Genomic DNA, 57,671 nt, shown 5'->3' with positions numbered 1-57,671 from the left:
TAATTCTTTTAACGATGCATAGCCATTTGCTTGCACCGTTTCAAATTCTTTCGCGCTAACCGTTCTCGTCTTTACTAAAACATCCGGCATTAAAAACGCACCGCGTATTAAAATGTTATGATGCTGCAATTTCTTCCGAAGCATTTCACGTAAATATAAAGCAATTTGCAGAAACATCCCTGAACCTGTTCCGCCTGCTAGTGATGTTACTATAATGACACGCACACCATATTCCGTTTGATCACTTGTAACCGGAAAAATCTTCTCGATTTCTTGCCAAAAAGACGTCAATTTATCTTCTTTCATCGCAGCACGTAACGCTAAACGTGAAATGACGCGTAACTGTCCTGCTCCTTCTGTTAATGGTTTATCAAGTATAGTCGGATCCATCGGAAACCACTCTGGGATCGTTGGATCTCCCGCAATATACTCCCTAGGCGTTTTACTAGAACTTGTTTGTGTCTTAAACTTTCGAATATGATCGAATTTACTTAATGTATTCACATCTGTATCAAATACGTGCATTGCTACCTTTTTCCGGCGCTCTTCAGGCAGTTTTTCATATATTTGATGCGTCACAGTACTACCGATTCCACCTAAACCAATTAATATTGTTGGAACTTGTAATGTCATGTGAACCACCTTCCTATTCTTGCTTGTTTGAAAAAAGGGAAAGAGGATCAATACTCCATCCCCTTCTTATCCCTACCTACTATTCACATTCGTACTTGTAAATCTCTTTACCATATCCCCTATCAATTAGTAAAAGTTCATTTGGATATAGTGTCTTATGTTCCATTCCTACTTCATCCTCTGCTATAAACATTCCATCAATAATCATTCCAACTACTTGTGATTCTTTCGCTACAAAGACAGATTTCGAACCTTTCTTCGCTATAAACGTAACGGATTGCACGGTTTTTCTTTCTGCTCTAAATGGGATACCAAAATAATGGTTCCACCATTTATTTCGAAGTAATTCTGGTTCAGATTGATATAGCCAATCTTTCGCTACCTCTTGATCCCATTCATAATACAGTAGTGCTTTCCGGTGAAATCTTGGCCGAACAATCCATCCTAAAACAATGATTCCTACTGCTAGCAGTAATAAAGTGATAGGAATGACAAACTTAAAAATAAGCGCATATTTTTCATAAAACGGAGCATCTTGAATATGGAATGTTATGTTTTTCTTTACTTCTTGTAACTTTGAATCCTGCATTACGATGGTAGCTTCTACGGTGCCGGTATCTGTAAAATTAAATGTGTCGGAGTAATAGGGACGAGGATAAACATAGATTTGATTTCCATGTTGCTTTATTTCATAATTGATTGATTGTTTAGATGTGACACCAGTAGATTTTAATAGTTTTTTTACAGCTTCTTCTGTCATTAACTTACCATCTAACTGTGGTTGTAAAACAAATGGTTTACTATTCTCTAAATTTGTCACTTTTTCTTCATAATCTTTTGTAACAGTTTGAAGTGATAATTTCGGTTTCTCAGCTGTTTCAATTTTAAATTCTTTCGTCTGTCTATAAAACCCCTTTATATTCATATGAACTTTCCCGCGTACTAACCCTTTACCAAGCTTCGTTTCGTAATAAAACACATGCCTTTTATCGTTCCACTTCATTGCATATTGTTTTCCATCTATTTCTACTTCTGCCTGAAAGTAAGAAGACTGAACTGGCAACTCCGTAGGCTTTGCTTCAATAACAGCAGTAACACCTTCGTACATGTTCTCTACATTTTTTTGACTACTATCATCTTTGTCATAAGTAGAAACCGTATAATTAAGCGCTGGTTCAACTAATACTTGTAGTCCTTCTTTCTCAATGTCCTGATCCACTTCTATCGTATAAGTTCCTGGTTTAATAACTTCCTCATTTTCCGTACTTATATGAACTATATTTCCGAACAATTTTGCTTCTCCTGGTGCATGTATGGAAAAAGAAGATTGTAATTGTAATGGTTTAGAAATTTGTGTGACCTGATAATCGGGCAGAGAAGGCGATTGTCGTACAAGCGTCATACGCTTTAACGGAAATGGTGTTGTAATCTCTACTCTTTTCCCCACTACTTTCGTTTTTACAATCGATTCAACAGAGGAGAATGGATCACGATTTGCAACTAATGCTGCCACTTGATTTACACTTTTTACAATGCCATCTTCTCCGCTTGACGGCATCGTAACACCATTTATCTCTTTCTTCCATATTTCCTTGAACGTATTTAGTTGTTCTTTTTCTTGTTGTCCTAAATCTTCTTCCATCGTAATTAAGACTGGATGTAACGATATCTTTTTTGTATCCATTTCTTTCTTAAACTGGGCTAATTTCTGCAAAATTTGTTCTTTTCCGCCAACCTTATCTTTCTCTAAATCATTAAATGCCCCGTCAGTTAATACAATAAGCCAAAATTCACGTTTTCCATCTATATCTGCTTCCTTTTTTATAGATTGCATCGCCGTTTCTACCGCGCTAAATGGAGTATTTAAATACGTTTTCCACGCTTCAATTCCCTCAATTTCTGTTTGCCTTTTATCCTTCGTTAACGAAATGTTTAATGGATCATTCGGCTTACTCATTGGAACGTAAGAAAATTTATCTTTTTCATCCAATAGCGCAACTAAACTTTGCAAAGCATAATTGGCATATTTCCAGCGATCGTTATTTCTCATGCTGCCCGAATCGTCATATACAAGTGAAACGACCCTTTCCTTTGCCTCCTCTCCTTTTGCAAAAGCTGATAAAGGTAAACATATAAATAGAAACAACATGAACGTGGCACAAATTCGGATTTTCATGATGAGGCTTCGCCACCTTTGTAGACAAATTCCTATGTTTAAATTTATGAGAGGAAACAAGATATATGACTTGTATTTTAGGACAACTAACCCACCATAACCTTATTATGTAAACAGATCATACACTTGGTAATATTCCTTCTAGCATTCTCTATCCAATTATATAAGTAAAAAAGCCTGTTTAAGCTCCACGCTTAAAACAGACTTTTCCTACTTTTTATTTTAAAAACACATAACAAAAAGTTTGATTTTTGACTTAACACATCACTTCTATTGTAAATCCACCAGGTGCTTCAATATAAAACGTATACGCATGGGCATGCTTAGGAGGCTCGACCAAAAATCCATCTTCCTTCAATCTTCGATTTATCTTGTCTACTTGTTCTTCACTTTCTTGTGGAAATCCTACATGAAATGTTTTTGGATACTGAACTTCTTTCCCTTTCATTAACGTTAGTATAAATCCATCATTATCACGCATAACTGCAAAGGCATTCCCCCTTGTTCCACTACAAGTTAAGCCAAAATACTTTTCTAAAAACTCTCTTGCAGCTACTACATCTGCAACTGTTAAATTAAGATGTTTAATTCCCAACTCATCACCTTCTTTCTTAATTTTCTAACATTTTATCATACAATTAAAAAACACGCCTTTCACAGCGTGTTTCATTGCTTTACATACACTTCAACAATCGGATTCTCTTTATGATCCGCATGCAAGCGTATATTCTCTTCACCTGTATTATAAATACTAGCTAATAACATTATCGTTAACACATTAGGTGTCTTCGCATCACTTCCGTATTTTCTCTCAAGCGCTTCCTTATATTCAAAATCTAAATCCCCCTGCACATATGTATACACTTCAAAACCATCTTCTAAATTGCAAACTACTGTATCAATAATATCTGTCCCTACTTGCTTCTTCATTTCCTCTCGTAACGCTTCAATAAAATCTTCCCATGGTACTTCGTATGTCTGAAACTGATCTGTAGATTTCATGCCTTTTCCTCCTTATATATCCTCTTCTTATATTTCCCCTTTCCTATAACAATTATGATAGATAGGGCATTCGTACAAGCCGCACTTGTCCCCCTTACATATCGTATTACTGTAATGCGGAAGGAGGAAAGAATATGCATAGACAAAAATGTTATCATACATGCCAACGTTATTTCGGAAAAGTTGTTCGGATTGAAGACCGTGATGGCCGTATACATTTAGGTAAAATAATCGATGTGACACAAAACTCTGTATGGATTGAACCGGTGCAACAGCGCTCATCTTTTGATTCAGGGTTCGGATACTACGACGCTTATGCAAACGGTGGTTGTGACCTTTGTGGAGGCCTTAGCAGGTGTGATAGTTGTGGATTCGGATGCGGTGGTGGATTCAGCAGCTGCGGATGTGGTGGTCGTGGTTGTAGTAGTTGTGGTTGCGACGGCTGGGGAGGCGGCGGTTGTGGCTGGGGTGTTGAACTCGGATTTGGTTTCATCTTCGGAATTACATTAGCTGCATTATTTTTCATTTAACATAGTAAAGAGTTGGCTACCTTTAGCCAACTCTTTTTCTTTATTTTTCACATATAAAAATACGATGCCCTAAAATGTGTTGGTACATAAGCCGTACATTTTCATGCTGTACCCACGCCTCATATAACTCATTCGGAATATGTGAGGATACATTCCATTCTGGCTCTTCTACATAGCCAGAGATCGTTTCTGCAATCGTGCCACCGCCAGCAATTGTAATTCTTTTAAAATTTGCTTTCTGAAATAATTGTACCCACTCATTCTCAGTTAATAATTCTTTCATACCATATAATTGGGCGATTTTTTCTTCCTCACCCTTATCAATGTGCCTATCAATAATCATTTCAATGACAACAAGCTTACCGTCCTGCTGTAATACACGATAACACTCCGAGATAACCCTTTCTTTGTCTGTAAAAGCGATGATTGATTCTCCAAGTACGAACTCAAATGAGTTATTCAAACACGGTAATTGCTCTACATTTCCTTCAATTAATTGTATATCTAACCCTTCAAACAACCATCTATCTTTTGCCTTTTGAATCATAATTTCATTCTTTTCAACCGTTGTTACTTGATAACCAAATTCCCTTGTCATATATGCCGCTGTTTTCCCCGTACCGCAACCTATCTCAAGGACATTCGCTCCATATTTAAAAGGCAGTTGTGCTAACAATTGTTTTGTTAACGTAAAGCCACCAGGATGAGCGCTTCCTATTCCGTAATAAGCTAGGAAATCGATGTATGTGTTTCGCTTCATGGGATTCTCCCTTTTTTATTTTATATATTCGAGCAAGGAAGAAAAGTGCATAGAAAAAAGGGCGTATTGTACGCCCCTCATCTTACTTATCCTCTGTAATATATGCCCATTTATAGCTGTAGTCTCCACCAACTGGATGGTGAACAATACCTTTTACTTTAGGTCTTTGAACGATAGCATCACCACGTTGATATAATGGTGCAATTGCTGCATCTTCCAATAACATTTTCTCCGCTTTCAGTAAGCTATCCCAACGCTCTTTCGTTTTCGTTAATAGCTCACCTTTACCTTTTTGTACAATCTCATCATATTTAGGATTTGAATATCCTGTTTGGTTATGAGGGCCATTTGTAACAAACATATCAATGAATGTCATTGGATCTAAGTAGTCAGGCCCCCAACCAGCGTAAGATAAATCATAATCTAGATCTGATTCTAATTTTAACTTTTGTTTAAATGGCTGGTTTTTCAAATTCACCGTTAAACCTGGTAGGTTTTTCTCAAGTTCTCCTTTTAAGAATTCTCCTACTTTTTTCGCACCATCACCATCATAGTTTAATAGTTCTACTGTAATTGCATCTTTTCCAAGCTCTTTTTTCGCTTTTTCCCAATGCTCTTTTGCTTTTTTCACATCTGTTTTTAAAATATCTCCATTTTCTTTACGGAAGTCTTTTCCATCTGGGCTCTTAGCAAATTCTTTTGGCACTAAATAATCTGCAGGTGTAGAACCATCATTTAAAATTACATTCGTTAAGCCTTTTTTATCGTACGCTTTTGCAATCGCTAAACGTAGATCTTTGCTCTTTAACACTGTATCTTGCCCACCACGTTTTTGGTTTAAGCGTAAGAAATATGTTGACGGTGTTTTTTGTGTAAAGAAGTCGGGGTTTGATTTATATTTGTCAACAAATTCAGATGTAAGTCCTGAACGATCGATTTGTCCACTTTCATATAAGTTAACACGTGTACCGCTATCTTTTACTACGTCAAAGTTGATTTCATCTAACTTAACTGTTTTATTATCCCAATATTGTGCATTTTTCTTTAACTTCCAACCTTCTTCATGTTTCCAGTCTGTTAATGTAAACGGTCCGTTGTATAACGTCGTATCTGATTCTAAACCGTACTTTTCTCCTTTTTCTTTTACAAATTTCTCGTTTAATGGATAAAATGTTCCAAATGAAGTTAATTCTACAAAGTAAGGAACTGGATTTTCTAATTCTACTTCTAACGTATAGTCATCTACAGCTTTTACTCCTAACGTATCTAGTTCAGCTTTTCCTTCATTAATCGCTTGTGCATTTTTCAAATCAAACATAATGTATGCATATTCTGCTGCTGTATTTTTATCTACCGCACGTTTCCAAGCAAACACGAAATCCTTCGCTGTTACAGGCTCTCCATTTGACCATTTTGCATTTTTATTTAATGTAAATGTGTATTTTTTACCATCATCACTCTTTTTATATGATTCAGCAACTCCTGGTGTTGCTTTATTATCTTTATCAAGTCGATATAAACCTTCCATTACGTTGTTTAAAGCTAGAAACGATACTTGGTCTGTCGCTTTAGCAGAGTCCATAGATGGAATCTCTTGAGACTCTGTTAAATTAAGCACTTGCTTCGCCGCTAGCTTTCCGCCTTCTTTTTCACCGCTTTTTGGTGTTGTGCTTGCCTTCTCTTTATCTCCTGATCCAGAGCAAGCTGTTAATGCCATACTCATTACTAAAACTGGTGCTACGACCGCTGTCAATTTTTTCATCTTTTTTCTCTTCATTTTTTTGTACCCTCCCCAATTATATGTACGATATTAACATTTAGAAATTCTCTACTAACTTTCGTTATCAGAAAATTCTTATTAATTAATATTCTACTGTTTTTTTAAATTTTGTAAAGTATTTTTGTAAATTTTCTAAATATTTATTTTTTTATTATAGTATCTTGTTGTTTTAACTACTATATGAATTATCCCCCGTCTACTATATGTAAACATCCCTTCTCTTATTCCACTCTATTACTACATTCTATATTTTTCTTATTAGCATGAGGTCTCTTACTATCATTCATCTTTCTTACCACTTACTGACCTCTCTAATTTCCTCAGATAGAACCTTCCTAATTACCTATCCGATTCTCAATAGGCTAAAGAGATTTATTCCCTTATAAATACTAAAAAGCATCTCAAAAGCAGCTCAGCCACTTTTGAAATGCTTTCACTTTATTTTTTTCCGCCATCCTCAGTTACATACGCCCACTTAAAGCTATATTCTGGACTGATGTTATGTTTCACAATTCCTTTTACATTCGGTTTCATTACGTACGATCTTCCTGTTTGATATAAAGGAACTAACCCTGCATCTTCTTCAAGGAATAATTTTTCAGCTTTCCCTAACGTTTCCCAGCGTTTTTTCGCATCACTCATTAATTCATTACCTGCTTTTCCTACCATTTCATCGTATTTTGGATTTGAATAACTCATTTGGTTGTACGGGCTCTTCGATTCAAACATATCAATAAATGTCATTGGATCCGCATAGTCTGGACTCCAACCTGCATAAGAAATTTCATAATCTTGCGCAGTTTCTAATTTTAATTTTTGTTTGAATGGCTGAATTTTCGTATTAATCGTTACACCTTTTAAATTTTTCTCAATTTGATCTTTTACATAGTCAGCAATCTTTTTCGCAGTTCCATCATCATAACTTAGTAATTCAATTGTCACTTGATCTTTTCCAAGTTCTTTTTTCGCCGCTTCCCAAGCTGCTGCTCCTTTTTTCGGATTATATTTCAGACCATTTTTAAATGTATCTTGATAATCTTTACCATCTGGCCCTGTCGCAAGTCCTTTTGGAACCAATTGATCTGTTGCTTTTGATCCATTATTTAAAATTACATTTGCCAATCCTTTTTTATCAACCGATAATGCAATTGCTTCACGTAGTTTTTTGCTCTTTAAAGGCGTATCTTGTCCGTTACGTTTTTGATTTAAACGTAAGAAGAATGTACTTGATTCCGCATACTCACCATATTCTTCTTTGTTCGATTTATATTTATCTACAAACTCTCCTGATAGTAATGTAAAATCAATTGATCCTGTATCATATAAATTTACTTTCGTTGCAACCTCTTTTACTACACTATAGTTAATTTCTTCTAATTTCACAGTCTTTTTATCCCAGTACTTATCATTTTTCTTCAGCTGCCAACCTTGTTCATGTTTCCATGAAGACATAACGAATGGACCGTTATACACAGTTGTATCTGCTTCTAAACCGTACTTATCACCTTTTTCTTTTACGAATTTTTCATTTAATGGATAGTATGATGGGAATGCTAATAAATTTAAGAAATAAGGTACCGGTTTTTCTAATTCTACTTCTAGCGTGTAATCATCTACCGCCTTCGCTCCTAATTCAGTTACAGGTTTTTCTCCTTTATTAATCGCTTCTGCATTTTTAATATAGTAAGCAATAAATGCATATTCTGCCGCAGTATTCTTATCAAGTAAGCGCTGCCATCCAAAAACGAAATCTTTCGCTGTTACAGGATCACCATTTGACCATTTTGCATCTTTTCGCAGTTTAAACGTATACTTTTTACCATCTTCACTTTTCGTACTAGACTCTGCCGCAGCAGGAATTGGCTTATTATCTTTATCAAGGCGATATAGGCCTTCCATCGTGTTCCCTAAAATTTGCGCACCTAATGTATCAGTAGATTTAGAAGTATCCATCGTCGGAATTTCTTGGTTTTCCGTACGATTTAATACTTGTTTCGCTGCATATTTAATATCTGATTTTTTTTCTTCCCCCCTATTTGATGTAGTAGTCGTTTTCTTTTCCCCACCTGACCCAGAACATGCTGTCAATGCAACACTCATCGCTAAAACTGGTACTACAACTGCCGTTAACTTTTTCATCTTTTTTCTCTTCATTTTTGTACCCTCCCTAATTATATGTACATTACCAACCCTTGAGAGACCCCTTAATAAAGATTCGTTTTTCAGAAAATTACAACTAATGTTATTCTACTCTTTTTTTCACATTTGTAAATAGTTTAATTTTAAATATTCTGACTTTTTTATTTTAGTAGGATTTATCCCCCATCTACTATATGTACATACTATACACCTTATTCTCCTCTATTTAACCATACTAAAAATTAGTATTTTAAGTTCACAAAAAAAGCATTTCAAAGTAGCTAAGCTACTTTGAAATGCTTTTTTAACTCTATTATTTTTCAGTTACATATGCCCATTTAAAGCTAAATTCTGGACTGATATTATGTTTTACTACTCCCTTTACATTTGGTTGTAAAACATAAGAATCTCCACGTTGATATAAAGGTACAATCGCTACATCTTCTTCAAGTAATGTTTTTTCAGCTTTTCCTAACTCTTCCCAACGTTTTTTCGCATCGCTCATTAATTCCGTTCCAGCTTTTTTCACCATGCCATCATATTTAGGGTCAGAGAAGCTCATTTGGTTATGAGAATGTCCAGTCTCAAACATATCTAAGAACGTCATTGGATCTGCATAATCCGGATTCCATCCGCCATACGAAATATCATATTGTTGTTCAGTTTCTAATTTTAGTTTTTGCTTAAATGGTTGAAGTTTAATATTAACTGTTACACCTTTTAGGTTTTTCTCAATCTGATCTTTAATATATTCGCCAACTTTTTTCGCATTACCAGTATCGTAGTTTAAAAATTCAATCGTAACTTGATCTTTTCCAAGTTCTTTTTTCGCTTCTTCCCAAGCTGCAGCAGCTTTTTTAGGATTTGGTTTCAAACCGTTTTTAAATGTTTCTTGGAAATCTTTACCGTCCGGTCCAGTTGCTAACCCTTTTGGTACTAAGAAGTCAGCTTCTTTTGATCCATCATTTAAAATTACATTTGCTAAATTCTTTTTATCAATTGATAGCGCAATTGCTTCACGTAATTTTTTGCTCTTTAATGGCGTGTCTTGTCCATCACGTTTTTGGTTCATACGAATGAAATACGTACTCACTTGTGAATATGTGCCAAATTCATCTTTCTTGCTTCTATATTTATCAACGAACTCTCCATTTAATAAAGCAAAGTCAACTTGACCGCTATCATATAGATTGACTAAAGTCGCAGCCTCTTTAACAACACTAAAGTTAACTTCTTCCAGTTTCACAGTCTTTTTATCCCAATATTGATCATTTTTCTTTAATTGCCATCCTTGTTCATGCTTCCAATCTTTAAGAACGAACGGTCCGTTATAGACAGTTGTATCAGACTCTAAACCGAACTTCTCGCCCTTTTCTTTTACGAACTTTTCATTTAATGGATAATATGATGGGAATGCTACTAAGTTTAAGAAGTACGGTACTGCTTGCTCTAACTCAACTTCAAGCGTAAGATCATCTACTGCTTTTACTCCTAATTCAGTTACAGGTTTTTCTCCTTTATTTACTACTTCTGCATTTTTAATCGGGAATGCGATAAATGCATACTCAGCAGCTGTTTTTGGATCTAATAGACGTTGCCAAGCGTATACGAAATCTTTCGCAGTTACTGGATCTCCATTTGACCATTTTGCATCTTTGCGTAGTTTGAACGTATATTTTTTACCATCTTCACTTTTCGTGCTAGATTCTGCTGCTGCTGGAATCGGCTTATTATCTTTATCAAGACGATATAACCCTTCCATCGTATTACCTAGCATTTGTGAAGATACTGTATCAGTTGATTTTGAAGAGTCCATCGTCGGAATCTCTTGTGTTACTGTTCGATTTAACACTTGTTTTGCTGCTAATTTTTCCCCTGATTTACTATCTCCACTAGAGCTAGAATTTGTGCTTGTCTTCTTATCTCCACCTGATGTAGAACATGCTGTTAACGCCATGCTCATTGCTAAAACCGGTGCTACAACTGCTGTTAGTTTTTTCATTTGTTTCTTTTTCATTTTGTACCCTCCCTAATTCTTAACGATAGCTATTAAAGAATTTTCTGATAATTCTGTTTTTCTCTATATATTTATCAGACGATTCTTACTAATTCTTATTCTACTAATTTTTTAATTTTTGTAAAGTATTATTATTGAAAATTTTTAAAAAATTATTTTTTTACAGTAATATTCATAAAAATGCCATATTTTGTTCAAACCTTATTTCGCATTCATACACATTCGTTGTTTTAATCACTTTTATCTCTTTTACCACTTGAATACTTGTTAATTATTGCTAATAAATAATGCATATATCTAAAAACATCTTTTCTACAAAAATAAAAAAGTCAGCAAAGCTGACTTTTTACCCGACCATTTTTTCTCTTTTCATTTCCTCTACTACTCTCGTATACTTCTCATCATCAAATTCATTTTCACTTTTCGCAACAACTACAGTTGCAATACCGTTACCAATTAAATTAACGATAGCACGTGCTTCTGACATGAAACGATCTACACCAAGTAATAACGCTAAACCTTCTAATGGGATAACATTCATTGCAGATAGAGTAGATGCTAGTACAATGAATCCCCCGCCGGTTACTGCTGCTGCTCCTTTAGATGTAACTAACAAAATAGCTATTATAGTTAATTGTTGACCTAGTGAAAGATCGACGTGAAAAACTTGAGCTAAAAATATAGTTGCCATTGATAAATAAATCGTTGTTCCATCTAAGTTAAAAGAATAGCCTGTTGGAATGACTAAACCTACTACCGGTTTCGAACACCCAAATTCTTCCATCTTTGTCATCATTCGCGGCAGTACTGATTCTGACGATGATGTCCCGAGAACAATAAGTAATTCTTCTTTAATATACGCTAAATATTTCCACAAACTAAATTTATACAATTTACAAATAAAATTTAAAACAATAAAAACAAATAATGCCATTGTCGCATATACACAAATCATTAATTTACCAAGTGGTATGAGCGTGCTTAAACCATACTTCCCAATTGTAAATGCCATCCCACCGAATGCTCCAACTGGTGCTAATTTCATTACAATTGATAAAATGTTAAAAAATACTTTCGATAATCTTTCAAAAAAGTCAATAACCGGTTGTCCATTTTTTCCTAACATCGTTAACCCTGCTCCGAATAAAATGGAGAAGAACAGAACTTGTAAAATATCACCTTTGGCAAATGCTTCAAACATGTTAGACGGCACGATATGTAAAAAGAAATCCATCCATTTCATTTCTTGCCCACTTTGTACATATTGTGAAACATCTCCGCCTTTTAGTTTTGAGGGATCTAATCCATCTCCTGGACGTACAACATTCGCTACGATGATACCAATAATTAAAGCTGCTGTTGTAACAATTTCAAAATATAATAGTGCCTTCCCACCAACACGGCCTACCTTTTTCATACTTCCCATACTTGCAATACCGAGCACAATTGTTAAAAAGATAATCGGTGCAATAACCATTTTAATCATATTGATGAATGTTTCACCAATTGGCTTCATTTGTTGTCCAACACTCGGCCAAATTGCCCCTACTGCAATACCACAAATAATAGCCACAATAACTTGGAATGTTAAATTCTTTACGATTCTCATTTTTGATACTCCCCTGTATTTTCATTTCTCCCATACTATTTCAATAATTGCTAATGATATATTCTATGTAATAGCCCCCCTGTTATTTAACTTAAACTATAAATTTATGTTACACTATTATCTTAAATTTGAAAATAGTATATAATATTTACGAATAAAAGACATACTATTTAACATAATAAAAAAGCAGACATTACATCTGCTTTAATTCTCCTCAATCTGTTTTTCACTTAATCCTAGATGTGTTCTAAGAGTATTACTCAAACTCTGTAGATCTTTTTTATTAGGATTATAATAATATACACGTTGCCCGTTTGGGCCATTAGGTAAGTATAAATCATCACCAGCTAATTGTATTTTTTCAACTGAACCGTTTAAACCGTATTTATAAAAAGATAAAATATCATCCATTACTAAATTTGTTTTAAAATCACCATCAACCGCCTCAACTATTTTTTCTAGCTTCGTAATCGATCCTACACTTTTTAATTTACTTAAAATCGCTTCAATAACAAGTTGTTGGCGCTGTCCTCTCATTGCATCACTATCAATATGGCGCGTTCTTGCTAGTGCAAGTGCTTCTTCCCCATTTAATTTTTGTAATCCTTTTTTCAAATGAATCGCATCAGGTTCATCTTTACTATTTTGCTCCGTAAATTCAACTGGGACATCCACTTCAATACCATCTAACCCATCAACAATTTTAGTAAAGGAACCAAAATTAAATTTCACAAAATAATCAACAGGCACCTGTAACAATTTTTCTACCGCTTCCACAGAAGCTTGCGGTCCTCCATCTTTACCATTTTTAACGAAACCACTTCCATATGCATGGGTTATTTTATCTTTTTTCTTTTCAACTGGAACATATGTATATGTATCACGCGGTATGCTCGTTAATTTCACTGTTTTATCGTCTTTATTAAAAGTCGCTAACAATAATGCATCTGTATGAAATGCACCATTATATTCCTTTTGTCGTTCTTGATTTTCATCAATTCCCATAATTAAAAGTGAAACATGATTTGCAATTGGCTTTACAGATTTCTCACGTAAATTGGATTTTTCACCTCGTGCTAAATTCAAATTAGATTTTTGTACAAGACTAGAAGTTTTCATATATACATAGGCCCCATAGCCAATTCCACCAAATAGTAATACCGCCAGTAGTAAACTTATTATCTTTTTCTTTTTATATTTTTGCTTATTTTTCTCTTCTCTTAAAGATGAATGATTCCCCATTTACTCTCCTCCTGTTTATTCATCCAATATGTTTTTCATTTTTTCATATTTAGCGCTATCCTTTTGAAACATACTTTCTTTCAATCCCTTATCTATTTGTATCCATTCAGTCGTAACTGAATATTGAATCAAGCCTTCTTGAAAACTAAGAAATTTCAACATAATCCCTGTATTTTTCTCCACAACCATTTCGAATTTCCCTCTTAAATCTTCAGAGGTGCTAACAGGCATCTCTATGTTTATAACTCCTTCAATTTTGTAACAATCTAATCCAAGATATTTCGTTTCTTTATAATTCCAATCTTTATATCGAATTAATAAATCTGCGAATTCTGATTGAATACTATATTTAGCTAGCCCTACATATTCATCATCATATCTCTTTTTCTCATCTGATTTTCTCACTAACCTTTCCGTAGGATTTAATTTTAATAGTTCATTGTTTCTTTCTTTCGGGTTCCATTTTGTCTCTTTATAGGTATACTTCTCATCATCAAACTCTTTTTTCTTCCCCTCGTTATATATAATTGTTCGTTTTTTGGCTAGTTTATCTTCTTTCGAAGAGATACCTCTTTGTTTCTCCGTATCAATCGCATACTTATATGTTGTAGCAATTCTTGATGAGCTAGAATATTCCTCAAATTGTCCTGAAATATTTTTAAAATAATCAATAGAATCTAGCATTTTTTGATGAATCTTTTCTTTATCTGGATAATGTACATTCGATTTTATTTCTTCTTCATTTTCATAATCAGAAAACGCTTTTTTCTTTACATATTCAAATACTCCACCATTTTGCGCAAAACTTTGTATAGAAAACTCAGACATAGATACCACTGAAAGTATACAAACCGCTGCACTAATTATCATCATATGAATTTTGTAACTCTTCTTTTTTACCTTAAGATTATGTAGCGTGCTATTAATCTTTTCATTTAACTCTGGAGGTACTATAACATTTTCATCTTTTATTCTCTTTTTTAATTTCTCATCAAATAATTTTTCATTATCCATCCTTTACACCCCCTATTCCATCTTTAATCGTTTTTGTAGTTGTTCCCTCGCACGTGATAATCTTGATTTCACTGTTCCTTTCGGTATTTCTAACAGCTTTGCTATACTCTCTTGATGCATGTCTTCATAGTAATAAAGCACCGTAACAGCTCTTAATTCTTCATGTAACGATTGAATCGCATTACACAAATCTATATCTTCATACTGATCACAAGCACTCATATTGTAATCATTCTCTTCTGTCACAATTACATTTTTATACGCTCTAATAATATTGTTACACTCATTTATTAGTATTCGAATTAACCAAGTGTGAAAAAATTCTTCTTTTTTTAATTTTTTTATATTTTCATAGGCTTTTAAAATTGTTGTCTGTATCGCATCCTCTATATTTGTCTCATCACGTAACATCGCCTTTGCTATTCGATACATCTTCGCTTTTTCTGTATGTATAAGCGCTATAAAGGCTTCATGATCACCTTTTTTCGCTAAAGAAACATCCGTTTCTTCTTTTACAATCATTTTATATAAAGGGATTACTTTCACAATTGCTCCTCCTGTTTCATCCTCACTTCATCACTTCCAATTTAACTTTACATGTATTAGACGTATGAACCTAGAAAAAGGTTCACTTTTTTGAATATTTCTGTAATTAAAAAGATAAATATCCTTTATAAGTGTTATGTGATAAACATACTAGTTTAAATTTACAAATAAAAAAAGCCCACTTTCTCAGTGGACTTTCTACTCTATAACGGTAAATCCCTCTTCCTAAATACTACAATCGCTACGATAAAAATACAAAGCGCTACAGTAGTTAAACCTATACTTATCGGCCATATATTATATGATCCTTCAGCAATTTCTTTCGGACGAAACAGCGTAAATAATGATAGGTTTTTCATCCATTCTAACTTATCACTTAACTTCCCCACCATATCCAATACGAAAAATAAGATAGTTAAACTCGCTGAATAACTTAGTGCTTTTCTTTCGTCATTACATATACAAGAAAAGAAAAATGAATACGCACTAACGACTAAAAATATGAGCCCTCCGACTATATTTATCTTCAAAAATAATTCTTTATTTAAGTTGTTATCTTGTAAAAACCATTCTGCACCTACTAACCCAGCTACATACGTAACAGATACAATAATTAGAAGTCCCAATATGAGAACAGCAGCTTGTGTAATCGCAATTTGCACTCTAGATACAGGTGTTGCTAGCAAGTATGCCATTGCTCCTTTATCTACATGACGAGCAATTAAATGTGTCGCAACTGTTACGCAAAAAATTGTTAAAATGATAATAAACAATAGACTATAGTATTCGCCCGCTAGAAAATCCATTACGTTTTGAATCGGACTTTCCATACCAACGATTTTTTTCACACTATCAGGCATGGCAGCTATTAATTCATTTAGCCCTTTCGCTGATACCATTGACGGGAATATCCAAATTAATAACCACAGATATAAAGCTGCACCAGACGCATAACTCAAAATACTTTTTTGTGTTTCTTTCAAACTAGCTAAAAATAATTGCTTATTCATGCGTTACCCCTTCTTTCTTATCGTAATAATGCATAAATAAATGTTCTAAATCCATCGCTCTCGTTTGAAGTGCCGTTACATTATAGTTTGAAAGTGTTTGTAAAACAGTTTGATAGTTTCCTTGTACAATGATAGATGCCTCTCTACCTTTTACCGCTTCAAATTGCAAATTACACTTTGTAAGGGACTCAATCTCTTCTTGTGATGATACTGTTACATCTATCACCTGTCTTCTCATACTTTGTAAATCGTGAATATTTTCAACCGTTACGAGTCGACCATCTTTAATAATAGCTACTCTGTCACAAGTTCTCTCAATTTCAGTAAAAATATGTGATGACATTAGGATTGTTTTTCCTCTTTGCTTTTCCTCTAATATTAAATCTATAAACACTTGCTGCATAAGTGGATCAAGTCCAGATGTTGGTTCATCTAAAATTAACACCTCTGGATCGTGCATAAATGCAGCGACTATCCCTACTTTTTGCTTCATTCCTTTAGACATTTTGCGAATCGGTGTTTTCACATCAAATTGCAGACGCTCTATCAGTTCATCTCGTCTTTTCGTATCCTTTAATCCTCGCATTCCTTGCATTAATTTTAAAAACTCTAATCCGTTCATTCCTTCAATAAAAGAAATTTCACCCGGTAAGTAACCAACTTCCCTTTGAATTTTCGCCGCTTCATTCCAACAATCTAATCCAAAAATTGTCGCTTTACCAGTTGTCGGTTTTATAAATCCCATTAAATTACGAATCGTCGTTGATTTCCCGGCACCATTCGGTCCTAAATAACCAAATACTTCTCCCTCTTTTACATCAAATGTAATATGAAACAAACCTTTTCCGTTCGAAAACTGTTTTGTGACATCTTGAACTGAAATCATAATTCCACCTCATTTTTTGAAATATTTAATGTGTGATATTTCAAAATTATTGTACTCCTCATCTTCCATATTCGCAACAACTTTTTGAAATATTTATTAGTCCATATTTCAAAATTATTGTTTTCCATTATTTTTTCTTGTATATTTTAAGTGAGGTGATTGCATTGAACGGCTTTGAAAGAGTAAAAGAAAGGAAAAAGCGTGCCATTAAAGAAGCAGCATTCGTATTATTTTCAGAACGTGGATTTAATGAAGTGAAAATAGAACATATCGCAAAAGAAGCAAACGTTTCTCAAGTTACAATTTATAATCATTTCGGAAGTAAAGATGCGTTATTTAGGGAGCTTATACAAGAATTTATCATATCTGAATTTCAATATTATAAAGAGCTTGCAGAAGAAAAATTACCTTTTCATGATATGATGCAAAAAATGATTGTAAGAAAAATGAATACTGGCGGATTATTTCAACCTGATATGTTACTACAAATGATGCAAAGGGACGAAGAACTCCGTAAGTTTATTTATAGTTATCAAAATGAAAAAATCCTACCCTGGTATTTAGAAATATTAGAACGAGCTCAGCGCAAAAATGAAATTAATCCACACCTTACTAAAGAAATGATGTTACTTTACATTCAAATGTTTACAAAATTAGGTGATGAATTTGGAGCACAACTTCTTGAAGGAGATCGGGAAAAACATATAAAAGATATCGTTACGATGTTCTTCTATGGTCTTTCTGTTCCACAAAAATAAAAAGACACGAATTTCGTGTCTTTTTTATTTTATAGAAATGACTCTACCCTTTTCACTACTTTCAATCGCTAATTGAATCAGTTTAATAACATCTAAACCTTCTTTTGCTGTTACAGGTAGTTCCTCACCATTTAATATACTATCTCGTACACCTTTATAATAATTGTCATAACAACCGACTTCTGTTGGAATACGCTCTAAGCTTTCTTCTGTTTCTAAAGTAGCAAAATCCTTTTCATCGTCTACTCCATAACCGTTATCACCTGGCTTCATTCCATTTTTTAATTGCTCTTCCTGCGAATCCATACCGTACTTCACGATAGAACCTTTCTCTCCATGCACTATAAAATGCGGTCCAGCTTTTTTCACATAACTGCTACTACGTAAAATGACACGTTTAACTCCGTAATGAAGTACTATGTGGAAATAATCATCCACCTCTGCACCTGGTCGTTGTTTTATTATATCTGCACTTATCGCATCTGGTTTCCCGAATATTGATAACGCTTGGTCAATTAAATGCGATCCTAAATCGTATAATATACCGGATCCTGGTAGATTTTTTTCTCTCCATCGATCACGTACATGTGGACGGAAACGATCAAAATTCGATTCATATGCGTATACATTCCCTACTCTGTTTTCTCCTAACAATTTCTTAATTGTTAAGAAATCATTATCAAAACGACGATTATGATATACGCTTAACATTACATTATGCTGCTCTGCTAATGAAATAAGCTCTTCTCCTTCTTCAATTGAGACAACAAATGGTTTTTCTACAACAACATGCTTACCTTTTAAAATTGCTTCTTTTACATATGGAAAATGAGTTGTATTAGGTGATGTAATAACAACTAAGTCAACATCAGCTCGCTTCACCAATTCATCAATTGTACTAACAACATTAGCGTTTGGTAATGTTTCTTTTACTACCTCTTCTTTTGAGGATAATACAGCACGAATATCATATTCTTCTATTGTTTGTAATAGTGGGATATGAAATGTCGTACTAGAAAAACCATATCCTACAATCCCTACACCTATTTTTTTCATGTTGCCCCTCCATTTGTCCCGCTTTAACGGGCAGTAAGATTCCTAACTCAAAATTCAGTGAAAGCTAAGGCATTAGGTGAGGAATCAAATGCTTGTTAAAGCCCGATTGGTTCAACTAATAATCAGTGAGGATGAAGAAACTCCCCATTGATTAAAGTTTCACTTTATGAGAACGATTTCATTCAGTTATTATAACAAGATTATTATTATTTACATAATAAATTGCCTAGAAAAAAGCATCTTGCTACTATTCATAGCAAGATGCCCTCTTTATTCTGGTCTTTTCTTCGTCCACGTTTCTACTACTTCACCAGTATCATTAACATCTAGCACAAGGCTACCATTACTATACCGGTCTTTATTTCGATACGCTTTCGGATCAATCTCTTCTACAATGTTTTTCTCTGTCTTCATGTAAACTAATTCATCGTCCCGAACAATTTCAATACCGACAATGCGGTACGGATTACGTTTTAATTCTTTGAAAATAACAAGACCGCGTTTCGCCCTCGTTGACTTTTCAATTTCTGATGCTTTTAGACGTTTTACAGCACCGCGCTGTGTTACGAGAATAAGTTGATCTTTGTCACCATTTAACGGTTTACCAGAAGCGACATAGTCATCTTCTTTTAAATTAATTGCTTTAACACCAGCAGCTCTTACACCGACTGGACTTACTTCATCTTCATGGAAAATAAGTGCATATGCACCGTGTGTAGCAAGAACAATATCACTCGTTCCATCTGTCGCAAATATATCGACAACTTCATCATCTTTTTTCAAGTTTACAGCAACGAATGCCCTTGAATAACGCTGAACTTTATATTGATTTAATTCTGTTTTCTTTATCATACCATTTCGTGTTACAAATACGATAAATCGTTTTTCTTCCTCAAAGTTCGGTACAACCGTTGCCCAAATGATTGTTTCATCCCGGTCGAGTGAAACGATATTAGCAACGTGCTGACCTAAATCTTTCCAACGAATATCTGGCATTTCGTATACTGGCAGATATATATAGTTTCCTTTATTCGTAAATAAGAGGACTGTCTCTGTCGTATTCGTATCGAATCGTTCAAGTAAGATGTCACCCTCTTTCATACCGAAGTCTTTGCCGTTTGAGGCATTATGTGAGCGCCATCCAGTACGTTTCACATATCCTTCTTTCGTTACAGTAACGATGACATCTTCTTGTGGGATCATCACTTCTACATCGATTTTAATTTCCTCGATTTGATCTTCAATAATCGCGCGTCGATCATCACTATATGTTTTCTTAACTCTCTTTAAATCTGTTTTAATTACTTGAAGTAATCTTTTTTCACTTTGTAAAATTGCCTGTAGCTCAATAATTTTCTTATTAAGCTCATCTGCTTCTTCTTGTAACGCCGTAATGTCTGTATTTGTTAAGCGATATAATTGCAAGGAAACAATTGCTTCTGCCTGTGCTTCTGTAAAGCCAAATTTTGCACTTAAATTATCTTTCGCGTTACGTTTATCTTTTGAAGCTCGAATTGTCTCAATTACTTGGTCTAAAATCGATAATGCTTTCTTTAAACCTTCTACAATATGTTGACGATTTTCTGCTTTTCTTAATTCATATTGCGAACGTCTCGTAATAACCTCTTTTTGATGTCCAATATAAGCATCTAAAATTTTCGGTAATGTCATAAGTGTTGGACGACGATTATTGATCGCTACCATATTAAAGTTATATGGAATTTGCAAATCTGTATTTTTATATAAATAATTTAAAATACCTTCGGAGTTTGCTTCTTTCTTTAATTCAACAACAATTCGTAAACCAGTACGATCTGTCTCATCACGCACTTCAGCAATACCATCTAACTTTTTATCTAGACGTAATTCATCCATTTTCTTTACAAGGTTTGCCTTATTCACTTCGTAAGGAATTTCAGTGATTACAATTTGTTGTTTCCCACCGCGCACTGTTTCAACTTCTGCTTTTCCGCGAATAATAATTTTACCTTTACCTGTTTCATACGCCTTTTTAATACCATCAATCCCCTGAATAATACCGCCTGTTGGGAAATCTGGTCCTTTCATAACTGTTAATAAATCGTCAACAGTACTATTTGGCTTATCGATACGCATCATTGTAGCATCAATAACTTCTCCAAGATGATGCGGAGGAATTTCTGTTGCATAACCAGCGGAAATCCCTGTAGATCCGTTCACTAATAAATTCGGGAACGCTGCTGGTAATACAACTGGTTCTTCACTCGTATCATCAAAGTTTGACACGAATTCAACTGTTTCTTTATCAAGATCACGTAATAATTCAGATGCGATTGGTGATAAACGAGCTTCCGTATAACGCATCGCTGCCGCTGGGTCCCCATCAACACTACCGTTATTACCATGCATTTCAACTAAAACATTACGTACTTTCCAAGTTTGGCTTAAGCGTACCATTGCTTCATATACAGAGGAATCTCCATGTGGATGATAATTACCGATAACATTACCTACTGTTTTAGCTGATTTACGAAACGCTTTATCATGTACATTACCTTCTACATACATAGAATATAAAATACGTCTTTGTACTGGCTTTAAGCCATCACGTGCATCTGGAAGTGCACGATCTTGAATAATATATTTACTATAACGTGCAAAGCGATCACCTAACACGTCTTCAAGCGGGAGGTCATGAAACTTCTCTGCTTGCATGTTATTCCACCTCCGTCTCCATAATCATTTCATTTTCTAAAATATTTCCTTCTTCTTGCATACCAAACTGTACATTACGTTCAATCCATTTACGGCGCGGTTCTACTTTATCGCCCATTAATGTTGTAACGCGACGCTCTGCTCTTGCTGCATCATCAATTTTCACGCGAATTAATGTACGCGTTTCAGGATTCATTGTTGTTTCCCATAATTGATCCGCATTCATTTCACCAAGTCCTTTATAACGTTGTAACATATAGCCTTTTCCAACTTTTTTCGTTACACCGTCTAATTCCTCATCTGACCAAGCGTATTCAATTACCTCACTCTTACCTTTTCCTTTACTTACTTTGTATAAAGGAGGAAGTGCGATAAATACTTTACCAGCTTCGATAAGTGGCTTCATATATCTGTAGAAGAACGTTAATAACAATACTTGAATATGAGCCCCATCCGTATCGGCATCGGTCATAATTACAACTTTATCGTAGTTAATATCTTCAACATCAAATTCATTTCCTACACCGCCGCCAATCGCATAAATGATTGTATTAATCTCTTCATTTTTAAAGATATCAGCAAGCTTTGCTTTTTCTGTATTAATTACTTTACCACGTAACGGTAATACGGCCTGGAAACGTCGGTCTCGTCCTTGTTTCGCAGAACCACCGGCAGAGTCACCCTCTACTAGGTACAGTTCATTTTTTTGCGGGTTACGTGATTGTGCAGGTGTTAATTTCCCGCTTAACGTACCTTCTGATTTTTTCTTTTTCTTACCACTACGCGCTTCTTCTCTTGCTTTACGGGCTGCTTCACGGGCTTGTGCTGCTTTAATTGCTTTTCTCACAAGAAGTGTAGCTACATCAGGGTTTTCTTCTAAAAAGTATGCTAAATGCTCAGATACAATGGCATCAATTGAAGAACGCGCTTCACTTGTACCTAGTTTCCCCTTCGTTTGCCCTTCAAACTGAAGCACTTCTTCTGGTACACGTACCGAAACGATAGCCGCTACACCTTCACGAATATCTGTACCTTCTAAGTTTTTATCTTTTTCTTTTAATAGTGCTACTTTACGAGCATACTCGTTAAACACACGCGTCATCGCTGTTTTAAATCCAGCTTCGTGTGTTCCACCATCTTTTGTACGTACGTTATTTACAAACGAAAGAATATTTTCTGAGTAACCATCATTAAACTGGAATGCTAGTTCTGCTTCAATCCCGTTTTGTTCACCAGTGAAATATACAACCGGATGAATTGAATCTTTTTCTTCGTTTAAATATGAAACGAAAGCTTCGATTCCTGTTTCATAATGAAATATATCTTCTAAATCATTACGTTCATCTTTTATCGAGATTTTCATTCCTTTTAATAAGAATGCAGATTCACGTAATCTCTCACATAATGTTTCATAATTGTAATTTGTCGTGCTGAAAATCGTTGTATCTGGTTTGAAATGCATCGTAGTACCAGACTCTTTCGTCTTCCCGATTTTCTCAAGCGTCGTTACAGGAACACCGCCATTTTCAAAGCGTTGTTCGTAAATATTTCCGTCACGCTTAATCGTTACGACTAACCATTCTGATAAGGCATTTACAACCGATGCCCCAACACCGTGCAAACCACCACTCGTTTTGTAACCACCTTGACCAAACTTACCACCTGCATGAAGTACAGTTAAAATAACTTCAGGTGTAGGTTTCCCAAGTTTATGCATTCCCGTAGGCATTCCTCGCCCTTTATCTATAACGCTAATACTATTATCTTTATGTATTACGACTGAAATTTCGTCGCCAAATCCCGCTAACGCTTCGTCAACGGAGTTATCTACTATTTCATATACTAAATGATGCAATCCACGGCTATCCGTACTCCCGATATACATACCCGGGCGTTTTCGAACGGCTTCAAGTCCTTCTAACACTTGAATCGCATCTTCATTATATTGGAACTGATGCTTCGCCAAACTCCTTGCCCCTTTCCTAATCCAAAATCAGAACATATGTTTCTATTATAGAATAACGCCTCGACTATAGTTTTGGCAAGTTATCTTATCTCTTTTATATACCATCTTCAATAGAAAAATCCTTGTTTTCTCACAAGGATTCCTCTAGGCTACTATTTCAGAAAAATAATCGTTTGTCAACGAGAAATGGATATGTATTCCAAGATTACACATTCCAAACCTTTATTATGATCCAAATGATCAAGATCCAAAATGGGATTACAAATAACAATCCCCAAAAACAGCCTTTAAAAAATCTCATGATGAACACCTCGTTCATCGGCCCTACTTATCTATAATGAGGGCTGAATCAATCTTTCTACCTTTAAATCTATACTATTTTGTCATCGCATGTTCTACTTTAATACAACGATCCATTATTACAGTATAGTCTTTTTCTTTTAAAAGTTTATATGTATCCTCATCTTGTACTCCTAATTGTGCCCAAAAAACATCTGCATCAATCTCTACAAATTCTTTTGCAACATCCATTAAAAACTCTGAGCGACGAAATACATTTACAATGTCAACGTGTTCCTTAATATCCTTTAGTGAAGAAACTGCCTTTTCTCCGAGCACCTCATCTACTGTTGGATTAACTGGAATAATGCGGTATCCAGCATCTTGCATTGCTTTTGAAACCATATACGATGTACGTTCTGGCTTATCTGATAATCCAACAACCGCAATTGTTTTGCTTTTCTTTAACACTTCACCAATTTCCGTACGAGTTGGGTTTTCAATTGTCATAATTAATCCCTCCTATTCCTTTAGTATAGCCGATAAAGAAAGTCTCTTTCAATATGAAAGAGACTTTCTTTTATTTCGATTATTGATTCTTTGTAGCTGAATTATCTGCTAAAGTAGCCGATTTCGTCATTTTTTGACCGTTACGGTAGAATGTAACTTCTACTTTCTCGCCTACTTTTTTCTTTTCATATAAATATTTACGGAATTGAAGAGCATTCTCTACTTTTTGATTATCTAATGCTACTACAATATCATATTGCTCTAAACCAGCTTTTTCAGCTGGTGATATTGGGTAAATTTTACCTAATACAACGCCGTTTGTTACTTCTTTCGGTACTTTCAATTGATTGACTGCATAAGCTTGCACATCTTCTAGTGAAACAACACCTACTCCAAGAGCTGGACGTTTTACTACTCCATCTTTTTCAAGAGATTCAATAACTGGTTTTGCGATGTTAATTGGAATAGCAAATCCAATTCCTTCAACTTCTTGTTGTGCAATTTTACTTGAATTAATCCCAATTATTTCACCATTTTGGTTAAATAATGCACCACCACTATTACCTGGATTAATCGCTGCATCCGTTTGAATAACTTGTGCTTGCCAATCTGGTCGTTTATCCCCATCAATATCAACCGGAATTTCGCGTTCTTTACTACTGATTATACCTTCCGTTACACTTCCATCAAATCCAAGTGGATTACCGATTGCAATGGCTTTTTCACCCGCACGAAGTTTACTTGAATCACCTAAAGTGGCAACTTTATTTACATTAGATCCATCAATTTCAACAACCGCTAAGTCTAACCAAGGGTCCTTACCAACTAATTTCGCATCAACTTGCTTTCCGTCGCTCAGCTTCACAGCAAGTTTATTTGCTCCATCTACTACGTGGTTGTTTGTTACAATATATGCTTTATTTCCTGCTTTTTTATAAATAACACCTGATCCTGAACCGGCTTGTTGTTCTTGACCTGTCGGTTGCATTGCAAATGGATCAACACTTTGTTGCATATTAATAACACCTACAACAACATCTTTCGCCCCTTCAATCATACCAGGTAAATCAGTTTCATTTTTCGCTTTATTTACAACAGGAACTACAGTACCTTCTACTTTTGAATCCGAACTAAATGATGATACTGGTGCTCCATTATTTTGAGCCCATGGCATATATGGTGCTGCAAAACTAATCGAAACCGCTCCGACTACAGCTCCCACTAAACCTGTGAAGAAATAGCCTTTTTTACTACCTGATTTTCTCACTTCTCTCGTTTCACTATGCTCTTCATTTAAATTTGGTCCGTCGTAATATCCCATGTTTTATTTCCCCTCTCTGGTGAATTCGTATTTTCAGTATAGTCACGTTTTGTGTCCTTCTTGTGAACTCATCGTGAAATCCAATTTAAAAAATACACTTATCTAACATTGTAGACAAAAAAAGTATTTTTTGTACATTTTACCTTCAAAAGAGAGTATAAAATTACCATTTCCCTAGGCTAAATTACACAAATCGTTCTAGATTATTCTTCAAATTTATAACCAACTCGAATAACAGTACCGATATGCTTCGCTTTATCTCCTAGCTTATTTCGAAGTTTTTTAATATGGGTATCAACCGTTCGGTCATCACCGTAATAGTCATATCCCCATAACTGGTCTAATAAATGTTGACGTGATAACACAATTCCTTTGTTCTCCATTAAATACACAAGAAGTTCAAATTCTTTATGTGTCAATATAATTTCTTCTCCATCTACTAAAACAGTTCTAGATAGACGATTCACTTCTATTCCAGCTAAAGACATAGCATTTTCTTCCGCTACTCCTACCGCACCATCCGCACGTTTCAATAACGTCTTTGCGCGAGCTACTAATACTTTCGGGCTAAATGGTTTCGTTACATACTCGTCTGCACCTAATTCGAAACCTAGCAATGTATCATCCTCATCCGAACGTGCTGTCAACATAATAATTGGTACTGCTGATTCTTTTCTAATTCTTCTACAAACAGACCATCCATCTATTTCCGGTAACATAATATCTAACATAATTAAATCAATTTCATGCTCTGCAAATAACTCTAACGCTTTTTTTCCATCTTCTGCTTCGATTACTTCAAAGCCTTCATTACGAAAATAATCACTAACAATTTCACGTAATCTTCTTTCATCTTCAACAAGCAATACTGTTTTATTCATATAATCTATCCCGCCTTTTTACTCTTTCAATCGAATAATACGTTGATTGGAGCTTCCGCGAAATGGAAGTGTTAAATCTTTTTCCTCAATTTCAAACCTTCCATCGACTAAAACATCCCCATAATGTAACAACTCTATCATATCATTATTTTGAGAACTCTGTATCTCTTCTAACGTATAACCTGTATACATCCATAGGTTTTTTTTCAAATCTTTCACGATTTTTGCTACCATTTTCACTTCAGCAGCTTGAAAAAATGGATCTCCACCTGAAAATGTTACATCAGTTAATGGATTACTTGCAATCTCTTTCACAATTTCTTCTACTGTCATTTCCGTTCCGTTGCAAATATTCCACGATTTCGGATTGTGGCAACCAACGCAACGATGCGGACAGCCCGCAAAAAACACGACTGTCCGCAATCCTTCTCCATCTACTACACTATCATGAATAATATTCATCACTTTCATTTATGTTTCACCCGATCTATCTCTTCACTACGTTTCGCACTATTCCACTTTGACATATCTCCTACAAGATAGCCTGTTATACGGCGAATTCTTTCTATATTAGCCTCATCTTCATTCCCGCAACTTGGACATTCATTCCCAATAACCCCGTGATAACTACAGCACTTACAACGGTCAACAGGATGATTAATTGAACCGTATCCAACGCCATGTTCTGCCATGGCTTGTACAATTTGTTTTAATGCCTTTTTGTTATGCATTGCTGCTCCGTCTAGTTCAATATAAGTAATATGTCCCCCGTTACATAGAGCATGAAACGGGCCTTCTAAACGGATTTTATTTATCGCTTGAATGTTATAATAAACTGGAATATGGAATGAATTCGTATAGTAATTATGGTTCGTTATACCGCTAATCACGCCAAATTCTTTTCTATCTTTTTTCACAAACTTCCCTGATAATCCTTCTGCTGGAGTTGCAATTACTGAGAAATTCAGTTGATGTTCTTCTGTCGCTTTATCCATTCTATCTCTCATAAAGGAAATAATTTCATACCCAAGTTTCCATGATTCTTCATCTTCCCCATGATGCTTTCCTGTTAAAGCTACTAAACATTCCGCAAGACCGATAAAACCAATACTTAACGTCCCTTGTTTTAAAATCGAGGCTACGGAGTCTTCAGGCTGCAACGTTTCTCCACCACGCCATACACCTTGTGAATATAAAAACTGAAAATCTCTTGCTCGCTTCTTACATTGATACGCAAATCTTTCTAATAACTGCTTAATTCCTAAATCTAAATAATAGTTTAGCGCTTCAAAAAACGCTTCTTTTGAACCACTAATTAACGCTAATTTCACTAAATTAATAGACGTAAATGATAAATTCCCTCTACCAATCGCTGTTTCTTCTCCATGTATATTAGACATAACACGGGTACGACATCCCATGTAACATACTTCACTTTCTGGTCTTCCATCATAATGTACTGCATTAAACGGAGCATCTAAAAATGAAAAGTTAGGGAACAATCGTTCAGCCGTTGTCTCTAATGCTAATTCAAATAAATCGTAGTTCGGATCACTTTCTTCAAAATTCACACCTTTTTTCATCTTGAAAATTTGAATCGGAAAAATCGGTGTCTCCCCTTTACCAAGTCCAGCTTGTGTCGCTTTTAAAAGTTGTTTAATTAACATTCTTCCTTCTTTTGATGTATCTGTTCCATAATTAATAGAAATAAACGGTACTTGTCCTCCGCCCCTACTATGCATACTATTCGAATTATGAACGAAAGCCTCACACGCTTGATACGTATCATTTTCCGTTTCTTCCCATGTAAATTCTTCTATTTGTTCTTTCGTAAGCGGATATGATTGTAATCGTTTTTTATGTCTCTCAATTGTTTTTCGTACATAAGGTGCTAAATCAATATCAAAGAGTGCAAACGATTGACCACCATGCTGCATATTTTGATTCGCTTGAAAAATAATAGACGAAAGAGCCAATGCACTTTTAATGTCTTGCGGTTGTCTCATATGTCCATGTCCAGTATGAAAACCATTAGCAAGCATTTGCGCTAACGGAATTTGTGAACAAGTCGTCGTTCCTGTTGCATAAAAATCTAAATCATGTGGATATAATATATTTTCATTTATGGCTTTTTTCACTTGATCTGACAATAAATTCTCAACAGCATAATATTTTGCACTCTCAGATGCGAACGTTCCCATTACGCCCATTGGAGAGCGGCCGTCTACATTTGCATTTTCTTGCATCAAATCTTGTTCATTGCCGTGGACTATTGTCTCAAACACTTTCATTAATTCTTCTTCTCCACGTGTATTATTTTGTAACATTTATAACCCTCCACCAATATGTTGTTATCTTTTGATTAAAATGTTACTACATATAGTCTTACTGTTTCTGTGAGAAATGTAACATTACTGTGAAATTTTTTTCACGAAATAATGAATTTTTCATTTACAAAAAAGAAATGTGCTCTTTACAAATGTATGGTACAATATACGGGAAAAACTCTTTTTACCCTTTATCAACACATTTGAATAAAGGAGACTGAACTTATGGTTACTACATATCTTTTATTTATCGTTGCCTACTTACTTGGCTCGATTCCATTTGCACTAGTTGTTGGAAAAATCGGCTACGGAATCGATATTCGTGAGCACGGGAGCGGTAATCTAGGCGGAACAAACACATTCCGCACATTAGGGAAAAAAGCAGGTTTTACCGTTACAATTGCTGACATTTTAAAAGGGACATTAGCAACAAGTCTACCAATGATTTTCGGGTTAGATATTCATCCACTATGGTTCGGGTTAGCGGCTGTTCTTGGACATGTCTATCCAATCTTCGCGAAATTCCGCGGTGGTAAAGCAGTTGCAACTTCTGCTGGGGTGCTATTATGCTATTCACCAGTTGTTTTTGCAATATTGGCTGTTGTATTTTTCACCCTTTTATTTACAACAAGATACGTATCACTTTCTTCTATGGTAACAGCAGTTGTTGCTGTTATTGCATCCATTGTTAGCGGGGATAAAATCTTCATTATTGCGATGTGTTTATTAGCAGGTATGGTTATTTATAAACACCGTGCAAATATCGGACGAATTATAAATAAAACTGAACCAAAAGCAAACTTTTCAAAAAAGCAAAAATAAGATCGTAACCCACATAACGCAAAAAGAAAACGTGAAGCATATTAATAGCGTCTTTTTGCGTTATTTTTTATACTAAAGAAAAAGCAACATAATTTGGAGGAACTATACATGAATCTTTCCGTAACAAAAGAAGCAGCACAATGGTATAAAACTGAATTAAACTTACAATCAAATGAAACACTACGCTTTTTCGTACAATACGGTGGTTGCAGTACTGTGCAAAAAGGACTTTCTTTAGGTATTCGTAAAGATGATCCTGCACATCCTGCTGTTCAAATTCAAGAAGAAGGTATTAATTTCTTTATTGAAGGCGATGATGAATGGTTCTTCGATGGACATAATTTATCTGTTACACTTAACGAAGGTGACGACTTCCCACAATTTAATTATGAAAAATAAAAAAACGTGGCTTCTGCCACGCTTTTTTATTTTTTCTTAATTTCCTCATATTTCGCATACCACTCAGGATATAACTTTTTAAATGATACAGGGCGGAACCCTTCTTTTTTCGCACAAATATTCGTTGTGCTTGCAGTAATACACAGTTCACCATCACCATTATATATTTCATATCCATATACAACGCGAAGTGGGCTCACAGTATCTACCCATGTTTTTACGATTGCTTTTTCTCCGTAACGCATCGCTTTACGGTATGAAATTTGTAAATCTAACACAGGAGAAATAATTCCTTCTTTCTCCATTTCAACATATGAAAAACCTAAATCTTGTATAAGTTTCGTGCGACCTAACTCAAGCCACACTAAGTAGTTTGAATGGTAAACAACACCCATTTGATCTGTTTCCGCATAACGGATTTCAACTTCATGTTCTGCTACAAACATATGTATTCGCCTTCTTTCACTTCTGCTACCTTGCATACATTTAATCATAATACAGTGACATCAAAAATAAAATAAAAATAGTGAATCTTTTCCCGAAAGGAGCCAGCATATGATTCAAATTGTAACGGTTCGTAGTGGTGATAGCGTATATAGCTTGGCATCAAAATATGGATCAACACCTGACGAAATAGTAAAAGACAATGGATTAAATCCAGCTGAAACGCTCGTTGTTGGTCAGGCACTTATCGTTAATACGAAAGGGAATAATTATTATGTACAGCCTGGTGACAGCCTATATCGAATTTCTCAAACATATAATGTCCCCCTCGCTAGTTTAGCTAAAGTTAATAATTTATCTTTAAAATCTATTCTCCATGTCGGACAACAATTATATGTACCAAAAGGCACAAAACGAGCTGTAGAATCCATCGCTTATTTACAACCTTCAACTATACCGATTAAAGAGAGTTTAGTTAATGCGACACGCGCCATCAATCCATTTTTAACATACTTAGCCTATTTTAGTTTTGAGGCAAAAAGAGATGGCACATTAAAAGAACCTACTGAAACAGCTAAAATTGCTAATATTGCAACGCAAGGTAAAACAATCCCTATGCTCGTTATTACAAATATTGAAAATGGTAATTTCAGTGCCGATCTAACATCAGTTATTTTACGCGACGCAACGATTCAAAACAAATTTATTACTAACATTTTGCAAACAGCTCAAAAATATGGCATGCGAGACATTCATTTCGATTTCGAGAGTGTAGCACCTGAAGACCGCGAGGCGTATAATCGCTTTTTACGAAATGTAAAAACACGCTTACCTAGCGGGTACACATTGAGCACAACTCTCGTACCGAAAACAAGTTCAAATCAAAAGGGAAAATTTTTCGAAGCTCACGATTATAAAGCGCAAGGGCAAATTGTTGATTTCGTCGTCATTATGACATATGACTGGGGATGGCAAGGCGGTCCACCGATGGCGATTTCTCCTATCGGTCCAGTGAAAGAAGTACTTCAATATGCAAAATCTCAAATGCCTCCACAAAAAATTATGATGGGGCAAAATTTATACGGGTTTGATTGGAAGCTTCCATTTAAACAAGGAAATCCACCCGCAAAAGCAATTAGCTCTGTCGCAGCTGTTGCACTAGCTCGTAAATATAATGTCCCTATTCGTTATGATTTCACAGCCCAAGCTCCTCATTTTAATTATTTTGATGAAAACGGCGTGCAACACGAAGTTTGGTTTGAAGATTCACGGTCTGTTCAAAGTAAATTCAATTTAATGAAAGAACAAGGTATAGGTGGTATTAGTTACTGGAAAATCGGTTTACCATTCCCACAAAATTGGCGTTTACTCGTTGAAAATTTTACGATTACGAAAAAGGGCTGACAAAAGTCAGCCCTTTTTGTACATTTTGTTAAGATTCATCTTTGATTTCACTTTTTAATGAGTCAATACTTTCTAAACGTCTTTGATTTTTTGCTTCAATAGCAGCACGATCTTTTTCATTAGAAAGTTCCGCTGTTTCTTTTGCTTCATTAAAGTTATCAACTGTATTTTGCACCATTTCTTGTAACTTTTCAGCGTTGTCACTTCGATTATCTGGATTTGGCATGTACTTCCCTCCTAATATTGTATATACACACCATCTTAAATTATCTATCTTTCCTCAAATTTATACATAAAAAAGGAGAATGTAATATTCTCCTTTTCTTTAACCATTATCAACAATCGGTTGTTTACCTGTTTGATCTTGCATTTGCTTTCCTTTATTTCCACCAGCTTTTTTCGATTGTGTTCCAATATGATTTGGTGCAAAGTCTTTTGAATTTTTTTTCGGATTACCCATTACTATCGCCTCCTTAACACTAGTATCGTACTAGTGTTAAGAATTATTCAGCTTGCTTAAAAAGTTTCATTTCATAACGTTTTTCAATGCGCTCTTCAATGCGATCAATTGCATCACGATCGCTTAATAATTGTTGTTTATTTTCATTTACAAGTTCTTCAAACGATTTACGGCGACTTCTTCTCATGTTGTTCACCCTCTCTCCTTCGCTTTCTTATTACATAGTATGAGCAAACAAAAAACTCTTTAATCAGATTTGCAAGAAAATTTTATGTTTTAGTACTCCTAAAAAAACTCCGTGTACAATATATTGCACACGGAGTTTTTTATACCATAATATTTAAATACTCTTTCAACTTTTCATCTGCATTCATTTCATTTTCTTTATAATCATGAAGCGCCTGTAATACAAAATCATACTGCTCTAAAATATAACTTTCTAATTTCATAACATCCTCTAAGCTATTAAGCATAATTCTCGTATTACCAACTTCACTTTTTAACGCCGGTTCACATTTTAAACTTGTACATATTTCTTTCACATCTTCTTCTAATATCTCTGTTAATACATATTTCTTTCGCCCTTTTACCTTTACTCTCATAACTGGATAAAAAGCTTTTATATCTAAATAACTTCCTACGTTCATACAACGTAGCCATTCTACATTACGTTTATTACGTGCAAGCATTTCTTTCACCGCTTCGTATACTACGATTTCATCAAGTGAGACCTTATTTACTTTTCTCTGTCCTTCTTCTTCAATAGCTGCACACTTTTGATAAACAGCAGCACACGTAATGCAATCGTCAAATGCATTATGAGAGCTTAAACGAATTCCAAGCATTCGCTTTAACGTTTCAAGTTTATGATTAGGCGCCTGCTTCATGTATTTCTTCGCTAAAAATACAGTATCAATTACTTTATTTTTAGGTTCAGGTAGCCCTAGCATATTTACATTACTTTTCAAAAAGCGCATATCAAAAGAAGCATTATGGGCCACAATAACATTTGTATGTAAAAATGCTAAAAATAAAGGTAATACCTCTTCAATCGTCGGTGCATCTGAAACACGATAATTGGTAATACCGGTTAAACTCGTTATTCGGTCCGGAATTGGCCGCTCTGGATTCACGTATGAAACAAATTGATCTACCAGTTCATGATTACGATATTTCACCGCTGCAACTTGAATAATTTTATCATTATAAGGGTTAAATCCTGTTGTTTCAAAATCAATTACAACATAATCTAACGGTAAGGATACATTCCCCACTCCATACACTCCTTTATCTCTAAACGATTATATTTCTTACATCATATCATGAAGTTATTACTACTTGAAAAAGAAAAGGCAGAAATGGGAACTCTCCACCTCTACCTTTTCACCATTATTTTAATTTAGCAACCCTTTTCTCCATCTCTTTTTGCGTCATCGGCCCAATAAACTTATCTTGAATGACACCTTTTGTATCTATAAAATACGAAGTTGGAATCGTAATTACTTTATACGCTGTTGTCACATCAATGTTCTTGTCCAATAAAATAGGAAAAGTAATTCCTTTTTCTTTAGCAAAATTGCTTACCTTTTCTTCCCCCCCACCTTTTTCTGAAGGCGTATAGTTGATTGCTAAAATTTCTACGTTTTCTTTATGTTCTTTATAGAAAGCCTCCATATCCGGCATTTCTTGTTGGCAAGGTCCACACCACGTTGCCCAAAAGTTTAAAATCACTTTCTTTCCTTTTAAATCTGATAGCTTTACATTCGTTCCATCTAACTTCGTTAATTCGAAGTCTGGCGCACTCTTCCCTATTTCAATACCATTCCTTGCGATAATCTCTTTCATCGCAGCTTCACTTTTTTCTTGCTTCACTTTTACCGCCTGCTCTTTATTACCAAACTGTTCATAAGCTGCGTATCCCGCTAAACAAAGTAACACTACAATAATCGTAAGCTTCCGCCACATTTTATATCACCCTAACGTATTATCTTCTTTTAACACATTCATCAAAATACTATATACCTTATTTTAGCTTATACGGACAAGCTTGGAAATATTCAGAGTCGAAATAATTAGAATATTCTTATTTAAAGTGTAATTTTTTCCTTTTTATCATATAATTAGAAAAACAGATGAAGTGTTGTTTATCTTCTTATGGGCCCATTCACCTTTTTACTTTCGTACTTATATAAACTTCAACAAAAGGGGGATTTTTTATGAATTCATTCGAAAAAATAACATTATATATTCTTAGTTTTCTTTTATACCCAATCGGTATTATTACATGGATCATTTCACTCTTTAGTAACGATCTTGAAAAAAAGAACATAGGGCGTATTTGTCTTTACATCTCTCTAGTCTCATTCGTCCTTTTCTTAATCCTTGGAATTGCAACTTTCCTTATGACTGCTACTTTTAACGTAGATCTAAATCATTCAGAATCTATCCAATATCAAATAAATGATGTTGAATAAAGATAAGGTCACTGCTCTTATCTTTATTCACATCTCTTTCAAAATGAATGACTATTTATTAATTCTTCAGGACTTCCACATGCAACAATACTTCCTTCTCTCATTATGACAACACGATCCGCTAGTATCACTTTCTCTACATCATGTGTTGCCACAATTCTCGTTACATCTCTTCCTAGTCCTTCAATCATATTCCAAACAGTTTCTTGATTACTCGGATCTAACCCCGCAGTCGGTTCATCTAAAATAATAAGATTCGGATTTGAACCAATTGCTCGTAATAATGCAAGACGTTTTCTTTCGCCTCCTGAAAACTCTTCACCGCTTTTATGTAGCACAGTTTGACTCCCTTCAGGTAACCCTCTAATAATCGGCGTTGCATTTATAAGTTCACTATTTTTTTCTAACTGATTTTCTAAACCCTCTTCCCCGAAATACATATTCTCTTTTACTGTCGTCCGAAAGAAACGAGGTTCTTGCCACACTGTAGTCATTCGAGCCTTTTGACCATAATAAACAACACTACCGTTAGATGGTTTATACAAACCTGTCATTAATTTTAAAAGTGTTGTTTTTCCTGCACCACTTTCTCCGACAATGATAACGAATTCACCAGGATTAATTTGCAAATCAATATTATTAATTCTACATTTCTCTTCTTCACTCTCCTGAAATGAAACATTTGTTATTATCATCCCCATCGCTCTTTCTACATTACTATCTGCCACTCTTTTATCTAAAAAGGAAAAAACTCTATTTGCCGAAGCGACTGCAACTTGTGTCATCATTAATAAATCGCCCACGTAACGGACTGAGAAAAAGAGCATTTCAATTGTAGCTAACACTGCAACAAGTGAACCAACTTCCATTTCCCCTTTCATTATTTTTTGTGCGCCTACAATGAGAACAACGATATATGCTCCTGTTTCAATCACTGTTCCAACTACTCCAATGCAATGTTGCATCATCGTCTTCTTTACTTCCGATTTATAAGATTGTGCCGTTACTCCTTTAAATAAGCGAATGGCCCATTTTTCTTTTTGTACACTACGTAAATCTTGTATACCCTTTACAAACTGTGACACCATCTCTACAACACTCGATTGATTTTTTTGAGCAATGCTTGCAATATCCCTTACCTTTTCTCCCATCAGTATTGGAACAATTGCACTGAAAAATAAAAACGGAGTTACCCACAATATAAACTGTATATCTATATGTTGTAGTGCTATGAAAGCTCCAATAAATTGGGCAATAGCGTGTATATACTCTATTAATATAGAACCATATAATCTGACCCAGTTCGGAATATCAGATACGACCAAAGTTTCTAACTCCCCTTGCTTAATCTTCTCACTCTCTTCAAACGGTAATGAGAAATAGTGACGCAATAATTCTATACGTTTCGTTTGTAATATACGTTGACTCGCTTTTGAACTTATATAATCAAATAAAAGATTGTTCGCCCACATTAAAAAACGACTACCCGCAAACAAAGCTATATATAAATACGCACCTTTTAGCTCTCTTTGAATAAGATTGTCTACAATTAATCCCATGAAAATTGGGCGTGATAAATTTAAAATGGCAGCAATTATCCCACTACATACAGCTGCTATTACTAATATTTTCTCTTGTCGTAACGGCAACAATATTCTTTTATACTCTGTCATGACGTTTCCTCCATTTTTATAGTAAAAAGAAAGGGATGAAACCAAATGGTTTCATCCCTTTCCATAAAATAAGGAAGCTAACTATTGTTAGCTTCCTTATTGTTCATTTCAATTATTTAGTTCGACACTTTTGATTCTTCAATTTTCTCACGAAGAACCATTTGCAGAATACCACCGTGACGGTAGTAATCAATTTCAACTTCACTATCGAAACGAGCTACTACTTCAAATGGTTTTTCGTTGCCATCTAAATCAGTTGCAACTACTTTTACAAGATCACGTGGTCTAACTGATTTGTCGATTTGAATTTCAAATGACTCGTTACCAACAAGACCTAACGTTTCAGCACTTTCGCCATCTTTAAATTGAAGTGGTAATACACCCATTAACACTAAGTTACTGCGGTGAATACGTTCGAAGCTTTCTGCGATTACTGCTTTAATACCTAATAAGTTAGTACCTTTCGCAGCCCAGTCACGAGAACTTCCCATACCATAATCTTTACCAGCAACAACTAGAAGACCTGTGCCATCTTCTTTATATTTCATAGCAGCATCATAGATTGATGTTACTTCACCAGTCGGCCAGTATGTTGTATATCCGCCTTCTGTTCCTGGTGCAATTTGGTTTTTAATACGGATGTTCGCGAATGTACCACGCATCATAACTTCATGGTTACCACGACGAGAACCGTAAGAGTTAAAGTCAACTGGTTGTACGCCGTTTTCTAATAAGTAGCGTCCAGCTGGTGTGTGCTTACCGATTGAACCTGCTGGTGAAATGTGGTCTGTCGTTACAGAGTCACCAAATTTACCAACTACACGTAAGCCTGATAACGTTTCAACTTCACCTGGTTCTTTAGATAAACCTTCAAAGAATGGTGGGTTTTGAATGTATGTTGAATCATTATCCCAAGTATATAAAGCTTCGTTTGAAGTTTGGATTTCATTCCAACGCTCATTGCTGTTAAATACTTGTGCATATTCTTTCTTGAACAGTTCAGATGTAACAACGCTTTGAACTACATCTTCAATTTCTTTAGCTGATGGCCAAATATCGTTGAAGTAAACAGCATTGCCATTTGCATCTTTACCGATTTCATCATTTTTCAGGTCAATATCAACAGTACCTGCAAGTGCATATGCCACAACAAGTGGTGGTGATGCTAAGTAGTTTGCTTTTACAAGTGGATGAATACGACCTTCAAAGTTACGGTTACCAGATAAAACAGATGTTACTAGTAAGTCGTTTGCTGCGATTGCTTCTTCTAATTCTGGCGCTAATGGACCAGAGTTACCGATACAAGTCGTACAGCCGTAACCAACTGTTTGGAAACCTAATTGATCTAAATATGTTGTTAAACCAGACTTATCTAAGTACTCTGTAACAACTTTAGATCCTGGTGCTAATGATGTTTTTACATACTCAGGTACTACAAGTCCTTTTTCAATTGCTTTCTTCGCAACTAGACCTGCTCCAATTAATACGTATGGGTTTGATGTATTTGTACAGCTTGTAATTGCTGCGATTGCAATTGCACCTGTTTTCATCGTTACTTCTTTATCTTCTAATGTAACCTTCACTTCTTTATCGAACTCTTGCTCATTAAATCCAAGTCCTTGTGTTCCAACTGGTGCTACAACAGCTTTATGGAACGCATCTTTCATATCTGAAAGTGGAATTAAATCTTGTGGGCGTTTCGGTCCAGAAAGGTTAGATTCAATTGTATTTAAATCAATTTCAACAAGATCAGTATAGATTGGATCTTTACTGTCTGCTGTATAGAATAAACCGTTCGCTTTACAGTATTCTTCAACAACGCGAATTTGTTCTTCATCTCTACCTGTTAAACGTAAGTATTCTAATGAAATATCATCGATTGGGAAGAATCCACAAGTTGCGCCGTATTCTGGTGCCATATTTGAAATTGTTGCACGGTCAGCTAAAGGCATGCTCTTTAGTCCATTACCGAAGAACTCAACAAATTTACCAACTACACCTTTTTGACGTAATACTTGTGTTACTTTTAATGCAACGTCTGTCGCTGTAGTACCACTTGGAAGTGTACCAGTTAATTTCACACCGATTACTTCAGGTACTGGGAAGTATGAAGGCTGTCCAAGCATTCCTGCTTCTGCTTCAATACCACCAACGCCCCATCCAAGAACGCCGATACCGTTAATCATTGTTGTATGTGAGTCTGTTCCAACTAATGAATCTGGGTATGCAACTAAGTCACCTTCAGCATTTTTCACAGCATGAACAACTGGTGCTAAATATTCAAGGTTTACTTGGTGTACAATACCTGTAGCTGGTGGAACCGCACGGTAGTTATCAAATGATTTCTGTGCCCAGCTTAAAAATTTATAACGTTCTTCATTACGTTTAAACTCTAAGTCCATGTTGAATGCAAGCGCGTCTGCCGTACCCGCTCTATCAACCTGTACAGAGTGGTCAATTACAAGGTCTACAGTAATTTCAGGATTAATTTTGTCAGGATCTCCGCCCATGTCTGCCATTGCTTTACGAAGCGAAGCCAAATCAACAACAGCTGGAACACCAGTGAAATCTTGTAAAATTACACGAGATGGTTTAAATGGAACATCGATATCTTGAACATCTTTCGTTCCCCATTTCGCTAAATTTGTAACATGCTCTTCTGTGATTACACGTCCGTCTACTTGACGAAGTACTGATTCAAGTAAAACTTTCACGGAATATGGTAATTGAGATACGTTGCCAACCCCTGCATTTTCAAGCGCTTTCAAATCATAATAATGATACGTTTTTCCATCTACTTCAAAAGTTGCACGTGATTGAAATGGATTATGTTTGACCATTATGTTTCCCCCCTGTTAAACGTGACTAAGTTGTCTGAATATAAAATGTAGACAAACTTTTCAATACCTTACGATAATATCTTATTACAACTTTCTAAATAAGTAAATAATAAGAAACTTATAGATTATCATAAGTTTTCTTTATGTTTCTAAATTTGAATAGCTTTCATGCTCCTTATGAATACTATTATCATAAAGTAAAGTGCTCTATCCGCGGTTTACTTACAGTTCGTACATACTATGAACTGCTCATCATTCAACATACAAAAAATGTTATAGAGGTGAAATAAAATGGGTAAAAGAAAAGCAAATCATACTATTTCAGGAATGAATGCTGCATCTGCACAAGGACAAGGAACTGGTTACAATGAAGAATTTGCAAACGAGCCTTTAACTCCAGCAGAGCGACAAAATAATAAGAAACGTAAAAAGAACCAGTAAAGAAAAAATCCCAAAAGGTCTATTTTCCTTTTGGGATTTTTTCTAATGTTTATAACGTAGTAATTCCGAAACCGTTACAAATCGATAGCCCTGCTTTTTCAGTTCAGGTAAAATTTTTGCTAGTGCCGCTACCGTTTGACTACGATCATTTCCTCCATCATGTAACAATACAATATCGCCACTTTTAGCATTTTTCACTACATGATTTACAATGGATTCAACCCCTGGATTTGCCCAATCACGTGGATCTTGATGCCACGACCATAGAACAGTTTGATAACCAGCTTCTTTCGCTGTTTTAAATACAGCGTCGTTAATATATCCGCCAGGAGGACGGAATAACAAAGGTTCTTTCACCCATTTTTCAAAAAATTTCTTTCCATCTAAAATATCATTTTCTAATTTTTCATCTGATGAATTACTCGCATACAAATGATTCATCGTATGATTTCCAATTTCATGTCCCTCTTTTAACACTTGTTTCACTAAATATGGATTGCGCTGAACTCGAAATCCAATCATAAAAAATGTCGCTTCAGCCTTATATTGACGTAATAAATCTAAAACTTGTGGTGTATACGTTGGATCTGGTCCATCATCAAATGTAATTGCAATAATTTTTTCATTATTAGGTACTTCCCATGTTACATAACCAGTTGGTTCTAACTCTTTTCTGAGCAACATTTTCGCTTCCACTTTTTCCACTTGAAATATATGTACTGCACATAGCAAAGAAAAAACTAATAGAAAAATTTTCTGTTTTAGCATAACGTTTACTAAAGCAGCAAGGTTGTCGAATAAACAACAACCTCATTTACTTTTCTAATTGATCTACATTTCGCATTATATTTTGGAGATTATTTTCATATTGCTCAAGTTGTGGACGTTGTGTTTCTGAAGCTACCTCTAGTGCATTTTGAATTTGTTCATATGCTTCCTGAACCTCTTGGCGTAATTCTTTTAAATCATGACCGTAGTTTGGATCATTTTTCACAATGTTGTTAAATGCATTTTCTGCTTGTGTAACGCCTTGCTGCGCTGCTTGAAACGCTTGTTGTTTATCTTTATGATATGGCATTATATAATCCCCTTTCTGTAATAGTTAGTCCCAATTATCTTTACCTTTTTTTCTAAAAACATTCTCGTATAAATTTGCAAACTTCTCTCATTCTAAAGAGGAAGAGGAGGTGTCACATACAATGGGAAAAAACAATCGTGAAGCGAAAGAAAAAAAAGGACAACCTGAACCATTAAGCGGATCTCATAAAGTAAAAAACCGTAACCATTCACGCCAAAAACATCATGCGCATCATGATATGTAAAACAAAAAGTGCACACTAGCTATCTTTTCCACATACAATGTTTATATTTTTCCATTTATTCTTCACCCCTAATTCATTCATGCATAACATAGTATGAATTGAGATTTTACGGAGGGTGTCTTACATGGGCAAGAAAAAGAAGGATTGTCTTTTTCATGTTGATGGTTTCGAAGAATGGATGGATCAATTTTGTTCTGACTCTTGTAGTAACTTTAGTTTCCCAAATCAAATTCATATTGACCTTTGCGAAACGGAACAAGAATACATTTTGGAAACAGATGTACCAAATGTAACTGAACAAAATGTAGTCATTAAAAAGATGAAGACAGGCCTAACCATTTGCATACTTCATAATAATATTTCTTTACAGCGGATCATTCCTTTACCCGATAATATTATTTATAAGAAGATGCTAGCCTGCTTAGAAAATGGATATTTAGCCATTCATATTTCCAAAAATGAAGTTGCTGATAAGCATGAAATGAAAGTTCTTTTTTCAAATTAAGAGTTAATATAATACACACTAAGCCCCAGTTGGTTACTGGGGCTTATGTTATTTCGCATGCATTTCTATATTAGAATTTCTATCATATCTTTTTTTCGATAAACCTTTTGTAACTAAAAGCACAGGAAATGCCACAGTTGAAAATATAGCTAGTGCTGAAAATACTGCAAACCCATTTTGGTACCCGTAGTAATCGAGAAGTACTCCTCCAAACCACGGACCTATTACTGCTCCAATTCCCGAAAAACCCATCGCACCGAAGTATGTTCCTTTTAGATGCGCAACAGCAATATCATCAATAAATACATCCGTCATCGAAAACATTAAGACTTCTCCAATTGTAAAAATAATTGTACAAACGGCAGCACCTAGCATAGATTCTACTATTCCAAAGCCAAATAATCCCCCGCTCACAAATAAAGTCCCAACCATAATTGATGTTAACGGTGTATACTTTTTGCACATTTGAATAACAGGGTATTGGATAATCACTACAACAATTGCATTTAAAGCGAGCATATATGAGAATAGCTTCACCCCATCCTCAAATATATGTGCATTTGCAAAATATTGAGATACTGTCGTCGTTAAATGTGAAAAACCGCAATTACTCAAAATAATACCGACTAAAGCAACTAAAAATACTATATCTTTTCGCAATATACGCATTGCATTTAACATTGTAACAGGTTTTTCTGTACTCACTTTCTTTTTTTCCATTGGATACTTCTTAAATTGGAACGCTAATATAGCTGTATATAGAATATATACCCCAGCTGCTACTAAAAAAGGAATTGTTGATTTTGCACTTCCAATCTGTAATCCAACAATTGGTCCAATAGCAACTCCAACATTTATTGCACCGTATCGTAAGTTATAGACGAGTAACCGATACTCAGGCTTTGTTAAATCTGATAATAATGCTCTTGATGTTGGCTCAAAAAACGACCTACATAATCCATTTAAAGCGTTTAATAAAAAGAAACTTAAAACATGATCCGCAAGTGAAAAACCTATAAACACAAAAATCCAAACGATCATGGACCAGAGCATAATTGTTTTCCGGCCAAATCGATCTGATAAATTCCCTCCGATAAAACTAGCAAAAACACCAACAAGTGCACTCGTTCCGATAATAGCACCAGTCATTCCAGCTGATACACCTTTAACAGTCGTTAAATAAATCGCTAAAAAAGGGATACTCATTGAAGTTGCAAACCTAGCAAACAATGTCCCTAAAATAATACTCATTCCAAGCGGATGAATATGCTGTAGCTTCCCCTTCATCGTTAAACCTACTCTCTCTATTTTCACAAAAAAAAGAAAGCAAAGGATCTGCTTTCTTTTCCTTTTTCTATACTTGAGCTGTTGATACCCGAGTTGTTCTCGTTATGTCCATATCAATTCCATATGTGAACTGTAATTCTTTACACACATCTTTAATTAAGATTGCGACATTATACTTTTCATTAAATTGTAAAACTATGTTTTCTACTTCTTCATATGTATACTTATATTCCCCTGTAATGACACTTTTTAGATCAAAGCATTCGTTAATACAAAGTTGTACAAGTAGCTGGTCATATTTCTCTATTACATCTTCTTTCTTCCAAAGTAACTCTTTTACATATAACCGATCAAACTTCACACTTTCTCGATTACAATCCGTTAAAATCCGGGTCATTTCATTTAATTCTCGATATAATTCAGAAATATTTCTGCTTAAACTAAGCAGTTTATCTACGCCGTTTTCATATAACATATTCATTCCACCCCCGCATTTTCTTTTTCTTATTATAGCAAGAAAATTCTAAAAATAGTTTCTTTCTTCTGAAATATTAGGAAACTAATTTCAATTGCTTTACAATGAAACTAGTTAATGCGGGAGGAGAAAGAAAATTGGAGCACAAATTATATTACACTGACGCTTATAAGCAAGACTTTACTACTAAAATTATAAAGCAAGATTATGATAAAGACGGTAACTTATACGTTGTTTTGAATGAAACAGCATTTTATCCGACAGGTGGCGGACAACCATATGATACTGGTACATTAAATGATATCAATGTAATCAATGTAGAAGAGATAAACGGAGAAATTCGTCACTACATTGCAGAACAATTACATACAGAAGACGTAGAAGGTAAAATCAATTGGGATCGCCGTTTTGATCATATGCAACAACATGCAGCTCAGCACATTTTATCTGCTGCTTTTTGGGACCATTTTAACATGCCTACAATTGGATTCCATCTTGGTAAAGAAACAGTAACAATTGATTTAGAAACAGAAAATCTTCATGCAGAAACGGTTGAAAAAGCAATACAAATTGCAAACAAAATTGTTTTTGAAAACCATCCAATCCGCATCCAGTGGATGAACTTAGAAGAAGCGAAAAGGTTGCCCCTTCGTAAAGAACCGACTATGACAGAAAATATACGCGTTGTTATGATCGAAAACTTTGACTACAACGGCTGTGGTGGAACGCATCCGAAACGAACTGGTGAAGTTGGTCCTATTCAAGTACTAGGATGGGAGCGCAATAAAGGTGGTATACGCTTAACGTTTATCGCTGGTTGGCGTACACTTAAATTAATGGGACAACAGCAACAAATTATGAAAAATGTTTCTAAACAATTAAACAGTAGCGAAACTGATATTCCAGCAAAAGTGGCGCAACTGCTTACTTCTCAAAAAGAAAACGAAAAAGCAATACAAACAATGAATGAAAAATTATTATTTGCAGAGGCAAATGAACTACTTCAACACCCTACGGAAATACATGCCGGCATACTTATTTCTAAAGTATTTACAAATCGTTCTATGCAAGAAATCGCAAAGCTTTCCGCTATTATTACAGAACAACAAGAGCATGCAATTACGTATTTCGTCATCGAAAATGATGACAAACTACAATGTATTCTCGCTTGCGGAAAATCAGTATCGCTCGATATGAATGCTCTTTTAAAAGATGCTCTTCCTACAATCGAAGGAAAAGGTGGCGGAAATAAAAAGAGTGCCCGCGGTGGCGGGAAAGCAATTATGAGTGGAGATGAATTTTTAAATCAGCTTGTTTCTTCTTTACAGTCAGCAGTTTAAAACATGTTATGAAGGATAGCGAAAGGCTATCCTTCCCCTATATTTACAGACCTATATTTTGTTTCAAACCTTGATAACTCCCTGCATTTACAAAACCTTCACTTATAAGATTGATAAAAGTTTCCGAAAAACCATAATGACTTAAATCTTTAATCGGCACCATTTGCACATCATGAATTGGATTATGATCAAACTCGTTAGAAGGTAGCATAATTTCACCTTCAATCCTTTTAAGCAAAAACGTTATATGTAATAAAGACGGGCGAGCATCTGGTTTATCACAAACATAGAGTAGCTTCTGAATGTTAACTTCTAACCCTGTCTCTTCTCTCATTTCTCGAATCATTGCTTCCTCTAACGTTTCGCCATTCTCCACTCTTCCTCCAGGTAAAGACCAATTCCTATTAGCAACTTTTTGCTTTACTAGCAATAATTTTTCACCTTCAATTAAAATTCCCGTAACACGAACTTGCATTACATTTTCCATATGTAATCTCCTCTTCCCATTATATTTACAAATTAACCCTTCCATAAAAAGAACATACGTTTTATAATTAAAGAAAATTATGGAAGAAAGTAGTTGTTACATTCATGCGTCCACCTTTAACAAAGTCTATATCAATTGAAGATTTCCAAAACTATTATTGGTTAAAAGCAGAACTCCAAACATTTTGTCGTGAGAATGGGTTGCCAGCTAGTGGCTCTAAGATCGAAATAACCGAGCGTATCTCACATTATTTAACTACTGGTAAAATATTAAAAAACAGCTCTGTTCAAAAGGTGAGTAAAGCTTCCCTATCCTATAAAGACCTTTCTCTTCAAACGATTATTACTAACAATCACCGCTGTAGCGAAGAGGTTCGTGCTTTTTTCAAAGAAAAAATTGGAGCAAACTTCCGCTTTACAGTAGCTCTTCAAAAGTTTTTTAAAGACAATGTTGGAAAAACATATGAAGACGCGGTAGCTTTTTGGCATGAAGAAAACAAACGAAAAAAAGACCCTGCATACAAAACAACTATCGGTGCACAATTTGAATACAATCGCTTTACTCGTGACTTTTTCGAAGATCCAAATAATAAAGGGAAAGCAAAAGCTGATGCGATTGCTGCTTGGAACGAAATGAAAGCGAAACCTGGTAGTAATGTTTATGTTCCTCAAAAAGTAGAAAACTAGTTACCTCGCTAGTCTTCTACTTTCTCAAATAATAGCGCAATCCCTATCCCGCCTCCAATTCCTAATGTAGCAATTCCATATTTCATAGACTCTCTTTGTGCCTGATAAAACAAACGTGTTACAAGCATAGCACCAGATGCGCCGTACGGATGACCGAGCGCAATTGCTCCACCATTTACATTTACTTTTTCGTACGGAATTTGTAACTCTTTTGCGCAAGCAACAACTTTTGAGGCGAATGCTTCATTTATTTCAAAATAATCGATGTCCTCTACTTTTACATTCATTTCGTTTAATAATTTGTTCACCGCAAATATCGGACCAGTCCCTGGAAGATTAGGATCCACTCCCACTACAGCACTACGAACGAAACGAAGGACAGGTTTATACCCTAACTTTCGGGCTTGTCCCTCTTCCATTACAAGAACAGCACATGCCCCATCATTTACACCACATGAATTACCTGCCGTCACTGTTCCATTTTGTAAAAATGCGGGCTTTGTTCTTTTAATGATTCGTTCATAATTCATTTCTGGCTTTATAGATTCATCTAATAATCCATTAAAAGAAAATATTTCATCATGTATATATCCTTTTTCTAACGCTTGCAGTGTCCGCTTATAACTAAGACAAGCATACTCGTCTTGCATTTCTCTCGTTATATTATAACGCTCCGCAACATATTCAGCCGCTACTCCCATGTCAGGATCACCAATTGTTTCAGGTGAAAATCGTGCTCTTTTTTGAAAAGGTGACGTACTTGTACTCTCTACTCCCCCGGCGATATAACACTTACCTGCCCCGCCTTGAATGAGATGACACGCAGTTCGAATTGCTTCTAAACCAGCACCACATTGCCGATCAATCGTTACACCAGAAATATGATAGCCAAGTCCCGCCTCTAAAGCAGATAGTCTCGCAACATTCCCTCCTGGCCCAACAACATTACCTAATATGACATCATCTATTTCCCTCTCAATCCCTTTACTTAAAAACGTAAGAAGCGGCGTTGTTAATTGCTGAACTTCATACTCTTTTAACATCCCATTCTTCTTACCAATAGGTGTTCTTTTCGCCTCTACAATAACTGCTCTATTCATATATTTTCTCCCGGTTTTCAATCATACTTTTTGCTTCCATACGAGCGATTTTCCCACTATTTGTATAAGGTATTCCATCTACAAAATGCCATTCTTTCGGTATTTTAAACGAGGATAATCGTTGTAAGCAAAAACTCTTTAATTGTTGTTTTGTAGCACTTCCTTTTACGATCGCGACCGGCTTTTCACCCCAGTAACTATCTTTCACACCAATTACAACTATTTCATCAACAGCTGGGTGTTCATGTAATACACTTTCTATTTCTTCTGGATAAATATTGATTCCTCCAAATAAAATCATATTCTTCTCTCTACCAACAATATATATGAAGCCTTCTTCATCTTCATAGCCTATATCTCGCACTGTCATCCAGCCTTCTGCATTCAACTCCCGTGTTAAAACCCCATCTATTATGTATCCCATAAAAAACTGATCACTTTTCACATAAACAGTTCCTATTTCACCTTTTTGTACTTCTTCGCCTACTTCATTACATATTCGAACTTGCACATTATGACAAGGTTTTCCTACTGAATTTGGCCTTCTTTCGCTTTCTGCATCGACTAGTGCTGTTACAAAACTTAACTCTGATGCACCATAAAATTCATATCTTTTCGCATAAGGAAATATATTCTTTATTTTTTCTTTCGCTTCAGCTTCCCATTTCGCTCCTGATGAAATAATTTTCATTTTATTTTCTATTAATCTATTTTCTTTATATAAAGATTCAAGCATTGTCGGAACTGTATACATAACCGATATATTTTCAGTTTCTAACTTATCTAATACTTGATTCGGAATGAACTTTCTCATAATGTGCACTGTTTGTCCTACATATAATGCACTTATTGCCCCGTATAAGAAAAGAGAATGAACGAGCGTCCCAGCTATTAAAATTGAATCCTCCCTTTTCATATGAAAGTCATGTACATTACAATCAAAACTATGAACCCACGATTGCTGTGCACGTAAAAATGCTTTTGCTGTTCCTGTTGATCCTGATGTAAATCCCATATAAAAAGGAGCATGTTGTACACTTTCTACAGTGGAATATGTAGGAAGATATTTCTCTATCATTCTTTTCCACTCATCAATTTCAATTACTCTTCCTTCTTCATCCAATAGATCATTCACCTTATATCGTTCTGTCACAATCATATCCGGATTACTAATTTCAATTCTTTCTCTGAGCTCATCTTGTTTCCACTTTATATCTAACGGAACACAAATCCACCCGGCCATAGCGGCACCAGAAAATAGTTGTAAAAACTCTATACGATTTTCTAATAGGATTGCTATCGTTTTATTCTTCGATTTTTTTTCATTTAACCAGCTTGCTACTTTACAAACTGATTCAAACCACTCTTTATATGTTAAAACTCTATCATTTTCCTTTATCGCTATTTTATTTGGTTGTAAAGAGGCATGCTTTTTATATTCTTTTGTAATCCCCATATGAGACGTCCTTTCTTTACAATAATAATAAAAAGAAACACGCAATTAACGTGTTTCTTCCCTTTATCATCCCGCATTTGTATATTTTCCATTCTTTAAAGCGGGCGTAATAATATGTTTCAATGAACGATGTAATTTTGTTACGAGAACTGCCGCAATAATTGCTTTTATACAATCCCCTGGTAAAAACACAGCACTCACTTTCATTATCTCCCATACAGAAACATCCATTAAGAACGCTTGTACAGTAATACCAAATACATAAACTACGAAAATACCACCAATTATATTAATACATAATACTTTTATAATAGAAACTTCACGTAAACGCTCAATTAAATAACCAATAACAAACGCCCCAATGATGTAACCAAGTAAATATCCTGCACTTGGTCCAACAAATACACCAAGGCCACCACGTCCACCAGCAAGCAATGGTGCTCCAACTCCTACAATAAGTAAGAAAATAAGCTGACTTAACGCACCTAGACGTGATCCTAACAACCCACCCGCAAGCATAACACCGAGTGATTGCAATGTAATTGGAACTGGTGTAATAGAAAGAGCAATCGGAGGTATTAACCCTAACACTCCCATAATAGAACTAAATAAAGCGACGAAAACTAAATTTTTTGTATTCATATTTGCTTCTCCTATTTGTAAACTTAAAATTGTTTTTAGATAACATATCACAAAAATCATATTATCTTTCCACCCCTCTTTTGTCAACCGTTAATGTATTAGAGTTTACAAATAGAAGTTCACTTATTTCTCTCTATGCAAATGCTCCAGTTCTTTCCGAAGCGCCTGTTTTAAAAACTTCCCAACAGATGTTTTCGGTATTTCTTCCATAAAGACAATATCGTCTGGCAACCACCACTTCGCAAACTGTGGTTTTAAAAACTCATATATTTCTTCTTTTGTAACCGTACTATTTTTCTTTTGAACAACGCAGGCAATTGGTCGCTCTTGCCACTGAGGGTGAGGAACTGCAACGACAGCCGCTTCAAATATAGCATCATGTGCCATTAAAGCATTTTCAAGATCGACCGAAGAAATCCATTCTCCCCCGCTTTTAATAACATCCTTCGTACGGTCAACAATTTTCACGCAACCTTCCTCATCCACTGTGACAACATCACCAGTATATAACCATCCATCGCGAAAACCTTCGACAGTACGATCATCGTTATAATAGCTTTCAGCGATCCAAGGTGCTCGTAAACATAATTCTCCCATCTCAGTACCATCCCACTTCACGTCACCATTTGTACCGACTACTTTCATCTCGACACCAGGTACAAGATATCCTTGTTTAGAGCGAATTTCTAGTTGCTCTTCATACGATACTTCCGTTTCATAACTTTTTAAACGCGCAAGTGTTACGAGTGGACTCGTTTCAGTCATACCATATGCATGTATGAACGGAACATTATGTTTCTGTTCAAATGCTTTAATAACACTTTTCGGCGCAGCTGCACCTCCGCATAGTATTCTCGTCATACTAGATAAATCGTAACTATTATTTTCTAACTCTTGTAATACGCCGAGCCAAATTGTCGGCACACCCGCAGCTAACGTCACTTTTTCTGATTGAATCATCTCTAATAAAATTTTCGGAGTAAACATCGGTCCTGGAAGAACTTGTTTTGACCCAAACCAAGTAGCAGCGAAAGGAAGTCCCCAAGCGTTCACATGGAACATCGGTACAATCGCCATTGCAGCATCACTTTCCGATAAAGCAGCTGTATCCGCTAAACCGAGTGCCATACAGTGTAATACAGTACTACGATGCGTATATACAACACCTTTCGGATTTCCTGTAGTCGCTGACGTATAACACATACCAGCTGGTGTATTTTCATCAATATCTTTTACAAATTGGAAATTTGGATCGCTTTCTTCTAATAGCTTTTCATAATGATATACAGGCTTCAGCGTCGTATTTGGGAGTTCATCTTTATCCGTCAGAATAATGTAAGCTTGTACAGTTGATAATTGTGATTGAATATTTTCAACAAGCGGTACGAGATCTTCATCTATAAGTAGAATTCGGTCTTCTGCGTGCTGAATAATATATGAAATATGTTGAGGAGATAAACGAATGTTAATTGTGTGCAAAACAGAAGCAATACCTGGAATAGCAAAATACGCTTCCACATGCCGATGATGGTTCCACGCTAATGTTCCTACACGTTCACCTTCTTTAATTCCAAGCTTTTTCAACGCACTGGAGAGTCTTCTCGTCCTTTCCCCTAACTGCTTATACGTTAACGTTGTAACTGTATCATGCGTCCGTGAAACAATTTCTTTCTTCGAAAACAGTTTCTCTGCTCTTTCCATCATAGAACTAATTGTTAGCGGTACATTCATCATCATATTGGTTATGTCCCCCTTTAAAACGTTTTCATTTTTTCGTTTATTATAACAGACTTCCGCAAATGATTACGATATTTTTCTGTATTTTCTGAATTATTTCTTTGGAAATAATTCAGAACGATAAACTATCTATCTTTTTTCTTACTTTCGTTTTCAGTTTAAAAATAAAACGATTACTGTATTCCTTATTTTCTACTAAAATTCGATATATCTCCCATACTCCTAACACACGAACAAAAAGATAAACTCCGATTTGTTGTTATCAAAATAAAAAAACTCCTTGATTCATTTAAAGGAGTTTTCAATGTAAGATATTTCATTGATTCACATATCCTTCTCTAGATATACAATATCTTTTTGTATCGCGATTCTTACCTTTAATAAACATATCCTTCTGAATTGTATATTTGTACTCCATATTCAAACGTTTCATTAATTTTTCAGATGCTTCATTTTCTGAATCACATCCCGCTTCAATACTATTAAGATGCAACTCATGAAAACCATAGTAGAAAAAAGCTAATGCAGCCTCCGTGGCTAATCCTCTTCCCCAATATTTTCGAGATAAGGCGTATGCAATTTCTGCTGTATGTGTGACCAAATCATATTTTATAAATCCACACGTACCTATAAGTTTTTTCTCCTCTTTTAATACAATTCCAAGAGGTGCTACTTGCCCTTCATTATATTGCCCCACAATTTCTTCTACATAGTTATATGTGTCACATAACGATCGATGGGCATCCCATACAGTAAAAGTTGTCATCTCTTTATCTGTAGCATACTCATATATATGTAAACTATCACTCATATTCATTTTCCTTAACATAAGTCGTTTCGTATACAACGTTGGATATGACCATTTCTCAATGATCATAACGGCTTCTGCTTAAACTTTTCATAATGTCGTACTTTTAATAGAAGGATATTCCCGCAATCTGTACAAATATAAGCATCCACCGGTGAAGATGTGAACATCGTTTCCTTTTTCCGTATTTGTGCATATCCGACAAACTCACCTTCTCCTATGTTTTGAGAACCACAATTAGAGCATGTCTGCACGGTTTTTTGTTTCATGAGAGCACCACCTTTAATCTGTTTCCACTCCCTTCGACAGCTCACTTCCATTTCCCTTCCAAAAAACCTCTTATTCTCTCACATTTCAACAGGAATCTCAAAACAAAAATCGTATATGTACTATGAAATATATTTATTAACGGAGGAATTTTATGACTACTGTTATGACACTCGATATAGCAACAGAAATTGAAAATGCAGAAATTGATATGCTCTCTTCTAGATTAGAGAGACTACAAACAATAAGCGGAAACCCAATGCAAGTGCAAATGAAAAATTTCGGTAGTGCCACTGCCTTTTCATCAAAAATAATTGCCGGTCCTGCTTTTAATACGGTAAAAGGTATTACAAATGCAGATGCGATTGATGCAATTATTTCTTATTATGAATCACTACAAATTCCTTGCCGTTTTGAAATTACACCAGCGCAAGGCACAACTGAACTATTTCAATACTTATCTCAAAAAGGTTTTTACCAATCTAGCTTCCATACTGCTTTGTATATTATACCGAGAGAGAGTTCATCACTTCTTCCTTCTAATATTACATTACGAAAACTGAAAGAAAATGAATTTGATATTTTTGCAGACATATATGTACGTGGATTTAATATGCCATCCTTTACAAAAGATAGCGTACGCCAAAATAATGAAATTCTTTACAATGAACCAGGATGGCATTTTTTCATAGCTGAAGTTCAAAATATCCCTGCTGGTATTGGTGTCCTGTATATAAATAAAGGTGTCGCATCATTAGCTGCTTCTGCTACTTTACCAGAATTTCAGCGTAAAGGCTGTCACACTGCATTAATTCAAAAACGAATTAAGACAGCTATTGAATCCAATTGTACTTTAATAGTTGGACAAGCAAGGTTCGGTAGCGGCAGTCAAAATAACATGGAACGTGCCCACATGAAAATTGCTTATACAAAATCAATATGGACCGCAAAAGACATATAATTTACTTTATTTCTCCTTCCGTTACATTTTTAAACATTTTATGACAAATCCTTTTCTATCCTATTAATCATTTGAATATTCAAACTAGATTTGTTACGATATTACTAGATACATCATTCAACTTGCAATATGAAAAGAGAATTCTAATCAAACTACAAGGAGGAGAAATGTATGACTAAACATGATCATGGTTTAAAAGAAAAAGTAGAAGGTGCCATTGATAAGGTAAAAGGTGAAGTAAAAGAAGTTGTTGGGAAAGTAACTGACAATAAGAAATTACAAGCTGAAGGAAAATGGGATAAGGTGAAAGGCACTGCTAAAGATACAGTTGGTAATGTGAAAGAAAAAGTACATGAATATAAGGAACATAAGAAAGAAAAATAAAAAAGAGCCCATCGGCTCTTTTTTTATTTCGCTTCATTCTTCTCTAACACGTATAAATCTTCTTCCATATTCGTTAATTTCTCACTTACAAGCTTTCTTGCATCTCCAATTGCTTGATTGTATGCAAATGGTCCAACTAATTTAATCATTTCTTCTATTAAACGCTCTGCTTGGAAACGTCCAATTTCATCTAGATCTTCTTCCATGAAAAATTGCTGAATTTGCGCTACAAGCTCTTCTTTTTTATCATTTGGTATTTTTATATTCATCATCGTTGTTACTCCTCTATATTTAAGATAATATCTTCCTTAACTCTACCATAGAAAAACAATTACCAGGACAGCTTTTTGTAACTCCTTCTAACTCCCTATGACCTAGTATATTTTCTTTCTTTATAGCAAATTGCTTCATAAACAGTTTACATAAAGAATATAATGCATTCACTTGTGCAGGAGTTGGATCGTATTTATCGAAATTTCCCGTCATACATATTCCAATTGTATGGCGGTTATGGTCTTTCGCGTGCGCTCCAATATGTAAACCTCGTCCTTCCACTACAGTTCCATCCTTTTCGATAAAATAGTTGTAACCAATTCCGCTCCACCCCCTTACAGTTTGATGAAATTCATGCGTTTTATACACGTCCCATCCATCTTCAGCTGTATGGTGAATAATCAGTTTGTTTACTTTTTCTAAAGGAACTAATTCATCTTGAAATGTTAGATTGACACGTTTAATTTCCATTTGAACTGCCTCCTCTTAAAAATCAATCATAATAATCGTTTTATCATCTGGCCTTATTCTCTTTTCCGCTTCTAGCTCTTCAATAATTGCTATATATTCGTTTATACTATTCTTTCTTATATATGCAACAGTTTGTTCTAATGACCAATCTGGGTGAAATAACCCGTCTGAACAAATAAAAATCCCACTCACTTCATCTGTATGTAATTCACCATGTTGTAAATAATGTATCGCTTCTTTCATTCCATTTGCAACTGAATAACCATTTGGCATATTTGCAAGATAACGATTGTATTTTAACTGTTCTCGAACATCTTGAAAAACATATTCTTCTGGTACAGATAACCCTTTTTTACGATCTTCTTCCCTCTTCTTTTTTGCTCTTTTACTAATTCCTTCAACTGTGTCTTTCGTTAATACTTGCATCGTTCCATTTTGAAAAGTTGCGACAATCATACAGTCCCCAAGCTGCGCATATTCAATTTTCTCACCAACTATTTGGACTGCCGCGATACATGTGCACCACAAATGCTCTTTTTTTCTCGTGTCTACTTCATATTCTAACATTTTGCTTTGCAATGCTTCATTTGCTCTGGCAACTGCAAATTGTAAACTATGATTCTCTCGTAATGCAGTAAAATAACTTGCAAATAAATGCGAAGCGATGTATGCTCCATTATGTCCCTTTTCATCACGAAACGGGACAAGTGGTGTTGCACCGTCACATACACCATAAATCTTTTTATCTTTATTACAAAAATAAGAATCCTCACATTCTTGCTTCAACGGGCTTTTCTGTTGATATGTTTTTATCTTCACAACTGTATCCCCTTTCAAATGATAAAATACTCAAATTCTTTCGATTAATCTAATTTACCAAAATAAACTGTTTTTACCCAAAACTTTCAATATCATATATAATCTTGAAATAATATGAATTTTTCAGTGAAGGACGGGAAAGAAATGGTCAGATTCCTTGGTGTTATTATCGGTTCTATTATTATTGCGGTTGCCTTTAATCTTTTCCTTATCCCCCACAAAATTTTAAGTAGTGGAATTGGCGGAATTGCTATTATTTTAGGGATTGTAACCCCTGTAAACACAGGCATTATTAACTTTGTATTAAACTTACCTATCCTTATTTTAGGGTACATAGGCCTTGGAAAAAAAGTAATTTTTAACACAGTTGTCTCTGTAGTTGTATTATCTGTTGCATTATACTACGTTCCAGTAAAAGTCGTAGCAACAGATCCATTGTTATCTTCTATCTTCGGAGGTGTAATCGCCGGAGCTGGTATTGGTCTTGTTTTTAACTGTAATGGATCCACTGGTGGATTTGATATTATCGGTATGCTTTTATCCCGCAAGCGAGACATTAAACTTGGCGGATTCCTTATTATTTTAAATGCAGTCGTTGTAATAATCGCAGGATTCTTCTTCACCTGGGATGTTGCACTTACAAGCTTACTTTCAATTTATGTAACTGGTAAAGTAATTGATGCTGTTCATACAAAACATCGTAAAGTTACACTTATGATTGTAACAAATGAAGCAGAAAAAATGAAAAAACAACTTCTTTCAACTGTTGTACGTGGAATAACGTTACTTGATGGCGAAGGTGCTTATTCAAGCGAGAAAAAGCGTGTACTTATGACCGTCGTTTCTCGTGAAGAATTAGCAAGTATGAAACTAACAATTTCTGAAATTGACCCGAATGCTTTCGTTAATATTACAGAAACTGTAGAAGTGTTAGGACTTTTCAGAAGAAGTTAAAGACTAGGTGGGAATCCACCTAGTCTTTATTTTGCATAAATTCAATTCGGTTTCCAAATGGATCTGACACGTAAAATCGAATTACATCTGGCCGTACATAATCATCAATCACTTTAACACCTTGCTCTATAAGTGTTTGCTTAAATTCATTAATTTCATTCACATAAAAAGCTGGATGAGCCTTTTTAGCTGGTATAAAGTTCCGCTCGACACCAATATGGATTTCTTGATTTCCGCATTTAAACCAACATCCACCTCGTTTTTTCAACTCTTCTGGCTTTGGAATTTCTTCCATACCAATCGTATTCCCATAAAAATCACGCGCCTCTTCTTCACACCCTACAGGTGCAGCTACTTGCACGTGATCAATCCCTTGAATATAATTTTTCATTTTCTCTCCCCCTCCTCTACCCTAATGTTATACGGAAAACAGCCGTCTGTAACTTACAAAAGGTTTATAAAACAATATAAGCTCCCCTTATTACCATCCTGCACTCACCTTACAAAAAATAAAAAAACAAAATTTATTCTATAACTTCCATTTTTTATAGAAATACACATTACATCTATATTATAGTTATGAATAGACAAATCTTTTTAGATGCTATTTGTACGGAGGAACTATTATGAGTCGTAAAAAATATTCACCAACTCAAAAAAAACGTCATCCGAACATTTCTAGACGTTTGCGAAACCATATACAAGATCGTTCATTAACAGAAATGTACGCATCTCTGTTCGAACACAATCCTGATAGTATTATTTCATTAAATTTAGAAGGAGTTATTCTACATATAAATCCTTCTGCCGAAAGAATATTAGGTTACACTTCTTTAGAATTAGAACAGAAAAATATTACCTCTATTTTAGAAGCCCATATTTCTGAGCAAGTATTACAAAATATAAAGAATACTGAAGCGGATAATCAACAAGAGTATATCTTATCTATTTATCATAAAAATGGATTCTTATTAGATGTTGTGACAAAACTAGTTCCTATTTTTGTTCAAAATCGTCTTACTGGCGTATATGCTATTATGAAGCCGCTTGAAAAATCAGAAAGAATTGAGAATATGCTAAAAGAAAGTGAGAAGAGATTACGTACATTAGTAAACTCCATGCCTGCGTTTGTTATATTTAAAGATCATGAAGGGCGCTGGCTTGAGGCAAATGACTACGCACTTTCTTGCTTCAATTTCCATCATGTACCTTACCACGGGAAAAAAGATAGCGAACTCATTCAATATAATGAAGCATACCGAGAAGCTTTTTTACATTGTGAAGAAATCGATGAACTAGCATGGCAACAAAGACAAATTCTTCATGGCGAGGAATTTATTATACATAGAGATGATTTCGATCTAATCTTAAGTATATCAAAAGTCCCGCTTTATCATCCTGACGGTTCTCGCAAAGGTCTTATCGTGATGGGGAGAGATGTTACTGAGCTAAAAGAAACTGAAAAGTTACTACGAAAATCAGAGAAGCTCGCAGTAGTCGGACAACTGACAGCTGGAATTGCCCATGAAATTCGAAATCCACTCACTTCTCTAAAAGGTTTTCTAACGTTGCTCCTCCCTGAAATAAATGAGGAGCAAAAATGG

At 35.2% G+C, this 57,671-nt stretch carries 60 protein-coding genes and 1 pseudogene (2 of these 61 cut by a window edge); 15 read left to right on the top strand and 46 right to left on the bottom strand.

Going from position 1 to position 57,671, the window contains the following annotated elements; translation table 11 throughout:
- The 4 genes from DN404_RS22635 to DN404_RS22620 all read right to left on the bottom strand — a co-directional run.
- A protein-coding gene (locus DN404_RS22635; protein ID WP_000175124.1) for a tubulin-like doman-containing protein crosses the window boundary here: on the bottom strand, positions 1 to 633 show its start. 2,730 nt of this gene lie to the left of the window's left edge; 633 of the gene's 3,363 nt are visible here — the first part of the coding sequence; it begins with the start codon at positions 631 to 633; the stop codon falls past the left edge of the window.
- 79 nt (positions 634 to 712) lie between these two features.
- On the bottom strand, positions 713 to 2,809 hold the full coding sequence (locus DN404_RS22630; RefSeq protein WP_149215493.1) for a vWA domain-containing protein: 2,097 nt from the start codon (positions 2,807 to 2,809) through the stop codon (positions 713 to 715).
- 256 nt (positions 2,810 to 3,065) lie between these two features.
- Positions 3,066 to 3,404: a VOC family protein gene (locus tag DN404_RS22625; protein WP_000511518.1), complete on the bottom strand. Its 339-nt coding sequence runs from the start codon at positions 3,402 to 3,404 to the stop codon at positions 3,066 to 3,068.
- Positions 3,405 to 3,475: 71 nt separating this feature from the next.
- The gene (locus tag DN404_RS22620; protein WP_000842887.1) at positions 3,476 to 3,811 is read right to left on the bottom strand and encodes a hypothetical protein; all 336 of its coding nucleotides are present in this window, start codon (positions 3,809 to 3,811) and stop codon (positions 3,476 to 3,478) included.
- A 134-nt stretch (positions 3,812 to 3,945) separates the two neighbouring features.
- Between DN404_RS22620 and DN404_RS22615 the strand changes: the two genes are divergently transcribed.
- Positions 3,946 to 4,341 carry a hypothetical protein gene (locus DN404_RS22615; protein ID WP_149215492.1) on the top strand — a complete coding sequence of 132 codons (396 nt, stop codon included), beginning with the start codon at positions 3,946 to 3,948 and terminating at the stop codon, positions 4,339 to 4,341.
- Between the two features lie 40 nt (positions 4,342 to 4,381).
- On the opposite strand, the gene DN404_RS22610 is transcribed toward DN404_RS22615, so the two are convergent.
- The 10 genes from DN404_RS22610 to DN404_RS22565 form a co-directional block, all read right to left on the bottom strand.
- A complete protein-coding gene (locus tag DN404_RS22610) occupies positions 4,382 to 5,101 on the bottom strand; it encodes a class I SAM-dependent methyltransferase (protein ID WP_000828256.1) in 720 nt (239 codons plus the stop codon).
- Positions 5,102 to 5,183: 82 nt separating this feature from the next.
- Positions 5,184 to 6,878, bottom strand: a complete 1,695-nt coding sequence (locus DN404_RS22605) for a peptide ABC transporter substrate-binding protein (RefSeq protein WP_000823445.1) — start codon at positions 6,876 to 6,878, stop codon at positions 5,184 to 5,186.
- Between the two features lie 441 nt (positions 6,879 to 7,319).
- Positions 7,320 to 9,035, bottom strand: coding sequence for a peptide ABC transporter substrate-binding protein (locus DN404_RS22600; protein WP_149215491.1), 1,716 nt, complete (start codon positions 9,033 to 9,035; stop codon positions 7,320 to 7,322).
- Between the two features lie 298 nt (positions 9,036 to 9,333).
- Positions 9,334 to 11,037 carry a peptide ABC transporter substrate-binding protein gene (locus tag DN404_RS22595; RefSeq protein ID WP_000730167.1) on the bottom strand — a complete coding sequence of 568 codons (1,704 nt, stop codon included), beginning with the start codon at positions 11,035 to 11,037 and terminating at the stop codon, positions 9,334 to 9,336.
- Positions 11,038 to 11,383: 346 nt separating this feature from the next.
- Positions 11,384 to 12,646 (bottom strand): dicarboxylate/amino acid:cation symporter, encoded by a 1,263-nt coding sequence (locus DN404_RS22590; RefSeq protein ID WP_059303531.1) that lies wholly within the window; start codon positions 12,644 to 12,646, stop codon positions 11,384 to 11,386.
- A 204-nt stretch (positions 12,647 to 12,850) separates the two neighbouring features.
- Entirely contained in the window at positions 12,851 to 13,888 is a 1,038-nt protein-coding gene (locus DN404_RS22585) for an LCP family protein (protein WP_000526726.1), read from the bottom strand.
- Between the two features lie 15 nt (positions 13,889 to 13,903).
- Entirely contained in the window at positions 13,904 to 14,902 is a 999-nt protein-coding gene (locus tag DN404_RS22580; protein ID WP_134208893.1) for an anti-sigma factor, read from the bottom strand.
- 12 nt (positions 14,903 to 14,914) lie between these two features.
- Positions 14,915 to 15,448 carry a sigma-70 family RNA polymerase sigma factor gene (locus tag DN404_RS22575; RefSeq protein ID WP_149215490.1) on the bottom strand — a complete coding sequence of 178 codons (534 nt, stop codon included), beginning with the start codon at positions 15,446 to 15,448 and terminating at the stop codon, positions 14,915 to 14,917.
- Positions 15,449 to 15,651: 203 nt separating this feature from the next.
- On the bottom strand, positions 15,652 to 16,458 hold the full coding sequence (locus tag DN404_RS22570; RefSeq protein WP_149215489.1) for an ABC transporter permease subunit: 807 nt from the start codon (positions 16,456 to 16,458) through the stop codon (positions 15,652 to 15,654).
- On the bottom strand, positions 16,451 to 17,344 hold the full coding sequence (locus DN404_RS22565; protein WP_000626577.1) for an ABC transporter ATP-binding protein: 894 nt from the start codon (positions 17,342 to 17,344) through the stop codon (positions 16,451 to 16,453). Before DN404_RS22565 ends, DN404_RS22570 begins: the two co-directional genes overlap by 8 nt.
- Before the next feature lie 155 nt (positions 17,345 to 17,499).
- Between DN404_RS22565 and DN404_RS22560 the strand changes: the two genes are divergently transcribed.
- The gene (locus tag DN404_RS22560) at positions 17,500 to 18,102 is read left to right on the top strand and encodes a TetR/AcrR family transcriptional regulator (protein ID WP_149215488.1); all 603 of its coding nucleotides are present in this window, start codon (positions 17,500 to 17,502) and stop codon (positions 18,100 to 18,102) included.
- A gap of 24 nt (positions 18,103 to 18,126) precedes the next feature.
- Here the strand turns inward: DN404_RS22560 and DN404_RS22555 are convergent, their stop codons facing one another.
- From DN404_RS22555 to DN404_RS22520, 8 genes are all read right to left on the bottom strand, one after another.
- Positions 18,127 to 19,158: an oxidoreductase gene (locus tag DN404_RS22555; protein WP_149215487.1), complete on the bottom strand. Its 1,032-nt coding sequence runs from the start codon at positions 19,156 to 19,158 to the stop codon at positions 18,127 to 18,129.
- Positions 19,159 to 19,428: 270 nt separating this feature from the next.
- On the bottom strand, positions 19,429 to 21,852 hold the full coding sequence (gene parC, locus DN404_RS22550; protein WP_001147470.1) for a DNA topoisomerase IV subunit A: 2,424 nt from the start codon (positions 21,850 to 21,852) through the stop codon (positions 19,429 to 19,431).
- A gap of 1 nt (position 21,853) precedes the next feature.
- Positions 21,854 to 23,818, bottom strand: a complete 1,965-nt coding sequence (gene parE, locus DN404_RS22545; protein WP_001062199.1) for a DNA topoisomerase IV subunit B — start codon at positions 23,816 to 23,818, stop codon at positions 21,854 to 21,856.
- Positions 23,819 to 24,193: 375 nt separating this feature from the next.
- Positions 24,194 to 24,607: a CoA-binding protein gene (locus tag DN404_RS22540; protein WP_000151390.1), complete on the bottom strand. Its 414-nt coding sequence runs from the start codon at positions 24,605 to 24,607 to the stop codon at positions 24,194 to 24,196.
- 79 nt (positions 24,608 to 24,686) lie between these two features.
- Positions 24,687 to 25,928 (bottom strand): S1C family serine protease, encoded by a 1,242-nt coding sequence (locus DN404_RS22535; protein ID WP_000542646.1) that lies wholly within the window; start codon positions 25,926 to 25,928, stop codon positions 24,687 to 24,689.
- A gap of 203 nt (positions 25,929 to 26,131) precedes the next feature.
- Positions 26,132 to 26,809 carry a response regulator transcription factor gene (locus DN404_RS22530; RefSeq protein WP_001044679.1) on the bottom strand — a complete coding sequence of 226 codons (678 nt, stop codon included), beginning with the start codon at positions 26,807 to 26,809 and terminating at the stop codon, positions 26,132 to 26,134.
- 18 nt (positions 26,810 to 26,827) lie between these two features.
- Positions 26,828 to 27,280: an anaerobic ribonucleoside-triphosphate reductase activating protein gene (nrdG, locus tag DN404_RS22525; RefSeq protein ID WP_000867081.1), complete on the bottom strand. Its 453-nt coding sequence runs from the start codon at positions 27,278 to 27,280 to the stop codon at positions 26,828 to 26,830.
- Positions 27,277 to 29,136: an anaerobic ribonucleoside triphosphate reductase gene (locus DN404_RS22520; protein WP_149215486.1), complete on the bottom strand. Its 1,860-nt coding sequence runs from the start codon at positions 29,134 to 29,136 to the stop codon at positions 27,277 to 27,279. The genes nrdG and DN404_RS22520 overlap by 4 nt, the downstream gene beginning before the upstream one ends.
- 225 nt (positions 29,137 to 29,361) lie before the next feature.
- Between DN404_RS22520 and plsY the strand changes: the two genes are divergently transcribed.
- Entirely contained in the window at positions 29,362 to 29,958 is a 597-nt protein-coding gene (gene plsY / locus DN404_RS22515) for a glycerol-3-phosphate 1-O-acyltransferase PlsY (protein ID WP_000258974.1), read from the top strand.
- A gap of 108 nt (positions 29,959 to 30,066) precedes the next feature.
- Positions 30,067 to 30,357 (top strand): HesB/YadR/YfhF family protein, encoded by a 291-nt coding sequence (locus DN404_RS22510; RefSeq protein ID WP_001054455.1) that lies wholly within the window; start codon positions 30,067 to 30,069, stop codon positions 30,355 to 30,357.
- Between the two features lie 26 nt (positions 30,358 to 30,383).
- On the opposite strand, the gene DN404_RS22505 is transcribed toward DN404_RS22510, so the two are convergent.
- A complete protein-coding gene (locus DN404_RS22505; RefSeq protein WP_000495812.1) occupies positions 30,384 to 30,803 on the bottom strand; it encodes an acyl-CoA thioesterase in 420 nt (139 codons plus the stop codon).
- Between the two features lie 109 nt (positions 30,804 to 30,912).
- Here DN404_RS22505 and DN404_RS22500 point away from each other — a divergent pair, with 109 nt between their 5' ends.
- Positions 30,913 to 32,205, top strand: coding sequence for a glycoside hydrolase family 18 protein (locus DN404_RS22500; RefSeq protein ID WP_000614858.1), 1,293 nt, complete (start codon positions 30,913 to 30,915; stop codon positions 32,203 to 32,205).
- A 28-nt stretch (positions 32,206 to 32,233) separates the two neighbouring features.
- Here DN404_RS22500 and tlp read toward each other — a convergent pair whose 3' ends face one another.
- The 5 genes from tlp to DN404_RS22475 form a co-directional block, all read right to left on the bottom strand.
- The gene (tlp, locus tag DN404_RS22495) at positions 32,234 to 32,431 is read right to left on the bottom strand and encodes a small acid-soluble spore protein Tlp (RefSeq protein ID WP_001133511.1); all 198 of its coding nucleotides are present in this window, start codon (positions 32,429 to 32,431) and stop codon (positions 32,234 to 32,236) included.
- Between the two features lie 99 nt (positions 32,432 to 32,530).
- Positions 32,531 to 32,665 carry an acid-soluble spore protein SspN gene (gene sspN, locus DN404_RS22490; RefSeq protein WP_000527987.1) on the bottom strand — a complete coding sequence of 45 codons (135 nt, stop codon included), beginning with the start codon at positions 32,663 to 32,665 and terminating at the stop codon, positions 32,531 to 32,533.
- Positions 32,666 to 32,708: 43 nt separating this feature from the next.
- A complete protein-coding gene (locus DN404_RS22485) occupies positions 32,709 to 32,852 on the bottom strand; it encodes an FbpB family small basic protein (protein WP_001254699.1) in 144 nt (47 codons plus the stop codon).
- 139 nt (positions 32,853 to 32,991) lie between these two features.
- Entirely contained in the window at positions 32,992 to 33,939 is a 948-nt protein-coding gene (locus DN404_RS22480; protein ID WP_025710109.1) for a 3'-5' exonuclease, read from the bottom strand.
- Positions 33,940 to 34,054: 115 nt separating this feature from the next.
- Positions 34,055 to 34,630 (bottom strand): redoxin domain-containing protein, encoded by a 576-nt coding sequence (locus tag DN404_RS22475; RefSeq protein WP_000269083.1) that lies wholly within the window; start codon positions 34,628 to 34,630, stop codon positions 34,055 to 34,057.
- Positions 34,631 to 34,881: 251 nt separating this feature from the next.
- Here DN404_RS22475 and DN404_RS22470 point away from each other — a divergent pair, with 251 nt between their 5' ends.
- On the top strand, positions 34,882 to 35,139 hold the full coding sequence (locus DN404_RS22470; RefSeq protein ID WP_016123225.1) for a hypothetical protein: 258 nt from the start codon (positions 34,882 to 34,884) through the stop codon (positions 35,137 to 35,139).
- A gap of 38 nt (positions 35,140 to 35,177) precedes the next feature.
- Here DN404_RS22470 and DN404_RS22465 read toward each other — a convergent pair whose 3' ends face one another.
- Complete coding sequence (locus DN404_RS22465) at positions 35,178 to 36,812, bottom strand: ABC transporter ATP-binding protein (protein WP_149215485.1); 1,635 nt, start codon at positions 36,810 to 36,812, stop codon at positions 35,178 to 35,180.
- Positions 36,813 to 36,928: 116 nt separating this feature from the next.
- On the bottom strand, positions 36,929 to 39,652 hold the full coding sequence (gene acnA / locus DN404_RS22460; RefSeq protein ID WP_149215484.1) for an aconitate hydratase AcnA: 2,724 nt from the start codon (positions 39,650 to 39,652) through the stop codon (positions 36,929 to 36,931).
- Between the two features lie 291 nt (positions 39,653 to 39,943).
- Here acnA and sspO point away from each other — a divergent pair, with 291 nt between their 5' ends.
- The gene (gene sspO / locus DN404_RS22455) at positions 39,944 to 40,093 is read left to right on the top strand and encodes an acid-soluble spore protein SspO (protein WP_000518057.1); all 150 of its coding nucleotides are present in this window, start codon (positions 39,944 to 39,946) and stop codon (positions 40,091 to 40,093) included.
- A gap of 42 nt (positions 40,094 to 40,135) precedes the next feature.
- Here sspO and pdaB read toward each other — a convergent pair whose 3' ends face one another.
- Positions 40,136 to 40,861, bottom strand: coding sequence for a polysaccharide deacetylase family sporulation protein PdaB (gene pdaB / locus DN404_RS22450; RefSeq protein ID WP_061665781.1), 726 nt, complete (start codon positions 40,859 to 40,861; stop codon positions 40,136 to 40,138).
- A gap of 46 nt (positions 40,862 to 40,907) precedes the next feature.
- Positions 40,908 to 41,171, bottom strand: a complete 264-nt coding sequence (locus tag DN404_RS22445) for a hypothetical protein (RefSeq protein WP_001146295.1) — start codon at positions 41,169 to 41,171, stop codon at positions 40,908 to 40,910.
- A 121-nt stretch (positions 41,172 to 41,292) separates the two neighbouring features.
- Here DN404_RS22445 and DN404_RS22440 point away from each other — a divergent pair, with 121 nt between their 5' ends.
- Together DN404_RS22440 and DN404_RS22435 are read left to right on the top strand one after the other, a co-directional pair.
- On the top strand, positions 41,293 to 41,415 hold the full coding sequence (locus tag DN404_RS22440; RefSeq protein WP_000517649.1) for a small acid-soluble spore protein P: 123 nt from the start codon (positions 41,293 to 41,295) through the stop codon (positions 41,413 to 41,415).
- 124 nt (positions 41,416 to 41,539) lie between these two features.
- Positions 41,540 to 41,920, top strand: coding sequence for an Hsp20/alpha crystallin family protein (locus DN404_RS22435; protein WP_000516749.1), 381 nt, complete (start codon positions 41,540 to 41,542; stop codon positions 41,918 to 41,920).
- Between the two features lie 48 nt (positions 41,921 to 41,968).
- Here the strand turns inward: DN404_RS22435 and DN404_RS22430 are convergent, their stop codons facing one another.
- Together DN404_RS22430 and DN404_RS22425 are read right to left on the bottom strand one after the other, a co-directional pair.
- Entirely contained in the window at positions 41,969 to 43,207 is a 1,239-nt protein-coding gene (locus DN404_RS22430; RefSeq protein WP_000676812.1) for an MDR family MFS transporter, read from the bottom strand.
- A gap of 67 nt (positions 43,208 to 43,274) precedes the next feature.
- Complete coding sequence (locus DN404_RS22425; RefSeq protein WP_000965149.1) at positions 43,275 to 43,682, bottom strand: hypothetical protein; 408 nt, start codon at positions 43,680 to 43,682, stop codon at positions 43,275 to 43,277.
- 137 nt (positions 43,683 to 43,819) lie between these two features.
- Between DN404_RS22425 and DN404_RS22420 the strand changes: the two genes are divergently transcribed.
- Positions 43,820 to 45,022, top strand: coding sequence for an alanyl-tRNA editing protein (locus DN404_RS22420; RefSeq protein ID WP_006927344.1), 1,203 nt, complete (start codon positions 43,820 to 43,822; stop codon positions 45,020 to 45,022).
- A 43-nt stretch (positions 45,023 to 45,065) separates the two neighbouring features.
- Here the strand turns inward: DN404_RS22420 and DN404_RS22415 are convergent, their stop codons facing one another.
- A complete protein-coding gene (locus DN404_RS22415) occupies positions 45,066 to 45,509 on the bottom strand; it encodes an NUDIX hydrolase (RefSeq protein WP_006927347.1) in 444 nt (147 codons plus the stop codon).
- 104 nt (positions 45,510 to 45,613) lie between these two features.
- Here DN404_RS22415 and DN404_RS22410 point away from each other — a divergent pair, with 104 nt between their 5' ends.
- Positions 45,614 to 46,195, top strand: coding sequence for a DUF6434 domain-containing protein (locus DN404_RS22410; protein WP_001247730.1), 582 nt, complete (start codon positions 45,614 to 45,616; stop codon positions 46,193 to 46,195).
- 8 nt (positions 46,196 to 46,203) lie between these two features.
- On the opposite strand, the gene DN404_RS22405 is transcribed toward DN404_RS22410, so the two are convergent.
- The 7 genes and pseudogenes from DN404_RS22405 to DN404_RS22375 all read right to left on the bottom strand — a co-directional run bounded on the left by DN404_RS22405 (position 46,204) and on the right by DN404_RS22375 (position 52,207).
- Positions 46,204 to 47,295: an acetyl-CoA C-acyltransferase gene (locus DN404_RS22405; protein WP_149215483.1), complete on the bottom strand. Its 1,092-nt coding sequence runs from the start codon at positions 47,293 to 47,295 to the stop codon at positions 46,204 to 46,206.
- Positions 47,288 to 48,751: an acyl-CoA synthetase gene (locus DN404_RS22400; protein WP_149215482.1), complete on the bottom strand. Its 1,464-nt coding sequence runs from the start codon at positions 48,749 to 48,751 to the stop codon at positions 47,288 to 47,290. The genes DN404_RS22405 and DN404_RS22400 overlap by 8 nt, the downstream gene beginning before the upstream one ends.
- Positions 48,752 to 48,817: 66 nt before the next feature.
- Positions 48,818 to 49,393: a biotin transporter BioY gene (locus tag DN404_RS22395; protein WP_001093333.1), complete on the bottom strand. Its 576-nt coding sequence runs from the start codon at positions 49,391 to 49,393 to the stop codon at positions 48,818 to 48,820.
- A gap of 123 nt (positions 49,394 to 49,516) precedes the next feature.
- Positions 49,517 to 51,130: a long-chain fatty acid--CoA ligase gene (locus DN404_RS22390; protein WP_149215481.1), complete on the bottom strand. Its 1,614-nt coding sequence runs from the start codon at positions 51,128 to 51,130 to the stop codon at positions 49,517 to 49,519.
- Between the two features lie 112 nt (positions 51,131 to 51,242).
- Positions 51,243 to 51,383: pseudogene (locus DN404_RS22385) on the bottom strand (helix-turn-helix domain-containing protein); the annotation flags it as partial.
- A 63-nt stretch (positions 51,384 to 51,446) separates the two neighbouring features.
- Positions 51,447 to 52,007, bottom strand: coding sequence for a GNAT family N-acetyltransferase (locus DN404_RS22380; RefSeq protein ID WP_140159392.1), 561 nt, complete (start codon positions 52,005 to 52,007; stop codon positions 51,447 to 51,449).
- On the bottom strand, positions 52,004 to 52,207 hold the full coding sequence (locus tag DN404_RS22375) for a hypothetical protein (RefSeq protein ID WP_000810948.1): 204 nt from the start codon (positions 52,205 to 52,207) through the stop codon (positions 52,004 to 52,006). The genes DN404_RS22380 and DN404_RS22375 overlap by 4 nt, the downstream gene beginning before the upstream one ends.
- A gap of 152 nt (positions 52,208 to 52,359) precedes the next feature.
- On the opposite strand from DN404_RS22375, the gene DN404_RS22370 reads away from it, so the two are divergent.
- On the top strand, positions 52,360 to 53,166 hold the full coding sequence (locus tag DN404_RS22370; RefSeq protein WP_149215480.1) for a GNAT family N-acetyltransferase: 807 nt from the start codon (positions 52,360 to 52,362) through the stop codon (positions 53,164 to 53,166).
- Between the two features lie 171 nt (positions 53,167 to 53,337).
- The gene (locus DN404_RS22365; protein ID WP_000160410.1) at positions 53,338 to 53,550 is read left to right on the top strand and encodes a CsbD family protein; all 213 of its coding nucleotides are present in this window, start codon (positions 53,338 to 53,340) and stop codon (positions 53,548 to 53,550) included.
- Between the two features lie 23 nt (positions 53,551 to 53,573).
- On the opposite strand, the gene DN404_RS22360 is transcribed toward DN404_RS22365, so the two are convergent.
- The 3 genes from DN404_RS22360 to DN404_RS22350 are packed head-to-tail and all read right to left on the bottom strand — an operon-like array spanning position 53,574 to position 55,131.
- Positions 53,574 to 53,822: a DUF2164 domain-containing protein gene (locus DN404_RS22360; protein WP_000981065.1), complete on the bottom strand. Its 249-nt coding sequence runs from the start codon at positions 53,820 to 53,822 to the stop codon at positions 53,574 to 53,576.
- Positions 53,823 to 53,841: 19 nt separating this feature from the next.
- On the bottom strand, positions 53,842 to 54,294 hold the full coding sequence (locus DN404_RS22355) for a peptidoglycan recognition protein family protein (RefSeq protein WP_149215479.1): 453 nt from the start codon (positions 54,292 to 54,294) through the stop codon (positions 53,842 to 53,844).
- A 15-nt stretch (positions 54,295 to 54,309) separates the two neighbouring features.
- Positions 54,310 to 55,131: a protein phosphatase 2C domain-containing protein gene (locus DN404_RS22350; RefSeq protein WP_149215478.1), complete on the bottom strand. Its 822-nt coding sequence runs from the start codon at positions 55,129 to 55,131 to the stop codon at positions 54,310 to 54,312.
- Between the two features lie 126 nt (positions 55,132 to 55,257).
- Between DN404_RS22350 and DN404_RS22345 the strand changes: the two genes are divergently transcribed.
- Complete coding sequence (locus tag DN404_RS22345) at positions 55,258 to 56,067, top strand: YitT family protein (RefSeq protein WP_000251344.1); 810 nt, start codon at positions 55,258 to 55,260, stop codon at positions 56,065 to 56,067.
- A gap of 19 nt (positions 56,068 to 56,086) precedes the next feature.
- Here DN404_RS22345 and DN404_RS22340 read toward each other — a convergent pair whose 3' ends face one another.
- Positions 56,087 to 56,458, bottom strand: coding sequence for a VOC family protein (locus tag DN404_RS22340; RefSeq protein ID WP_149215477.1), 372 nt, complete (start codon positions 56,456 to 56,458; stop codon positions 56,087 to 56,089).
- Positions 56,459 to 56,693: 235 nt separating this feature from the next.
- Between DN404_RS22340 and DN404_RS22330 the strand changes: the two genes are divergently transcribed.
- Positions 56,694 to 57,671: the 5' portion of a BA3702 family sensor histidine kinase gene (locus DN404_RS22330; protein WP_149149872.1), read on the top strand. Its footprint extends 555 nt past the window's final position; 978 of the gene's 1,533 nt are visible here — the first part of the coding sequence; the start codon lies at positions 56,694 to 56,696; the stop codon falls past the right edge of the window.

This window comes from Bacillus sp. TE8-1, assembly GCF_008368855.1.
Lineage (GTDB): Bacteria > Bacillota > Bacilli > Bacillales > Bacillaceae_G > Bacillus_A > Bacillus_A cereus.
The sequence above is the reverse complement of the archived record's forward strand: the minus strand, read 5'-3'. Positions and strand labels throughout refer to the sequence as shown.

Coding starts and splice junctions, on each gene's coding strand:
- DN404_RS22375 (WP_000810948.1), bottom strand. CDS start 52,207: ATGAAACAAAAAACCGTGCAGACATGCTCTAATTGTGGTTCTCAAAAC.
- DN404_RS22370 (WP_149215480.1), top strand. CDS start 52,360: ATGACTACTGTTATGACACTCGATATAGCAACAGAAATTGAAAATGCA.
- DN404_RS22395 (WP_001093333.1), bottom strand. CDS start 49,393: ATGAATACAAAAAATTTAGTTTTCGTCGCTTTATTTAGTTCTATTATG.
- nrdG (WP_000867081.1), bottom strand. CDS start 27,280: ATGAAAGTGATGAATATTATTCATGATAGTGTAGTAGATGGAGAAGGA.
- DN404_RS22570 (WP_149215489.1), bottom strand. CDS start 16,458: ATGAATAAGCAATTATTTTTAGCTAGTTTGAAAGAAACACAAAAAAGT.
- DN404_RS22390 (WP_149215481.1), bottom strand. CDS start 51,130: ATGATGATGAATGTACCGCTAACAATTAGTTCTATGATGGAAAGAGCA.
- DN404_RS22445 (WP_001146295.1), bottom strand. CDS start 41,171: ATGCCATATCATAAAGATAAACAACAAGCGTTTCAAGCAGCGCAGCAA.
- DN404_RS22530 (WP_001044679.1), bottom strand. CDS start 26,809: ATGAATAAAACAGTATTGCTTGTTGAAGATGAAAGAAGATTACGTGAA.
- pdaB (WP_061665781.1), bottom strand. CDS start 40,861: ATGCTAAAACAGAAAATTTTTCTATTAGTTTTTTCTTTGCTATGTGCA.
- DN404_RS22630 (WP_149215493.1), bottom strand. CDS start 2,809: ATGAAAATCCGAATTTGTGCCACGTTCATGTTGTTTCTATTTATATGT.
- DN404_RS22620 (WP_000842887.1), bottom strand. CDS start 3,811: ATGAAATCTACAGATCAGTTTCAGACATACGAAGTACCATGGGAAGAT.
- DN404_RS22355 (WP_149215479.1), bottom strand. CDS start 54,294: ATGGAAATTAAACGTGTCAATCTAACATTTCAAGATGAATTAGTTCCT.
- sspN (WP_000527987.1), bottom strand. CDS start 32,665: ATGGGTAATCCGAAAAAAAATTCAAAAGACTTTGCACCAAATCATATT.
- DN404_RS22475 (WP_000269083.1), bottom strand. CDS start 34,630: ATGTGGCGGAAGCTTACGATTATTGTAGTGTTACTTTGTTTAGCGGGA.
- DN404_RS22345 (WP_000251344.1), top strand. CDS start 55,258: ATGGTCAGATTCCTTGGTGTTATTATCGGTTCTATTATTATTGCGGTT.
- DN404_RS22400 (WP_149215482.1), bottom strand. CDS start 48,751: ATGGGGATTACAAAAGAATATAAAAAGCATGCCTCTTTACAACCAAAT.
- DN404_RS22540 (WP_000151390.1), bottom strand. CDS start 24,607: ATGACAATTGAAAACCCAACTCGTACGGAAATTGGTGAAGTGTTAAAG.
- DN404_RS22365 (WP_000160410.1), top strand. CDS start 53,338: ATGACTAAACATGATCATGGTTTAAAAGAAAAAGTAGAAGGTGCCATT.
- DN404_RS22470 (WP_016123225.1), top strand. CDS start 34,882: ATGAATTCATTCGAAAAAATAACATTATATATTCTTAGTTTTCTTTTA.
- plsY (WP_000258974.1), top strand. CDS start 29,362: ATGGTTACTACATATCTTTTATTTATCGTTGCCTACTTACTTGGCTCG.
- DN404_RS22595 (WP_000730167.1), bottom strand. CDS start 11,037: ATGAAAAAGAAACAAATGAAAAAACTAACAGCAGTTGTAGCACCGGTT.
- DN404_RS22410 (WP_001247730.1), top strand. CDS start 45,614: ATGCGTCCACCTTTAACAAAGTCTATATCAATTGAAGATTTCCAAAAC.
- DN404_RS22535 (WP_000542646.1), bottom strand. CDS start 25,928: ATGGGATATTACGACGGACCAAATTTAAATGAAGAGCATAGTGAAACG.
- DN404_RS22465 (WP_149215485.1), bottom strand. CDS start 36,812: ATGACAGAGTATAAAAGAATATTGTTGCCGTTACGACAAGAGAAAATA.
- DN404_RS22415 (WP_006927347.1), bottom strand. CDS start 45,509: ATGGAAAATGTAATGCAAGTTCGTGTTACGGGAATTTTAATTGAAGGT.
- DN404_RS22430 (WP_000676812.1), bottom strand. CDS start 43,207: ATGAAGGGGAAGCTACAGCATATTCATCCGCTTGGAATGAGTATTATT.
- DN404_RS22510 (WP_001054455.1), top strand. CDS start 30,067: ATGAATCTTTCCGTAACAAAAGAAGCAGCACAATGGTATAAAACTGAA.
- DN404_RS22380 (WP_140159392.1), bottom strand. CDS start 52,007: ATGATCATTGAGAAATGGTCATATCCAACGTTGTATACGAAACGACTT.
- DN404_RS22605 (WP_000823445.1), bottom strand. CDS start 6,878: ATGAAGAGAAAAAAGATGAAAAAATTGACAGCGGTCGTAGCACCAGTT.
- DN404_RS22505 (WP_000495812.1), bottom strand. CDS start 30,803: ATGTTTGTAGCAGAACATGAAGTTGAAATCCGTTATGCGGAAACAGAT.
- DN404_RS22585 (WP_000526726.1), bottom strand. CDS start 13,888: ATGGGGAATCATTCATCTTTAAGAGAAGAGAAAAATAAGCAAAAATAT.
- DN404_RS22615 (WP_149215492.1), top strand. CDS start 3,946: ATGCATAGACAAAAATGTTATCATACATGCCAACGTTATTTCGGAAAA.
- DN404_RS22565 (WP_000626577.1), bottom strand. CDS start 17,344: ATGATTTCAGTTCAAGATGTCACAAAACAGTTTTCGAACGGAAAAGGT.
- DN404_RS22600 (WP_149215491.1), bottom strand. CDS start 9,035: ATGAAGAGAAAAAAGATGAAAAAGTTAACGGCAGTTGTAGTACCAGTT.
- DN404_RS22580 (WP_134208893.1), bottom strand. CDS start 14,902: ATGGATAATGAAAAATTATTTGATGAGAAATTAAAAAAGAGAATAAAA.
- DN404_RS22425 (WP_000965149.1), bottom strand. CDS start 43,682: ATGTTATATGAAAACGGCGTAGATAAACTGCTTAGTTTAAGCAGAAAT.
- DN404_RS22340 (WP_149215477.1), bottom strand. CDS start 56,458: ATGAAAAATTATATTCAAGGGATTGATCACGTGCAAGTAGCTGCACCT.
- DN404_RS22360 (WP_000981065.1), bottom strand. CDS start 53,822: ATGATGAATATAAAAATACCAAATGATAAAAAAGAAGAGCTTGTAGCG.
- DN404_RS22435 (WP_000516749.1), top strand. CDS start 41,540: ATGGGCAAGAAAAAGAAGGATTGTCTTTTTCATGTTGATGGTTTCGAA.
- DN404_RS22440 (WP_000517649.1), top strand. CDS start 41,293: ATGGGAAAAAACAATCGTGAAGCGAAAGAAAAAAAAGGACAACCTGAA.
- parC (WP_001147470.1), bottom strand. CDS start 21,852: ATGCAAGCAGAGAAGTTTCATGACCTCCCGCTTGAAGACGTGTTAGGT.
- DN404_RS22520 (WP_149215486.1), bottom strand. CDS start 29,136: ATGTTACAAAATAATACACGTGGAGAAGAAGAATTAATGAAAGTGTTT.
- DN404_RS22590 (WP_059303531.1), bottom strand. CDS start 12,646: ATGAGAATCGTAAAGAATTTAACATTCCAAGTTATTGTGGCTATTATT.
- sspO (WP_000518057.1), top strand. CDS start 39,944: ATGGGTAAAAGAAAAGCAAATCATACTATTTCAGGAATGAATGCTGCA.
- DN404_RS22555 (WP_149215487.1), bottom strand. CDS start 19,158: ATGAAAAAAATAGGTGTAGGGATTGTAGGATATGGTTTTTCTAGTACG.
- DN404_RS22485 (WP_001254699.1), bottom strand. CDS start 32,852: ATGAGAAGAAGTCGCCGTAAATCGTTTGAAGAACTTGTAAATGAAAAT.
- DN404_RS22500 (WP_000614858.1), top strand. CDS start 30,913: ATGATTCAAATTGTAACGGTTCGTAGTGGTGATAGCGTATATAGCTTG.
- DN404_RS22405 (WP_149215483.1), bottom strand. CDS start 47,295: ATGAATAGAGCAGTTATTGTAGAGGCGAAAAGAACACCTATTGGTAAG.
- tlp (WP_001133511.1), bottom strand. CDS start 32,431: ATGCCAAATCCAGATAATCGAAGTGACAACGCTGAAAAGTTACAAGAA.
- DN404_RS22610 (WP_000828256.1), bottom strand. CDS start 5,101: ATGAAGCGAAACACATACATCGATTTCCTAGCTTATTACGGAATAGGA.
- acnA (WP_149215484.1), bottom strand. CDS start 39,652: ATGGTCAAACATAATCCATTTCAATCACGTGCAACTTTTGAAGTAGAT.